We start from the raw sequence: 56,465 nt of genomic DNA, 5'->3' as shown, positions 1-56,465 counted from the left end.
AGTGATAAAGTCGGGAGTATAAATAAATACTCCAAAGCCTGCAAAAATCTGAAACTTCCTCCTACAATTTGATATAATAGAGAGAAGAACTCGATTGAAGGAGGAAATGATGTCGGTTTTAGTAAAAGAAGTGATTGAAAAGCTTAGACTAGACATTGTCTATGGCGAACCAGAATTGCTTGAAAAGGAAATCAATACAGCAGATATTACGCGACCTGGTCTTGAAATGACAGGTTATTTTGACTACTACACGCCAGAGCGGATTCAACTTTTGGGGATGAAGGAGTGGTCTTATCTGATCAGCATGCCTTCCAACAGCCGTTATGAAGTTTTGAAAAAAATGTTTCTACCTGAGACACCAGCGGTCATTGTTGCCCGTGGTTTGGTGGTTCCAGAGGAGATGTTAAAAGCAGCCAGAGAATGTAAGATTGCTATTTTAACCAGCCGTACAGCGACAAGTCGTTTATCTGGAGAGTTATCTAGCTATCTGGATTCTCGTTTGGCAGAACGTACCAGTGTTCATGGGGTTTTGATGGATATCTATGGGATGGGCGTCTTGATTCAGGGAGATAGTGGAATTGGTAAGAGTGAGACAGGTCTGGAACTTGTCAAACGTGGTCACCGCTTGGTAGCTGATGACCGGGTCGATATCTTTGCCAAGGATGAGATTACTCTTTGGGGTGAACCGGCTGAAATCTTGAGACACCTGATTGAAATTCGTGGGGTTGGGATTATCGATGTCATGAGCCTCTACGGTGCCAGTGCCGTCAAGGATTCTTCACAGGTTCAACTTGCTGTCTATTTGGAAAACTATGATACACATAAGACTTTTGATCGTCTTGGAAACAATGCAGAGGAAATAGAAATTTCTGGCGTAGCCATTCCTCGTATCCGCATTCCAGTTAAAACAGGTCGTAATATTTCTGTCGTGATTGAGGCAGCTGCCATGAATTATCGTGCCAAGGAAATGGGCTTTGATGCGACCCGTTTGTTCGAAGAACGACTGACAAGTCTCATCGCTCGAAATGAGGTGCCTAATGCTTGATCCAATTGCTATTCAACTAGGCCCTCTAGCCATTCGTTGGTATGCCTTGTGTATTGTTACAGGTTTGATTCTTGCGGTTTATTTGACCATGAAAGAAGCGCCTAGAAAGAAGATCATACCAGACGATATTTTAGATTTTATCTTGATAGCCTTTCCCTTGGCTATTTTAGGAGCTCGTCTCTACTATGTCATTTTCCGTTTTGATTATTATAGTCAGAATTTGGGAGAGATTTTTGCCATTTGGAATGGTGGTTTGGCCATTTACGGTGGTTTGATAACTGGGGCACTTGTACTCTATATCTTTGCTGATCGTAAACTCATTAACACTTGGGATTTTCTAGATATTGCGGCGCCTAGCGTCATGATTGCCCAAAGTTTGGGTCGCTGGGGCAATTTCTTTAACCAAGAAGCTTATGGTGCAGCAGTGGATAATTTGGATTATCTACCTGTCTTTATTCGTGACCAGATGTATATTGAGGGGAGCTACCGTCAGCCGACCTTTCTTTATGAGTCCCTATGGAATCTACTTGGATTTGCCTTGATTCTGATTTTTAGACGAAAATGGAAAAGTCTCAGACGAGGTCATATCACGGCCTTTTACTTGATTTGGTATGGTTTCGGTCGTATGGTCATCGAAGGCATGCGAACAGATAGTCTCATGTTCTTTGGCCTTCGAGTGTCTCAATGGCTATCAGTTGTCCTTATCGGACTGGGTATTTTTATCATTCTATATCAAAATCGAAAGAAGGCCCCTTACTATGTTACAGAGGAGGAAAACTAAATGTTAGAAGTTGCATATATTTTTGTTGCCCTTGCTTTGATTGTATTTTTAGTGTATCTAATCATTACTGTACAAAAGCTTGGCCGTGTTATCGATGAAACAGAGAAGACGATTAAAACCTTGACTTCAGATGTGGATGTGACCTTGCATCATACCAATGAATTGCTGTCTAAGATCAATGTCTTGGCAGATGATATTAATGTCAAGGTGGCAACGATTGATCCACTCTTTAGTGCTGTTGCAGATTTATCTCTATCTGTTTCAGACCTCAATGACCATGCGCGTGTCTTGAGCAAGAAAGCTTCATCAGCTGGTTCAAAAACACTCAAGACTGGGGCAAGTTTATCAGCTCTTCGTCTTGCAAGTAAATTTTTAAAAAAATAAAAAAGGAGAATCCTTATGGGTAAATTATCCTCAATCCTTTTAGGAACCGTTTCAGGTGCAGCTCTTGCCTTGTTTTTAACAAGCGACAAGGGCAAACAAGTTTGCAGTCAGGCTCAAGATTTTCTGGATGATTTGAGAGAAAATCCAGAGTATGCCAAGGAGCAGGTCTGTGAAAAACTGACAGAAGTCAAGGAGCAGGCTACAGATTTTGTTCTTAAAACCAAAGAACAGGTTGAGTCGGGTGAAATCACTGTGGACAGCGTCCTTGCTCAAGCCAAATCATGTGCTCGTCAAGCGACAGAAGTATCAAAATATCGATTCAATAATCTCAAAGAGCAATGGCAAGAAAAGGCCGAAATTCTTGATGAATCAGAAGAGATTGTGATTGATATCAAAGAAGAAAAAATCTAGATTTGATGAGACTGGGCAAAAACTCAATTCTAGGAGAAAATGAAGTAGATCTTCCCATAATCAAACGCATAGTATCAAGGTTTTTCAAGGCCTGATATTATGCGTTTTTTGATTTTCATTGAGTATTATGGTATAATGGCAGTGTTGAAAGTGAAATATTTACATTTTTTATATTTTACTGATATTTTATTAATATTAAGCAATTCATTTTTTTATGATTAGAAATCAATGTGGTAGTTTATAATCAAGCAGAGGAAAAGTTCTAAAATTTTAGTCAAGAAAGGGTTTAGTATTTTGTCAAGGGAAAATAGTAGAACTCTCTATTTTGTAAAAAATAGCTAGAAAGAAAGTTGGTAAAATGAAAGATATTTTTAATAAACATCAATGTTTTTCGATTCGAAAGTTTTCTGTTGGAGTGGCTTCTGTATTAATAGGCATTGCTTTGTTTACACCATCCCAGGGAGTACTTGCTTCTACGGAAAATTCTCCATCTTCTGTGGATAAAAGAGAAGAAGTTCAACCTATACTAGATAATCAAAATAATCCTTCTTCTGAGTTAGATACCAGAGATGTTCCAATAGGATCTACAAGGACTACAGAACCCGTCAGATCTGGGAATAAGGAAAATAATAGCTTGACCACAAGGGATTTCGTGGCGGGTGAAGACAGATCAAGCACTCCAGCGGTGAGAGCAGCATCAAATCCTTCCGAGGTTAAAAAGTATGAATTAACTGATGAGTATGCTAAGCAAATAAAAGCAGGAGTAATCGGTTCAGAAGGTAATAAGCTTGATAGTTTATTGTTAAACGGCTCTAAGTTAAGTCCAGAAGCCTATACAGATGATGATTACTTGAAGGATAAAGAAGAACTTTATATTTATGAAAAAGGTGGGAAAAAATATGTAGGTTATAATAGTCATCCCTTATTAGAAGATACTGATGGTGATGGTATTATTGACAGTAAAGAAAAGCCAGATGAAAAATTAAAATGGAATGTAAGTGAGCGCGATATGATTATGTTCATGGAATTATCCTACCGTGATGATAATTATATTGATAGAGTGCTGGATCATAAGAGACCCTTAACAGAGTCAGAGTTATATAAAAAGAATGGTGACAGTAAACCACGTTATGAGTATATGATGATGAATAAGGAATTGGGGCCTTATTGGGAAAGGAAGAAAAGTTACCATACCTCCAGTGGACTAGATGCTGTCTTGTATGAAACGAAGAGTGATTTCTTATATTTACCAAATGGAACTGCACAAGTATTAGCCTTTCGTGGAACAAGTGATGCGAAAGATATAGGAGCTGATATAACACTTGGATTAGGAAGCAATCCTCAACAAGGGATAGATGCAGAAAATATTATGCATGAACTAGCTAAAGATAAGAGTATTACTAATCTTTATTTGACAGGTCATTCTTTAGGAGGATATTTAGTACAACGGGCAATGGTTGAAGCTTATCAGTTGGCATATTCTGACAGCAGAGTCATGTCTCCTAAAGAACAGTTGGCTTATAGAAACGTTTATAATAATGTATTAAAAAAAGGCACAACCTTTAATGCTCCAAAAGTTGTGACCAATTTGCTTTCCAGTCGTGAATTTTGGCAAAAAGGTTTAGATAGCAAAAAAATAGCCAAGTCTGGTAAAATGACTCATTATATTGTTGATAATGATTTGGCGATAAGAAAAGGCGTCAGCAATGATAGTGATGTTGTTATAAATGTTGGACGAACCAGTGGAGGTCACAGTTCACGTTCTTATTTTGAAGCTGATATGATTAATAGACGATCAGAGTTTATATCTGGGAAACGAATTTCCTTAGATGGGACAGGTTATCAAGATAAAAACATTGCAACAGTTAAATCTGTAGAAAAAGTTGGAGAAACTGTTGTATATAGTAAACGCGGAGATGACATCATTAAGTCAATAACTGTGAGTATGAAAGATCTCGATACAGGACAGATTACTAACAATACAATTGATGAAGTGTTTAAGAAAGATGGAGCCAAATCTACAGTTGTCGTTACCCAACTTGAGCCAAGTGTACGTTATGAAAAAGATGCCACAAGAGCTAAAGGTGAAGCTAATGTAACAACAACTGGTACTTCAGGTACTAGTACAGTAACAACAACTTATAGTGTAGATCCTAACACTGGAGATCTGATTGAACATGTAGGACAACCAGTAGTTAAGCAACCGGCAATAGAAACAGTTGTCAAAGTCGCAGCCAAGGATGAAGTAGAATACATTAAAAAAGGAGACGACGTTGTTAAGAAGACAACAAGCTACACAGTAAACTCAAAAACTGGCAGCCTTACTTCGACTAAGAAGGAAGAAGTAGTCAATAAAGGTGGCGCGAAGGATATAGTTGAGTATAATTCAGTTGAACCCAAAACAGTTTATTTAAAAGATGAAAACAGTCCAAAAGGTACTGATACCGTTCAATTTCTAGGGAGATCAGGAAAATCTAAAGTCATCACAACCTATAGCGTAAATCCAGTAAATGGAGCCCTAACTCCATCAAAAGGGGGATCAGAAGTCGTAACTCTACCAATAGCTAGAGTTGTAAAAGTAGGAGCTAAGGATAAAGTAGACGTAGAAACAATCCCATCTCCAGTAAAATACGAAAAAGATGCTAGTCGAGAAAAAGGCCAAGCCAATATTACTGTTCCAGGAAAAGACGGAAGTAAGACAACTACCACGACTTACACAGTAAATCCAGACAATGGGGAAGTTACTCCAAATGAAGGAAATCCAGTAATAGTAAATCCAACAGAAACAATCGTTAAAGTCGCGGCTAAGGATCAAGTAGTAGAAACGCCAATTGAGCCCACAGTGGTTTATGAAAGAGATGACACTCGTGACTTTGGTACACCAGACAAGCCTAGAAAAGGAGCAAAAGGAAAATCTGTAACGACTACAAGGTATGACGTTAATCCAAATAATGGATCAGTCACAGAACAGGTTGGTAAGCCAGTGGTCACCCCAGCTGGTAAAACAATAGTTAAGGTTGGAGCTAAAACTAAGGTTGAGAGTAGCAAGGATGACCAAGGTCGTGAAGTTATCAACACTACAACTTATGAAGTTGATCCAAAAACAGGTAAGGTAACTTCTACAACAGTAATTACTTACGGGACAAGGAAAGAACTAACGATTGAGAAGATGGTAGTACCATCTCCAGTAGTTTACGAAAAAGATGATACGAAAGAAAAAGGTACAGTCCCAACTACTGTTAAAGGTGAAGATGGTGAAGACACTATCACAACAACTTACACTGTGGACACTAATACTGGAAAGATTACAGCAAGTGAAGGTAAACCAGTTCGTACGAAAGAACCAACGAATACAGTCGTCAAAGTCGCAGCGAAGGACAAAGTAGAAAAAACAGAAATCTCATCACCTAAGAAATATGTGAAAGATGATACACGCGACAAAAATCAACCAAATGCGGAAGAAGCAGGCCAAGCAGGTTCAAGTACTATCACAACAACATATAGTGTTGATTCTACTACAGGCGCTATTACAGAAACAGTAGGAAAACCAGTAGTAGTAAATCCAACAGCAACAATAGTCAAAGTCGCAGCCAAGGACAAAATAGTAGAAACACCAATTGAACCTGAAGTTGAATATGTTAGAGATGGTGAACGAGAAGTTGACACACCTAATGAACGTATTGAAGGAGCTAAAGGTAAAACAGTTACTACAACCACTTACGATGTAGATTCAAAGGACGGTCATATCACAGAACACGTTGGCACCCCAGTCGTCACCCCAGCAGGTAAGACAATCGTTAAAGTAGGAGCTAAAACTAAGGTTGAACAATCTAAAGATTCTGAAGGTCGTGATGTGATTGAGACCACTACCTATGAAGTTAATCCAAAAACAGGTAAGATAACTCCAACAACCGTGCTAACTTATGGGAAAACGAAAGAACCAACGAATACAGTCGTCAAAGTCGCAGCCAAGGACAAAGTAGTAGAAACCCCGATTGAACCTGAAGTTGAATATGTTAGAGATGGTGAACGAGAAGTTGACACACCTAATGAACGTATTGAAGGAGCTAAAGGTAAAACAGTTACTACAACCACTTATGATGTAGACTCAAAGGACGGTCATATCACAGAACACATTGCTAATAATATAACAACACCAGCTAAGGTAACACCAGGTAAAGTCACTCCAGCAACTCCAGTCACACCTGCTACTAATGGAGGTTCTGATCAAGATACACCTGCACCAACAACTCCAATTCCAGATGCAGTTACTCCGAATGAAAATCATGAAGATACTACAGATGCTAGTGATAGTGATAGTGGAGCTAAGTCAAATGATTCTCAAAATGTATTGCCAAATACAGGAACAGAATCAAATGCGACTCTTGCATCTCTAGGACTTCTTGGTCTGCTAGGCGGTCTCGGACTTGCTCTTGGAAAGAAAAAAGAAGACTAAAAATTTAGTCAAATGAACATTCATTCTTTTGTATTGTAAAGACAAACTAGATTGGTTCTGGGAATCGTGTTCGTCATAAAATAAAAAGAATGTTTAGATAAAGAAAGCGAACAATGCTAGGATTTTGTTAAAGGGAATTCTAAGTATTGTTCGCTTTTGTGGTATAATAAGTACTATGCAGAAAAAACCAACGTCAGCCTATGTGCACATCCCATTTTGTACCCAGATTTGTTATTATTGTGATTTTTCAAAAGTTTTTATAAAGAATCAGCCAGTTGATAGCTATTTGGAGCATCTGTTAGAAGAGTTTCGTTCTTATGATATTCAAAAGTTGCGGACCATCTACATCGGTGGTGGAACACCGACAGCCCTGTCGGCTCCGCAACTGGAGGTGTTACTGAATGGCTTGACTAAAAACTTGGACTTGTCTGTCTTGGAAGAGTTGACTATTGAAGCCAATCCAGGCGATTTGGATGCGGATAAGATAGCTGTTTTGAAAAATTCGGCTGTCAATCGTGTTTCGCTAGGTGTCCAGACCTTTGATGATAAGATGTTGAAAAAGATTGGGCGCAGTCATTTGGAGAAGGATATTTATGAAAATATCGACCGTCTGAAACTGGCTGGTTTTGACAATATCTCTATTGATTTGATTTATGCACTGCCTGGTCAGACCATGGAGCAGGTCCAGGAAAATGTGGCTAAGGCCATTGGACTGGATATTCCCCACATGAGTTTGTATAGCTTGATTTTAGAAAACCACACGGTCTTTATGAACCGCATGCGGCGAGGAAAATTGCCTCTGCCTAAGGAGGAGCTGGAAGCTGAGATGTTTGAGTACATCATCACTGAGCTTGAGCGAGCAGGCTTTGAGCATTATGAGATTTCTAATTTCTCCAAACCTGGTTTTGAAAGTCGCCACAATCTTATGTACTGGGACAATGCTGAATACTATGGCATCGGTGCTGGAGCATCTGGTTATGTCAATGGTATTCGATATAAAAATCATGGTCCCATTCGCCATTATCTTAATGCGGTTGAGGAAGGCAATGCTCGTATCACAGAGGAGTACCTGAGTCAAAAAGAGCAAATGGAAGAAGAAATGTTCCTGGGACTCCGCAAGAAATCAGGAGTCTCCATGGCGCGATTTGAGGAAAAATTTGGACGGTCTTTTGATGGACTTTATGGAGAAATTGTCAGAGGCTTGGTTCAACAGGGTCTCATGCAAATAGAGGGTGACCGAGTTCGCATGACAAAAAGAGGTCTCTTCTTAGGAGACACCGTAGCAGAACGATTTATTTTGGAGTAGGATGATGGGCTTAACTTATCAAATGAAAATGAAAATTCCTTTTGATATGGCTGACATGAACGGTCATATCAAACTTCCAGATGTGATTTTGCTGTCTCTGCAAGTTTCAGGGATGCAGTCGATTGAGCTGGGAGTTAGTGATAAGGCTATTTTAGAAGAGCATAATCTGGTCTGGATTATCACAGACTATGATATTGAGGTGGTTCGTTTGCCTCGTTTTGCGGAAGAAATTACCATCGAAACGGAAGCCCTGAGCTACAATCGGCTCTTTTGCTACCGTCGCTTTACCATTTATGATGAAGCAGGTCAGGAACTCATCCACATGATGGCGACCTTTGTTCTCATGGACCGAGACAGTCGAAAAATCCATGCTGTCGAACCTGAGATTGTGGCTCCTTACCAGTCTGAATTTAATAAAAAGCTTATCCGCGGGCCAAAGTATGAGTTCTTGGAAAATCCAATTAGCAAGGATTACCATGTCCGTTTTTACGACTTGGATATGAATGGTCATGTCAATAACAGTAAATACTTGGATTGGATTTTTGAGGTCATGGGAGCGGACTTTTTGACCCACTATATTCCCAAGAAAATCAATCTCAAGTATGTCAAGGAAGTTCGACCAGGTGGGTTTATTACATCGGCTGTTGAAAGGACTGGACTGGAAAGCAAGCATGAGATTACAAGCGACGGGGCTACCAATGCCCAAGCTATCATCACATGGCAAGAAATAAAAAAGGCTTAGGGAGAAATAGATGAAATATAAAGGCTATTTAATTGATTTAGACGGAACCATTTATAAGGGGAAAGACCGAATCCCAGCAGGAGAGGCTTTTGTCCATGAATTGCAAAAGCGAGACATCCCCTATCTCTTTGTGACCAACAATACAACCCGTACTCCTGAGAGTGTTCAAGAAATGTTGGCTCAGAATTTTAATATCGATACGCCTCTATCGACTGTCTACACAGCGACTTTGGCAACTATCGACTATATGAATGACTTGGGACTGGAAAAGACTGTCTATGTTATCGGAGAATCAGGGCTCAAGGAAGCCATCAAGGCGGCTGGCTATGTGGAAGACAAGGAAAATCCTGCCTATGTGGTAGTAGGTCTGGACTGGCAAGTCGACTATGAAAAATTTGCCACAGCAACTCTAGCTATCCAAAAGGGAGCTCATTTTATCGGAACCAATCCTGACCTCAATATCCCGACAGAGCGTGGTCTTTTGCCTGGTGCTGGTTCACTGATTACCCTGCTTGAAGTAGCAACACGAGTGAAGCCTGTTTATATCGGAAAACCCAATGCCATCATTATGGACAAGGCGGTTGAGCACTTAGGCTTAGAACGTGAAGAGTTGATTATGGTTGGAGATAACTATTTAACTGATATTCGAGCAGGGATTGACAATGGCATTCCAACGCTCCTAGTAACGACTGGTTTTACTAAGGAAGAAGAAGTAGCAGACCTGCCAATTGCACCGACACATGTGGTTTCTAGCCTTGCGGAGTGGGATTTTGATGAAAACTAAACTGACCTTTTGGGCCTCTATGCTCTTTCTCCTCTCCCTCTCAATCCTTATGACCATTTATCAGGCTTGGATTTTTTATCCGCTGGAAATTCAGTGGCTAAACTTAACGAATCGAGTCTATCTAAAACCAGAAATCATTCAATACAATTTTCATATTTTGATGAATTATCTGACCAATCCATTTAGTCAGGTCCTAGAGATGCCAGATTTTCGTTCGTCAGCAGCTGGTCTGCACCACTTTGCAGTGGTCAAGAATCTCTTTCATTTGGTTCAGCTAGTAGCTCTAGTGACACTGCCAAGTTTCTATGTCTTTGTCAATAGGATTGTGAAAAAGGGCTTTTTGTCTTTATTCAGTAAGAGACTCTTGACTCTAGTAGTCTTGCCTGTGCTGATTGGACTTGGGGGAGTTTTGATTGGTTTTGACCAATTCTTTACCCTTTTCCATCAAATTCTCTTTGTGGGAGATGATACCTGGCTTTTTGACCCAGCCAAGGATCCAGTGATTCTGATTTTGCCAGAGACCTTCTTCCTTCATGCCTTCCTCCTCTTTTTTGCCCTCTATGAGAGCTTCTTTGGCTATCTGTATCTGAAAAGTCGTAGGAAGTGAACCGAAAGCTGTTTTTAATTTGTATATATAAAAATACATATCGTTTGAAACTATCGTTAATACTCAATGAAAATCAAAGAGCAAACTAGGAAACTAGCTGCAGGCTGTACTTGAGTACGGCAAGGCGACGTTGACGCGGTTTGAATTTGATTTTCGAAGAGTATAAGAGTGAATTAACTAATTCTGAATAGTATCAATCGTTCGCAAACAGTCTATTTTTCTTGAAAAATAGGCTTTTTTTTCTAAAAATCCCTAGTCAAGCGCTTTATTTTTTTGTATAATAGAAGTAGCAAAGTATAGATAAGAAGAGAAAAGCATGATTACACTATTTCTATCACCGAGCTGTACATCATGTCGTAAGGCGAAGGCCTGGTTAGAGAAACATAAGGTACCTTTTGTGGAACACAATATCATGACCAGCCCTTTAACAAGAAAGGAATTGCAACACATTCTTTCCTTGACCGAAAATGGTACTGATGACATCATTTCAACTCGTTCAAAAATTTTTCAAAAATTGAATATTGATGTAGAGAGTATTTCGGTATCGGAATTGCTTCATTTGATTGAGCAGTATCCTAGTCTTTTGCGTCGCCCAATTATTATTGATGCCAAACGCATGCAGATCGGTTTTAATGAAGATGAGATTCGTGCTTTTCTCCCTCGTAGTTACCGTAAGCAAGAACTAAAAGAAGCAAGAATGAGAGCTGGTATTAGTTAATGAACAAACAGTATAGTTACCCACTAGATTTGTCGTGGAGCACTGAAGAACTTGCTTCAGTGCTTTCTTTTTTTAATGATGTTGAAGCTGCCTATGAAGGCAAGGTTGAGGCTAAAAAGTTACTGGACTCCTATAAGGGATTCAAAGCGGTCGTGCCAAGCAAGAGTGAGGAGAAACGTTTGGGACGAGAATTTGAAACAGTTAGTGGCTATTCGCTTTACCGAGCAGTTCAGGCTGCCAAGGAAAAAGGGGAAGGAAAGATTTCTCTTGGAAAGTAAATTTGAATTTGCTAAAGAGCTTGTCAAGAAGGCGGGCCAGTACATACTTGACCACATGCAGGAAGATTTGTGTGTTGAGACCAAGGCCTCTCCAACAGACTTGGTGACCAGACTGGACAAGGAAGTTCAGGAACTCTTGGTTGGTGAGATTTTATCCCGTTATCCTGAGGATAAGATTTGTGCTGAAGAAGGGTGTCTGCGAGCTTCAGTTCAAGAGGGCAAGGTTTGGGTCATTGATCCCATTGATGGGACCAATAATTTTGTAGCCCAGCAGGAAGATTTTGCTGTTATGATGGCTTATTTTGAAAATGGTCAGGGACAGTTTGGCCTAATTTATGATGTGGTCAAAGGGGATTGTTACCACGGTGGTGGGGTCTTTCCAGTTTGTCGAAATAATAAGCCCCTAGCTCCCTTTAAACCAAAACCACTTGGAGATTTTCTCATTGCAGGAAATAGTGGTATGCTAGAAACCAATGAATGGGGACTAGCTGATTTGAGTCGAGCCGTCCTCGGTGTTCGTGTCTATGGGAGTGCGGCCATTAGTTTTGCCAAGATTTTGTCAGGGCATTTGTTGACCTATCTCACCTATCTGCAACCATGGGATTATGCCGCAGCTAGTATTTTAGGGGAAAGTCTGGGCTATCGGGTTGTGACCCTTTTTGGTGAAGCTCCTGATTTTCAAACCAGACAGCCGGTCATGATGGTGCCTCTTGAGATGCAGGAGGAAATTCAGTCCTATATTTACGAAAGGAAAAGAACTTAAATGAAATTTCCAGAAGGATTTGTTGAAAAATATAAAGAAATACTAGAAGATGAGGCAAGAGATTTTCTTGCCTCTTTTGAGGAGGAAGCGGTTTCGGCCTTTCGGGTCAATCCCTTAAAAGAAGAGCAACTTTCCTTTTCTGATGCCATTACTCAAACCCCTTGGGGCCACTATGGGAAGGTTTCAGGGAAATCGCCTGAGCATGCTACAGGTTTAGTTTATTCGCAAGAACCTGCTGCTCAAATGGTGGCTCAAGTAGCCCAACCCAGTCCTGGTATGAAGGTCTTGGACTTGGCTGCTGCACCGGGGGGCAAATCAACTCAACTGGCAGCCTATCTAGCAGGGGAGGGGCTACTTGTTTCCAATGAAATTTCAAGCAAACGGGCTAAGATTTTAGTAGAAAATATGGAGCGATTTGGAGCGACAAATGTCGTGGTGACCAATGAATCTGCTGATCGTTTGGCCAAGGTCTTTAAAGGCTATTTTGACCTTATTGTCCTTGATGCCCCTTGCTCAGGGGAAGGGATGTTCCGTAAGCAACCAGATGCTATGGACTATTGGAGCTTAGAGTATCCGAGTCAATGTGCAAGTTTGCAAAGAGAAATTCTAGCGGATGCAGTGACCATGTTAGCTGAAGGTGGTCGTCTGGTTTATTCGACCTGTACCTGGGCACCCGAGGAGAACGAAGAGATTGTCAAGTGGTTGCTGGAAGAGTATGATTTTGATTTGTTGCCAGTAGAGCATATCAATGGAATGGTAGCTGGTATTGACCTGCCAGAAACGGCTCGGATGTACCCTCATCAGTTTAAGGGAGAGGGTCAGTTTGTAGCCCATCTACAGTTTAAGGGTAACAATCCAACTCCTAAATGTAAGGCAAGTAAGAGCAATCTTGGTCGAGAACAAGTTGCCTTGTGGCAAGAATTTGCCCAAAACCATTTGAAGGTCAATCTACCGGGAATCTTGCAGACTTTTGGGGACCAACTCTATCTCTTACCAGAACTTTTGCCAGATTTAGGGAAGCTCAAGATTGCTCGCAATGGACTGCATCTGGGCACTTTTAAGAAGAAACGCTTTGAGCCCAGTTTCGCTCTTGGTCTAGCCTTGAAACCGAGTCAGGTCGAACAGTCGGTTGAAATTGGCCAAGAAGCGTTTGTCAAGTATGTGGCTGGAGAAACTGTTCAGCTGGCCGAAAGTCTGCCAAATGGTTGGTACCAAGTTTTGGTTAAAGGCAATGGCTTGGGCTTTGCAAAGGTTACTGGAAATGTTTTGAAAAATTATTTTCCAAAAGGCCTCAGATTCAAGTGAAAATGCTAGTCAAATATCTTATTCTATGTTATAGTGAAAGTATGGATTTTTTTAGTAGGATGATTCTTGATATCTTGATTGCCATCACATGTAGTTTTACTACTCAATGAAAATCAAAGAGCAAACTAGGAAGCTAGCCAAAGATAGCTCAAAATACTGTTTTGAGGTTGCAAATAGGACTGACGGAGTCAGTTACAAAGCATTGCTTTAAAGTTGTAGATAGGACTGACCAAATAGGTACATACCTATAACAAGGCAAGGCTGACCTGGTTTGAAGAGATTTTCAAAGAGTACAAGAAGTTTAGTTATTAGCGTTCTTACCGCTTGTAAACTAGATTTCCCATAAAATAGAATCTTTTCCTTTTAGTTGTAAACTAGTCTGGGAGAGTAGAGAGGTTTGAGATACCTTTCTAGCTTTTGGATTATCATCTAAGGAGAGTAACCTTTTCCTTGCATTAAAAAGGGGAAAAAGAGACACGAAATGACTATAATGGGTGACAATGGGGGAAGGGATAGACAAGAGATTTTATCCACATATGAAAAAAGGAGGTTAGAAAAGAGTAATATAGCCTATATTATATAAATAATCAATTGCGCAGAAATTTGGTAAGAATTCATGCGTCAACTCATAAAGAACTACTTAAAAAATTCACAGTATTCATAATTATTTTCGAGGAGAAAAACAGTGAAAAAAAGAAAAAAGCTTGCTCTGTCTCTTATCGCTTTTTGGCTGACGGCTTGTTTAGTAGGCTGTGCTAGCTGGATTGATCGTGGAGAATCCATAACGGCTGTTGGCTCAACTGCCTTGCAACCCTTGGTTGAAGTAGCGGCAGATGAATTTGGCACGATCCATGTTGGAAAAACGGTCAATGTCCAAGGGGGAGGTTCTGGTACAGGCTTGTCCCAGGTTCAGTCTGGGGCAGTTGATATAGGAAACTCAGATGTATTTGCTGAGGAAAAAGACGGAATTGATGCTTCTGCTCTTGTTGACCACAAGGTCGCGGTAGCTGGCTTGGCTCTGATTGTCAATAAGGAGGTTGATGTTGATAACCTAACGACAGAGCAACTTCGTCAAATCTTCATAGGTGAGGTAACCAATTGGAAAGAGGTTGGTGGTAAGGACTTACCCATCTCTGTTATCAATCGGGCAGCCGGCTCTGGCTCTCGTGCTACCTTTGATACTGTCATTATGGAAGGTCAGTCTGCCATGCAAAGTCAGGAGCAGGATTCAAATGGAGCGGTAAAATCAATCGTATCAAAAAGTCCAGGAGCTATCTCTTATTTATCTCTTACCTATATAGATGATTCAGTCAAAAGCATGAAGTTGAATGGCTATGACTTAAGTCCAGAAAATATAAGTAGCAATAATTGGCCCTTGTGGTCTTATGAGCATATGTATACATTGGGGCAGCCCAATGAGTTGGCTGCAGAATTTCTCAATTTTGTTCTCTCGGATGAGACCCAAGAAGGGATTGTCAAAGGATTGAAGTATATTCCGATTAAGGAAATGAAGGTTGAAAAAGATGCTGCCGGAACTGTGACAGTGTTGGAAGGGAGACAATAATGAATCAAGAAGAATTAGCTAAGAAAATGTTGCTTCCATCAAAGAATTCTCGTCTGGAGAAATTAGGAAAAGGTTTGACCTTTGCCTGTCTTTCTTTGATAGTCATCCTTGTGGCCATGATTTTGGTTTTCGTAGCGCAAAAAGGCTTGTCGACCTTCTTTGTCAATGGTGTGAATATCTTTGACTTTCTTTTGGGAGGAACTTGGAATCCTTCTAGTAAAGAATTTGGTGCCCTTCCTATGATTTTGGGTTCCTTTATCGTTACCATTCTCTCAGCCCTTATCGCAACACCCTTTGCTATTGGTGCAGCAGTTTTTATGACCGAAGTATCACCAAAAGGGGCGAAGATTTTGCAACCAGCTATTGAACTCCTGGTTGGGATTCCTTCAGTAGTGTACGGATTTATTGGCTTGCAAGTCGTCGTTCCCTTTGTTCGCAGTGTCTTTGGTGGGACTGGTTTTGGGATTTTGTCAGGGATTTCCGTCCTCTTTGTCATGATTTTGCCGACCGTAACCTTTATGACAACGGATAGCTTGCGTGCGGTTCCTCGTTATTATCGTGAAGCCAGTTTCGCTATGGGAGCCACTCGCTGGCAGACTATCTGGCGTGTGATCTTGAAGGCGGCCCGTTCTGGTATTTTCACTGCAGTGGTCTTTGGGATGGCGCGTGCCTTTGGTGAGGCTTTAGCTATCCAGATGGTTGTCGGAAACTCAGCTGTTATTCCAACTTCCTTGACCACACCAGCTGCAACTTTAACTTCTATATTAACTATGGGAATTGGGAACACTGTCATGGGAACTGTAAATAATAATGTTCTCTGGTCACTGGCCTTGGTACTGCTCTTGATGAGTTTAGTTTTTAACAGTGTGATTAAATTGATTACGAAAGAAAGAGGAAAGAAAAATTATGCGCGCTAAGAAATTAGATAAACTTGCAACAGCTGTCCTCTATACGATTGCTAGCATCATTGTGACAATCTTGGCTTCCTTGATTCTCTATATCTTGGTTCGGGGCTTGCCCCATATCTCTTGGTCTTTCTTGACTGGAAGGTCTTCTGCTTTTCAAGCAGGTGGTGGGATTGGCATTCAGCTTTACAATTCCTTTTTCCTATTGGTCATTACCTTGATTATTTCTGTACCTCTTTCTATGGGAGCTGGGATTTACTTGGCTGAATATGCTAAAAAAGGTCCTGTTACCAACTTTGTGCGGACTTGTATTGAAATTTTGTCCTCTTTACCATCAGTGGTGGTGGGTCTCTTTGGTTACTTGATCTTTGTAGTCCAGTTTGAGTATGGATTTTCAATCATTTCAGGTGCCTTGGCCTTGACAGTCTTTAACTTGCCTCAGATGACGCGTAATGTAGAGGATAGTTTGAAACACGTTCACCATACCCAACGTGAGGCTGGTCTGGCTCTTGGGATTTCTCGCTGGGAGACAGTGGTTCATGTTGTTATTCCAGAAGCGCTTCCAGGTATTGTAACGGGTGTCGTCTTGGCATCTGGTCGTATCTTTGGCGAAGCTGCAGCTCTGATCTATACAGCAGGGCAATCGGCGCCAGCTCTTGACTGGTCTAACTGGAATATCCTCAGTGTGACTAGCCCCATCTCTATCTTCCGTCAAGCAGAAACCTTGGCTGTCCATATCTGGAAAGTCAATAGTGAAGGCACTATTCCAGATGGAACAATTGTATCAGCAGGTTCTGCCGCTGTGCTCCTGATCTTTATCCTGATTTTTAACTTTGGAGCTCGTAAGTTCGGAAGCTATCTACACAAGAAATTAACCGCTGCCTAAAGGAGAAGCTATGTCAACATATAACTGGGATGAGAAGCATATCCTTACCTTTCCTGAAGAAAAAGTAGCCCTTTCTACTAAGGATGTCCATGTTTACTATGGTAAAAATGAATCCATTAAGGGGATTGATATGCAATTTGAAAGAAATAAAATTACAGCTTTGATTGGTCCGTCGGGATCGGGGAAATCTACCTACTTACGCAGTCTCAATCGCATGAATGATACTATTGATATTGCTAAAGTAACTGGGCAGATTCTCTATCGTGGAATTGATGTCAACCGTCCAGAAATCAACGTTTATGAAATGCGTAAACACATTGGAATGGTTTTTCAACGCCCTAATCCATTTGCTAAGTCAATTTACCGTAATATTACCTTTGCGCATGAACGTGCTGGAGTTAAGGATAAGCAAGTCCTAGATGAAATCGTAGAAACCTCCCTTCGTCAGGCTGCCCTCTGGGATCAGGTTAAAGACGATCTCCACAAGTCAGCCTTGACCTTATCAGGTGGTCAGCAACAACGTCTCTGTATTGCTCGTGCCATCTCTGTTAAGCCAGATATCCTCTTAATGGATGAGCCAGCCTCAGCCTTGGATCCGATTGCGACCATGCAACTAGAAGAGACCATGTTTGAGCTCAAGAAAGACTTTACCATCATCATTGTAACGCATAATATGCAGCAGGCTGCTCGTGCAAGTGACTATACAGGCTTCTTTTACTTGGGTGATTTGATTGAGTATGACAAAACTGCAACTATTTTCCAAAATGCCAAGCTACAGTCCACCAATGACTATGTATCTGGTCACTTTGGTTAGAAAGGAAACCGTATGACAGATGCGATTTTACAGGTATCAGACCTGTCCGTTTATTATAATAAAAAGAAGGCTTTGAATAGTGTTTCCCTATCTTTCCAACCTAAGGAAATTACAGCCTTGATTGGTCCATCTGGATCAGGGAAGTCAACCCTCCTCAAGTCTCTCAACCGCATGGGAGATCTCAATCCAGAGGTGACCACAACTGGATCCGTGGTGTACAATGGTCACAACATCTACAGTCCGCGTACAGATACGGTTGAATTACGTAAGGAAATCGGAATGGTTTTCCAACAACCTAATCCTTTCCCTATGACTATCTATGAGAATGTTGTCTACGGGCTTCGTATCAATGGAATTAAGGATAAGCTGGTTCTGGATGAAGCCGTAGAAAAAGCCTTGCAAGGTGCCTCTATCTGGGATGAGGTCAAGGATCGTCTACATGATTCAGCTATTGGATTGTCAGGTGGTCAACAGCAGCGTGTCTGCGTGGCCCGTGTCTTGGCAACTAGTCCTAAAATCATCCTCTTGGATGAGCCAACTTCGGCTTTGGATCCGATTTCAGCTGGTAAAATTGAGGAAACCTTGTATGGTCTAAAAGACAAGTACACCATGCTTCTGGTAACCCGTTCCATGCAACAAGCTTCACGTATCTCTGATAAGACAGGATTTTTCCTAGATGGAGATTTGATTGAATTTAATGATACCAAGCAGATGTTCCTTGATCCCCAACACAAGGAAACGGAAGACTATATTACAGGAAAATTTGGATAAGGAGATGAAAGATGTTACGATCTCAATTTGAAGAAGATTTAGAGAAATTACATAACCAGTTCTACGCTATGGGACAAGAAGTGCTCTCACAAATCAATCGTACGGTGCGTGCCTTTGTCACGCATGACCGTGACCTGGCAAAAGAGGTCATCGAAGATGACGCAGAAGTAAATGAATACGAAGTGAAACTGGAAAAGAAATCATTTGAAATGATTGCACTCCAACAACCAGTCTCTCAAGATTTGCGTACAGTCTTGACTGTCCTTAAGGCTGTATCAGATGTGGAGCGTATGGGGGATCACGCTGTAGCCATTGCCCAGGCAACCATCCGTATGAAGGGGGAAGAACGCATCCCAGCTGTAGAGGAAGAAATTCAAAAAATGGGACGTGAAGTTAAAAGCGTTGTTGAAGCAGCACTTGATCTTTATCTTAATGGTTCTGTTGACGACGCATACCGGGTAGCCTCCATGGATGAGCAAATTAACCACTATTTTGAAACTATCCGTGACCTTGCGACTGAAGAGATTAAGAAAAATCCAGAAGCCATTGTTACGGGTCGTGATTATTTCCAAGTTATTTCCTACTTGGAGCGTATCGGTGACTATGCTAAAAATATCTGTGAATGGGTTGTTTACTTTGAAACAGGTAAGATTGTCGAATTATAAAGTATTCAAAGGATAAAATTATTGTGAAAGCTTACTTTTTAATACAGTAAGCTTTCATTGTATAGATAGTTTACTTTGTCAGAGGTGAATAATGAACTACATACAGAATATCAGAAAAAAAGTTGGAAAAGATAAAATTATTTTAAATTTTACCTGTGGAATATTAAGTCAATCAGGAAAAATTTTATTACAAAAACGAGCAGATAAAGGAACGTGGGGATTACCAGGTGGTGCTCTTGAATTAGGAGAATCGGCTTTAGAAGCTTTAGTGCGAGAGTTTTATGAAGAAACAGGAGTCGAAGTGAGGGTGGAAAAACTCTTAAATGTTTATACAAAATATTCAGACAGTTATCCGAATGGTGATGAGGCTCAAGTTCTTACAATCTTGTATTTAGTTTCATCTGAAACTTCTATCTCTACAAATTTTTTTACAAGTGATGAAACTTTAGAATTAGGATTTTTTGATCATAGTGACATACAAAATATTGCAATTGTAAACCAGCAGCATCAAGATATGATAAATGATTTTTTTGAAAATAAGTTCCCAATAGATAGATAAACTAACCACTGTATTTCTATTTTTTAGTAAATATATTTTATGAAAATGCAAGAAAACACTTGACAAGTAACTTAGATATCGTTATAATTATACAAAATTAACAGAGGGGTTGTTTATTTATGAAATCAAAAAAATGGATATTTGTTTTATGTAGTTTTCTTGCAAGTTTCTTCTTAGTAGCTTGCCAGTCAGGTTCGAATGGTTCTCAGTCAGCTGTTGAGGCCATTAAGCAAAAGGGGAAATTGGTTGTGGCGACAAGTCCTGACTATGCACCTTTTGAATTTCAGTCTTTAGTTGACGGGAAAAATCAGGTAGTCGGTGCGGACATTGATATGGCTCAAGTTATCGCTGATGAACTTGGGGTGAAGTTGGAAATTTCAAGCATGAGTTTTGACAATGTCTTGACCAGTCTTCAAACTGGGAAGGCTGACCTAGCAGTTGCGGGAATTAGCGCTACTGACGAGAGAAAAGAAGTCTTTGATTTTTCAATCCCTTACTATGAAAACAAGATTAGTTTCTTGGTTCGTAAGGCTGATGTAGAAAAATACAAGGATTTAACTAGCCTTGAAAGTGCTAATATTGCGGCTCAAAAAGGGACTGTTCCAGAATCAATGGTCAAGGAACAATTGCCAAAAGCTCAATTAACTTCCCTAACTAATATGGGTGAAGCAGTCAATGAATTGCAGGTTGGAAAAGTAGATGCTGTTCATATGGATGAGCCTGTTGCACTTAGTTATGCTGCTAAAAACGCTGACTTAGCTGTCGCAATTGTCAGCTTGAAGATGAAGGACGGCGACGCCAATGCCGTTGCTCTTAGAAAAAATAGTGATGATTTGAGAGAAGTTGTAGACAAGGTCATCCAAAAACTCAAGGATGAAGGAACTTACCAAAGCTATCTTGAAAAAGCAGCAAGTCTAACTGAAGTTGAAGAATAAGAAAAAGCAGAGTTGGATGTCATTCCAATTCTGCTTTTAAATAGTTTAAAACCTTTTCCAGATTGTCTAGGGACACCTTGGCAAATTGATAAGGACAGGTGCTTAAATAGGCCTCTTCAAAGAAGTCCAAGCCTAGTTGACTGTGTTTGAGATTGGCGATTTTAGGATACTGTCTCAGGTCTAGCAATAAACCATCGTGAAGAGGAAAATGAGGAAGAGGACAGGGGCTGTAAGCTAGTCTTTCCTTGATTTGTTTTTGGTAAGTTTCTTGATTATTCAAGCGAGTCAGACGATTTTTCTCAAACAATTGACTATCAATATAGAGTGACAGGGCCTTTTGCATAATGAGGTTGCTGTCGTAGTCTAAGATATTTTTGTAGGCAACAAATGCTTCTTTGATAGCATTTGGAAGAATGAGTGCTGTAATACGAAGGGCTGGAAAGAGGCTGGTCGAGAAGGACTTGATATAAATGACACGCTCCTCTGTATCAAGATAGTGGAAGGTTTGGCCCTTCTTGGAGTCCAAATCACCCAGATAATCGTCCTCTACGATATAGACATCATACTTGGCTGCTAAGTCAAGAATAGCTCGTTTGTCCTGCTCAGAATAGGAATGGCCTAGAGGATAGTGAAATCGAGGAATGGTATAGAAAAACTTAATTTTTCCTGTTTTGAAGTGGCCTTCCAGTTCCTTCAAGTCAATCCCATCAATGCCTCGTTCAATCGTTTGATAGTCCAGACCCTGAGCAATCAAGAGGCGGTTCATTCGATGGTAGGTCGGTTGTTCCACCAAGATTTCCTTGGCTTGGCTAGGGAAGGAAATTTGAGAAAGGATAAACAAGGCTTGTTGGGTTCCAGAAGTCAGTACCAGTTGGTCAGCCTTGCAGTAGAGGGCTTGGTCAAAGAGGAGTTGGTGAATGGATTGTCTTAAGTCTTCTAAACCTTCTTGATTTTCATAGTAGTTGAAGAGGTAGTTTTCCCGGCCAATCAAAGTTTCATTGACACAGAGTCGGAAATCGTCATAGGCGCTGGCGTGTTCATCCGTAACCTCGATTTCGAGGTCTTGGTGTTGCCCTTGTTCTAGGACATAGTAGCCACTCTGGGGCTTGGCATAGAGGTATTGTTCGTGCCGTAATTCCAGCAGGGCGCGCTGAACGGTGTCCTTGCTACAGTGAAAGTCAAGGCTTAGTTGACGGATAGAAGGCAGGCGACTTCCCGTCGGAAAGCGTCCAGACTCGATACCATTTTTCAGATAGGAAACGACCTCTTGGTACTTGCTTTGTTTCTTCATTCCAGACCTCCCTTGATTTTGTTACATTGTACCCTTTTTTTTCCTTCTTGGCAATGTCTAGGGTGTTTCTCTCGTTCACATCTAAGAGCAAATGTGGTATATTCCCATCTTTAATACTTTTTTGAAATCAAAGAGCAACCAAATGCAGATGTGACAGTTTTTCGGAACTTTTTTCTCTTTAAAACAAAATATGTATTTTTATCTGGGGTTGGTTTGTTTTAAAAAGTTTTCATGCTAATTTCCCCGTATTACTTGCACATATTTTTAGGAAAAAGCTTGAAACCGTTTTCTAGTTGTGGTATAATAGAATTGAAAAATAAAAGTATACGAATGACTTGTTAGAAAGGAGTTTTAAATCAGAAAATCAAGTTATTTTATCAGTAATATATATTTGTGACTTGAAGGAGTGTTTTTTATGAAATTTTAAAAAAACTGTAACTTCAGCTCTTGTTGTATTATCACTATTTTCTATTATGTCTCCTTCTATAGTTTCTGTTAGAGTATTTGCTGATGATGTAACTACTACGGAAGTTTCTGAAATTAGTACCCAAGAACAAAAATAAATGGATGATGTAGCTAATGTTCTTGATCAAATGTTTAGAAATGGAGTTAATGAAAAAAATTTTACTGAATATGTTTATAAAAACTTTTCTCAAAAAGATATTGCTCTTGCGGAAAATAAATTAGAAACTAATATTAATAATCTCTATGACAGAGTCCCTTGGGATGAGATGGGAGGATGTATAGCGAGAAAAATACGAGAAGAATTTTTTGCTATGACCAATGTTTCGCTAATTGTTAAGTATGCGCAGAAAAAGGCTTGGTTAGAATTAGCTAAAGTGGTACTAAGATTTGTTAAAGCTAATGGACTTAAAACAAATATTTATATCATTGCTGGTCAGTTGGCTATTTGGGCAGTTCAGTGTGGTCTGGAATAATGCGTGATAAAAACTTTTTAATAAAAGATGGGATTATTAGCTTTTTGATTGGATTTGTATATGCATATTTAGTGTTACAAAAATTTATCCTTTGGAAAATCCTTTTGTTTGCATTTATTTTTGCAATTATTAATACAATATTTATGTTTGCTAGGAACAAAAAATAAATAATGATTTAGTTAAATAAAAAAAAGGCCCCTAGGGAAGTGTGTTCCTTAGGGGTTGTTGTGCCAGTTCAAGTTTTGTTTCTGTCAAAATCTCAGGCTACCCGTCGGAAAGCGTCCAGACTCGATGCATTTTTCAGATAAGCTACGACCTCTTGGTACTTGCTTTGTTTCTTCATTCCAGACCTCCCCTGATTTTGTTACATTGTACCCTTTTTTTCTTTCTTGGCAATGTCTAAAGTGTTTCTCTCGTTCACATATAAAGCTAAATGTGGTATACTTAGGAGTAACATTTATAGAATAACAAACAAGAAAGAGAATGGATAAGAACGTGCAGGAACCAGTGAAATTATTTCAATACAATACCCTTGGAGCCTTGATGGCTGGCCTTTATGGTGGCACCATGACAGTAGGAGAATTGCTAGAGCATGGAGACCTTGGTTTGGGAACCTTGGATTCCATTGATGGGGAATTGATTGTCTTGGATGGCAAGGCTTATCAAGCCAAAGGCTCAGGAGAGCAACCGGAAATTGTAGAAGTATCACCAGATGCCCTTATTCCTTACGCAGCAGTAGTACCACATCAGGCAGAGGTCATTTTCCGCCAGCGCTTTGAGATGACAGACAAGGAATTGGAAGAACGGATTGAGTCTTATTATGACGGGGAAAATCTTTTCCGCTCTATCAAGATTCGTGGGGAATTTTCACATATGCATGTGCGCATGATTCCTAAGTCGGCACCAGATACCAAGTTTGCTGATGTCGCAACCCATCAACCTGAATATAGTCGTGACAATGTGGCAGGAACCATCGTTGGTTTCTGGACGCCAGAGATTTTCAATGGGGTCAGTTTGGCAGGATATCATCTACATTTTATCTCAGATGATTTGACCTTCGGTGGGCATGTTATGGACTTTGTTATCAAGGAAGGCATTATCGAGGTGGGAGCTATTGACCAGTTGGACCAACGTTTCCCAGTCCAAGACCGTCAATACTTGTTTGCTAAGTTCAATGTTGACGAGATGAAAAAAGATATTGAAAAGGCAGAATAGGAGAAGAAAATGATTATTCATATTATCATTACCATGGTGCTGTTGCTGGCTTTCTTGCTAGGGAGCGTTTGGTATGCCAAAAAGAAATACCAGACTAATCTAGCTGCCTTGGGATTGGGTGCAGTCGCTTTCTTTGTTTCTTCGCAGATTTTGGAAAAACTGGTGCATATCTTAGTTTTACATCCTCAAAAAGACGGTAGTATTGCTCTCTTGCAAGATCATCCGCTTGTCTATATCATCTATGGCCTAGCCATGGCAGCATTTTTTGAGGAAACTGCTCGTCTTATTTTCTTCAAATGGTTGGAGAAAAAGAGAAGTTTGGAAAAGGCAGACGCCTTGGCCTATGGGTTAGGGCATGGTGGCTTGGAGTTGATTTTCCTAGGTCTTACTAGTTTGCTTAATCTCTACTTCGTTCTCTCAGCAGTTCAAACGCAGGATCGACAGGTCATGCAATTACTGTCTGAAAATATGTTGAAAACTATTCAGTCGCTATCAGTCTGGCAGATTTATTTGCTTGGTTTTGAGCGAATCTTGGCGCTAGGTTTCCAATTACTCTTGACTGTTTGGGTTTACCAAGCTGTTCGCCAGAAGAAATGGATTTATCTCCTAGCAGCCTATGGTCTACATGCCTTCTTTGACCTAGCACCATCTCTAGTCCAAGTTGGCTGGTTGACAAATCCAGTCTTGGTGGAAGTTGTCCTAGCACTTGAGCTCGTTCTGGTTACCTATGGAACCAAGGCTATCTTTTGCAAAAAATCATAAAAAGAGGGGAAACCTCTTTTTTTGTTTAAAATAAGCCTAAGATTTTTTTAGGGTCGTCAAATGGTCTTAAAAATGGTATAATGGAATGAATTTTGTAAAAGGAAGAGTGACATGTCTGTAAGAGAAAAAATGCTTGAAATCTTAGAAGGAATTGATATCCGTTTTAAGGAACCCTTGCATAGCTATAGTTATACAAAAGTAGGTGGAGAGGCCGATTATTTGGTCTTTCCACGAAATCGTTTTGAGTTGGCGCGCCTTGTGAAATTTGCCAATCAAGAAAATATTCCTTGGATGGTTTTTGGCAATGCCAGCAATATCATCGTTCGTGATGGTGGAATTCGTGGATTTGTCATCTTGTGCGACAAGCTCAATAATGTTTCCGTTGATGGCTATACCATCGAAGCTGAAGCTGGTGCTAACTTGATTGAAACAACTCGCATTGCCCTTCGTCATAGTTTGACTGGCTTTGAGTTTGCTTGTGGCATTCCAGGAAGCGTCGGTGGTGCTGTCTTTATGAATGCGGGTGCCTATGGTGGCGAGATTGCTCACATCTTGCAGTCTTGTAAGGTCTTGACCAAGGATGGAGAAATAGAGACCCTGTCTGCTAAAGATTTGGCTTTTGGTTACCGCCACTCAGCCATTCAAGAGTCTGGTGCAGTTGTCTTGTCAGCTAAATTTGCCCTAGCCCCAGGAACCCATCAGGTTATCAAGCAGGAAATGGACCGCTTGACGCACCTACGTGAACTCAAGCAACCTTTAGAATATCCATCTTGTGGCTCGGTCTTTAAGCGTCCAGTCGGGCATTTTGCAGGTCAATTAATTTCAGAAGCTGGCTTGAAAGGCTATCGTATCGGTGGTGTTGAAGTGTCTGAAAAACACGCAGGTTTTATGATTAATGTTGCTGACGGAACGGCTAAAGACTACGAAGACTTGATTGAGTCTGTTATCGAAAAAGTAAAGGAACACTCTGGCGTCACTCTTGAGAGAGAAGTCCGTATTTTAGGTGAAAGCAAGTAGGAAGCTGTAGTTGAAAAGCTGCTGCTATGTCATGGAAAGGGGGTGAAAGCCTATCGTTAGTGCAGAAGAATGTAGGCAGTTTAATCTCCTACACGAGGTAGTGGCGGCCTGACAGAGCCCTGATCTGTTAATCTATGAAAAAGAAGGAATAAATGACAATTGAAAAAACCAATCATTGAATTCAAAAACGTCTCTAAAGTTTTTGAAGACAGCAACACCAAGGTTCTCAAAGACATCAACTTTGAGTTGGAAGAAGGGAAATTCTATACCCTTCTAGGCGCATCTGGTTCAGGGAAATCAACTATCCTAAACATCATTGCAGGTTTACTGGATGCGACGACAGGAGATATTTTACTGGACGGTGTCCGCATCAATGACATCCCAACCAACAAGCGAGATGTCCATACGGTCTTCCAATCCTATGCCTTGTTTCCACATATGAATGTGTTTGAAAATGTTGCCTTTCCACTTCGCTTGCGTAAGATTGACAAGAAAGAAATCGAGAAACGCGTAGCGGAAGTTCTCAAGATGGTTCAGTTGGAAGGTTATGAAAAACGTTCCATCCGTAAACTCTCTGGAGGACAACGTCAGCGTGTGGCTATTGCCCGTGCTATCATCAACCAACCCCGTGTGGTTTTGTTGGACGAGCCTCTGTCAGCTCTGGACTTGAAATTGCGGACAGACATGCAGTACGAGCTCCGTGAATTGCAACAACGATTGGGCATTACCTTTGTCTTTGTCACTCACGATCAGGAAGAAGCCCTGGCCATGAGTGACTGGATTTTTGTTATGAATGATGGCGAGATTGTCCAGTCTGGAACACCTGTGGACATCTACGATGAGCCGATCAACCACTTTGTTGCTACCTTTATCGGTGAGTCAAATATCTTGCCAGGAACCATGATTGAGGACTACTTGGTTGAGTTTAACGGCAAACGCTTCGAAGCGGTCGATGGTGGGATGAAACCAAATGAGCCTGTTGAGGTTGTTATTCGTCCAGAGGACTTGCGGATTACCCTTCCTGAAGAAGGCAAGCTCCAAGTTAAGGTCGATACCCAGCTCTTCCGTGGGGTGCACTATGAAATTATCGCCTATGACGAACTTGGAAATGAATGGATGATCCACTCGACTCGCAAGGCCATTGTGGGTGAGGAAATCGGTCTGGACTTTGAACCAGAAGACATCCATATCATGCGTCTCAACGAAACCGAAGAAGAGTTCGATGCCCGTATCGAAGAATACGTGGAAATCGGAGAGCAAGAAGCAGGTCTGATCAATGCAATCGAGGAGGAAAGAGATGAAGAAAACAAGCTCTAAACTCTTTGTAGTGCCCTATATGCTCTGGATTGCCCTCTTTGTGTTGGCACCCTTGGTCTTGATTTTCGGACAATCTTTTTTCAATATTGAAGGCCAGTTTAGTTTAGAAAACTATAAATCTTACTTTGCGTCACAAAACTTGACCTACCTCAAAATGAGTTTCAACTCTGTACTCTATGCAGGAATTGTGACCTTTGTGACCTTGCTTATCAGCTATCCAACAGCCCTCTTTTTGACCCGTCTCAAGCACCGTCAACTCTGGCTCATGCTGATTATCCTGCCAACCTGGATCAATTTGCTCCTCAAGGCTTATGCTTTTATCGGAATTTTTGGTCAGAATGGCTCTATTAACCAATTCTTGGAATTTATCGGAATCGGCTCACAACAGTTGCTCTTTACCGATTTCTCCTTTATCTTTGTCGCAAGCTACATCGAGCTTCCCTTTATGATATTGCCGATTTTCAATGTCTTGGATGATATGGACAACAATCTCATCAATGCCAGCTATGACCTAGGTGCGACCAAGTGGGAGACCTTCCGTCATGTCATCTTCCCTCTATCGATGAATGGGGTGAGAAGTGGGGTCCAATCGGTCTTTATCCCCAGCTTGAGTCTCTTCATGCTGACCCGTTTGATTGGTGGGAACCGCGTTATCACACTAGGTACAGCCATTGAGCAGAATTTTCTAACCAATGACAACTACGGTATGGGTTCAACCATCGGTGTAATTCTCATCTTGACCATGTTCATCACCATGTGGGTGACCAAGGAAAGGAGAGAACGATGAAAAAATTTGCCAACCTTTATCTGGTACTGGTCTTTCTGGTCCTCTACCTGCCTATCTTTTACTTGATTGGCTATGCCTTTAATGCTGGTGATGATATGAATAGCTTTACAGGTTTTAGCTGGACTCACTTTGAAACCATGTTTGGAGATGGGAGACTCATGCTGATTTTGGCTCAGACATTTTTCTTGGCCTTCCTATCAGCCTTGATAGCGACCATTATCGGGACTTTTGGTGCCATTTACATCTACCAGTCTCGTAAGAAATACCAAGAAGCCTTTCTATCACTCAATAATATCCTCATGGTTGCGCCTGACGTTATGATTGGTGCTAGCTTCTTGATTCTCTTTACCCAACTCAAGTTTTCACTTGGCTTTTTGACCGTTCTATCTAGTCACGTGGCCTTCTCCATTCCTATCGTGGTCTTGATGGTCTTGCCTCGACTCAAGGAAATGAATGGCGACATGATTCATGCGGCCTATGACTTGGGAGCTAGTCAATTTCAGATGTTCAAGGAAATCATGCTTCCTTACCTGACTCCGTCTATCATTGCAGGTTACTTCATGGCCTTCACCTATTCGCTAGATGACTTTGCCGTGACCTTCTTTGTGACTGGAAATGGCTTTTCAACCCTATCAGTTGAGATTTACTCTCGTGCTCGTAAGGGGATTTCGCTAGAAATCAATGCCCTGTCTGCCCTTGTCTTTCTCTTTAGTATTATCCTAGTTGTTGGCTATTACTTTATCTCACGTGAGAAGGAGGAGCAAGCATGAAAAAACTCTATTCATTTTTAGCAGGAATTGCAGCTATTATCCTGGTTTTGTGGGGAATTGCGACGCATCTAGACAGTAAAATCAATAGCCGAGATAGTCAAAAACTGGTTATCTATAACTGGGGAGACTATATCGATCCAGAACTCTTGGAGCAATTCACAGAAGAAACAGGAATCCAAGTTCAGTACGAGACTTTTGACTCCAACGAAGCCATGTATACCAAGATCAAGCAGGGTGGAACGACCTACGATATTGCCATTCCTAGTGAATACATGATTAACAAGATGAAGGACGAAGACCTCTTGGTACCGCTTGATTATTCAAAACTTGAAGGTCTTGAAAATATCGGACCGGAGTTCCTCAACCAGTCCTTTGACCCAGGAAATAAATACTCTATCCCTTATTTCTGGGGAACACTGGGAATTGTCTACAATGAAACCATGGTAGAGGAAGCGCCTGAGCATTGGGATGACCTCTGGAAGCCAGAGTATAAGAACTCTATTATGCTCTTTGATGGGGCGCGTGAAGTGCTGGGTCTAGGGCTCAATTCCCTCGGCTACAGCCTCAACTCCAAGGATCCCCAGCAGTTGGAAGAGACAGTGGATAAGCTCTACAAACTGACTCCCAATATCAAGGCTATCGTTGCCGACGAGATGAAGGGCTACATGATTCAGAACAATGCTGCTATCGGCGTGACCTTCTCTGGTGAAGCTAGCCAAATGCTGGAGAAAAATGAAAATCTACGCTATGTGGTTCCGACCGAGGCCAGCAACCTTTGGTTTGACAATATGGTCATTCCCAAAACAGTCAAAAACCAAGATGCAGCCTATGCCTTTATCAACTTTATGTTGAAACCTGAAAATGCTCTCCAAAATGCGGAGTATGTCGGCTATTCAACACCAAACCTACCAGCTAAGGAATTACTCCCAGAGGATAAAAAAGAAGACAAAGCCTTCTATCCTGATGCTGAAACTATGAAACACCTAGAAGTTTATGAGAAATTTGACCATAAATGGACAGGCAAATATAGCGACCTCTTCCTACAGTTTAAAATGTATCGGAAGTAGGAGTTAGCAGTCACGAAATGAATCAGTTAAGCTGGTTCGTTTTTTAGAAAAAATAGAAATTATGGTATAATAGTTTTAGGCAGAGAGTTATTAGTATTGTTTATAGCATCTCTGAAAATTTAATTCCAAAGGAGTTCAAAATGAGCCAGACTACGCAAATGCATATATATATATAACCTAATAAAAAAAGGCAAAAAATATAGATTGAAACCTACTGAAAATTCAGTAGGCTTTTTGCGTTTCTTGGAGGTATCTAATGGCTAAAAAGTTATTAAATATCACTGAGATTGAGGATAGAACTAAGGTTTTAGTAGAGAATCTTAATAAATCGACATTCATTATTGAATTTGTTTCATTGTTTGACATTACTAAAACGACCATAACAAGAGCAAGTAAAGTGGCATCTGATGATTTTATAATAAAAAACAAATTGTATTTTCGTAAAGTTGAAAATCAGCCATTACTTACTCTGACTGAGATTGATAAAGAGTTGGAGGATCAGGTTCGTAAATCTCGATTTATTATTACAACAGATTTTCAAGAATTATATGCAAAGGATACACAGACAGGGCTAACTCTAGCAATTTCTTTTAATGATTTACCAGCCCATTGTGATTTCTTCTTACCTTGGAATGGTATTGAAAAGATTGATTATGATAAGGAAAACCCTGCTGATGTAAAAGCGGCAGAGCGTTTTACCAAACTTTATGATGAACTAATTTCTATCAATCCTGAACTAGCAATCACTGAAACTGATGGTAAATCATTTAATCTATTTTTGATTCGTGTTCTTTTTCTACTATTTGCAGAAGATACAAATATCATCTCCAAGGGAGCTTTCACAAATGTTATTAAGATGAGGACATCCGAAGATGGTTCTGACTTGAATGAGTGTGTTAGAAAACTATTTACTGTTTTAGATATGCCTGAATTTAGTCGTCAGAATTTAGAGTCATGGTTATCAGATTTTCCTTATGTAAATGGTAAGCTTTTTTCAGAGCCACATCATGACCTTATTTTCAATAAAAGAACTCGTCAATTACTCATTGAAGCAGGAGAATTGCTAAACTGGAATGAAATCAATCCAGATATTTTGGGATCAATGATTCAAACCGTGGCAAATGCAGAAGCAAGATCAACATCGGGTATGCACTATACTAGCGTGCCTAATATTATGAAGGTCATCAAACCACTATTTTTAGATAATCTACGAGCAACATTTACGGAATTAGAAGAACGAGCTGATTACTATATAGGAGGTGGTGACTTTAGCGAGGAGCATCGCCGCAAGGAATTGCGACAACTCTTACCCAAGTTAGAAGAGTTACTTACTCGTATGGCATCTATCAAGTTTTTAGACCCTGCCTGTGGTTCTGGAAATTTCCTCATCATTACCTATAAAGAACTTCGTCGTTTAGAAATTAATATCTTAGTCAAACAGCGTGAAATTCGTGACTCCTTGAATGAAAAAGCTGTTTATCAAGGAGAATTGATTGCTGATGCATCTAAGATTTCTCTATCCCAGTTTTCAGGAATTGAATTGGATGATTTCGCTCATGAAGTAGCAAGGCTATCCTTGTATATAGCAGAACACCAGATGAATGTGGAAATGGAAGAAGCTCTTGCTGATGTCCATCCAAGACTACTCCCCTTAAGAGATGCTGGAAATATTCTTTGTGGGAATGCTCTAAGAATTGAATGGGAAACTGTGTTGAATGTCAAGGCAGATGACGAAGTTTATATATTTGGAAATCCGCCGTATATAGGCTCTAAAAAAATGACCTTGGAACAAAAGAAGGAACTAGAAAATGTGATTTGTTCAGAAATTTCTTCTAAAAAATTAGATTATATTTCGGGATGGTTTTATAAGGCAACTCACCTTATTTATGGTAAAAATGCTCAATATGCTTTTGTAACAACAAATTCAATAAATCAAGGTGAACAAGTTTCAATTTTGTGGAATGTTCTTCTACGATATGGTCAAATTTCCTTTGCGTATCAATCTTTTAAATGGAACAATAGTGCGGCCCATAATGCAGGGGTCACAGTTACTATTATTGGATTTTCAAATAAAAATGATAAGAAAAGAATCATATATAGTGATAAGGGAGAAAGTTATGGAAAGAATATAAATCCCTACCTGACTTTAAAGAATGGTTTTTAGTATCGCTAGATGAAATCCAAGAAGTGATTGAAAAAATTGGATTTGAAATTAGATTCAAATAAAGAAAGACACTATTTATAAGATTATTTAATATTTAGAGAACACAAAAGAAGAAAGTAGAGAAAAGAAAATGAAGTTATTAAAGGGTTTGGGCTTTGCCTTGGTATTGTTTTACATGGTTATCTTTATAGGTGTAAATTTTGTCACTGTTGGGGTTGATAATGATAAAAAAGAGGAAACAGTCAAAGAAACACAACGATATGAGATGTTAGATTATGAAGCAGAGTTAGAAGACGCTGAGATTTTGGGTAAGTTCTGGAATAAAAAAGGTTATTACGTTGTGGTATATGATAAGACTACAAAAGCTCCAGAATTGTTCAAGGTAGAGTTTTCTGAGTGGAAGCGTATGAATGTGGGGGAAACCTATTAAACAGTGTTATAAGGCAAAATATCTTCTCTCCTACCACACTACTATTGGTTAGAATCATTCCCAGTTGACGCCAGCTTAAAAAAACGTTATAATAAGAAAGTTGAGAATTGATTTTCAGTAGTCTTAGTCCAGAGAAATGGCGGTGCTGCGAGCCATCTAAGCTAGGAGGTCATGCTACTCAATCATACAATTGCATAAGAACAAGAGAATGACAAGTTCATTGAATGAAGGTGGTACCGCGGTTTTTCGCCCTTCGTGATATGAGCTTGTCTTTTAGTTTTTGGAGGTGTTGATGAAAACATTTCTTGTCAAACAAAAGTTTCGCCTTGGAGGCGAACGCTTCGCTATCAAGGATGACAGGGGAGAAATCGCCTATCAGGTAGGGGGATCATTTTTTAAGATTCCCAAAACTTTTACCATCTATGATGCTAATGGTGAACAAGTCAGTCAGATTAGTAAAGAAATCTTGACCTTGCTTCCTCGTTTTGAGATTCAGCTTCGGGATGGCTCGAGTTTTGTCATTCGCAAGAAGTTGACCTTCTGGCGAGATAAGTATGAGTTTGATAATCTAGGTCTTCGTATCGAGGGCAATATCTGGGATTTGAATTTCAAATTGCTGGATGATCGCGATCAGCTGATTGTGGAAATTAAGAAGGAACTCTTCCATTTGACCTCTACCTATACCGTAACGGTTCTGGAGGACGCTTACGCAGATCTAGTCATTTCCCTCTGTGTCGCGATTGACTATGTGGAGATGCTGGAAAGCCAATCACATTAAACAAGTAAATAAGGAGATAATATGAAACAACTATCTAGTGCACAAGTACGCCAAATGTGGCTTGATTTCTGGGCAACCAAAGGTCACTCAGTAGAACCATCAGTAAGTTTGGTTCCTGTAAATGATCCAACACTTTTGTGGATCAACTCTGGGGTAGCAACCCTTAAGAAATACTTTGACGGGACCATCATCCCTGAAAATCCACGTATTACTAATGCGCAAAAGGCTATTCGTACTAACGATATCGAGAACGTAGGGAAGACTGCACGTCACCATACCATGTTTGAAATGTTGGGGAACTTCTCTATCGGAGATTATTTCCGTGACGAAGCCATCACTTGGGCTTATGAGCTTTTGACAAGCCCTGAGTGGTTTGATTTCCCAGCTGAAAAACTTTACATGACCTACTATCCAGATGATAAAGATTCTTACAACCGCTGGATTGAAGTGGGAGTGGATCCAAGTCACTTGATTCCAATCGAGGACAACTTCTGGGAAATCGGTGCGGGGCCTTCTGGACCAGATACAGAAATCTTCTTTGACCGTGGAGAAGCCTTTGACCCAGAAAATATCGGTCTTCGCCTGCTTGCAGAAGATATCGAAAACGACCGTTATATCGAAATCTGGAACATCGTTTTGTCACAATTTAACGCAGACCCTGCTGTTCCTCGTAGCGAATACAAGGAATTGCCACACAAGAACATTGATACGGGCGCTGGTTTGGAGCGTTTGGTGGCGGTTATCCAAGGGGCTAAGACAAACTTTGAAACAGACCTCTTCATGCCGATTATTCGTGAAGTTGAGAAATTGTCTGGTAAGGTCTATGACCAAGATGGCGATAACATGAGCTTTAAGGTTATCGCTGACCACATTCGTTCTTTGTCATTTGCCATCGGTGATGGTGCTCTTCCAGGAAATGAAGGACGTGGTTATGTCCTTCGCCGTCTTCTCCGTCGTGCTTCTATGCATGGTCAAAAATTGGGTATCAACGAGCCTTTCCTTTACAAACTCGTTCCAACTGTTGGAAAAATCATGGAAAGCTACTACCCAGAAGTGCTTGAGAAACGTGACTTTATTGAGAAAATCGTTAAGAGCGAAGAAGAATCATTTGCGCGTACTCTTCACTCAGGTCAACACTTTGCCCAAGGCATTGTAGCAGACTTGAAAGAAAAAGGTCAATCTGTTATCGCTGGTTCAGATGTCTTCAAACTCTATGATACTTATGGGTTCCCAGTTGAATTGACTGAAGAAATCGCTGAAGAAGCTGGTATGACTGTAGACCGTGAAGGTTTTGAAGCAGCCATGAAAGAACAGCAAGAACGCGCGCGTGCGTCAGCTGTCAAGGGTGGCTCAATGGGGATGCAAAATGAAACTCTTCAAAACATCACTGTAGAAAGTGTCTTCAACTACAATGCTAGCCAATTGTCTTCTAAATTGGTAGCTATCGTGGCGGACAATGCAGAAGTAGAAGCTGTTTCAGAAGGAACTGCCTCTCTTATCTTTGCGGAAACGTCATTTTATGCTGAAATGGGTGGACAGGTAGCTGACCACGGACAAATCTTGGATGAGTCAGGTAAGGTTGTGGCTACTGTGACCAATGTTCAAAAAGCACCAAACGGACAAGCTCTTCACACTGTTGAAGTCCTTGCACCGCTTGCCTTGAACCAAGAATATACCTTGGCAATTGATACAAATCGTCGTCACCGTGTTATGAAAAACCACACTGCGACTCACTTGCTTCACGCTGCCCTTCACAATATCCTTGGAAACCACGCGACACAAGCAGGATCTCTTAATGAAGTTGAATTCCTTCGCTTTGACTTTACCCACTTCCAAGCAGTGACTGCTGAAGAATTGCGTGCGATTGAGCAGCAAGTCAACGAGAAAATCTGGGAAGCTCTTGAAGTGAAGACAGTTGAAACGGATATTGACACTGCTAAAGAAATGGGAGCTATGGCTCTCTTTGGTGAGAAATACGGCAAGGAAGTCCGTGTTGTTACTATCGGTGACTACTCTATCGAGCTTTGTGGTGGTACCCACGTTGGCAACACTTCTGAGATTGGACTCTTCAAGATTGTCAAAGAAGAAGGGATTGGTTCTGGAACTCGCCGTATCTTGGCAGTGACTGGTAAGGAAGCCTTTGAAGCCTACCGTGAACAAGAAGACGCTCTTAAAGCTGTCGCAGCAACCTTGAAAGCACCTCAAGTCAAGGAAGTACCTCATAAGGTCGAAGGACTCCAAGAACAACTTCGTCAATTACAAAAAGAAAATGCTGAGTTGAAGGAAAAGGCCGCAGCTGCAGCCGCAGGCGATATCTTCAAGGATGTGAAGGAAGTCAATGGTCACCGTTACATTGCTAGTCAAGTGTCTGTATCAGATGCAGGTGCCCTTCGTACCTTTGCAGATAACTGGAAACAAAAAGACTACTCTGATCTTCTTGTCCTAGTTGCCGCTATCGGTGATAAAGTCAATGTCCTTGTAGCAAGCAAGACAAAAGACCTTCATGCAGGAAACCTTGTCAAAGAATTAGCACCAATCGTCGATGGACGTGGTGGTGGTAAACCAGACATGGCCATGGCAGGAGGAAGCAACCAAGCTAAAATCCAAGAATTGTTGGATGCAGTAGCAGGTAAATTGTAATCAGGAAACTGGAAATCGAAGTAAATTAACTATTATTTTTGAACAAAAGTTTAAAGTGAGTTAATTACTATACTTTAAAGATTTCTATATAACCTTCTATAGAAAGAGGTTTACAATGAGAATTAAAATTGGAAAATATGCGAATATTGCTAATGTTGATTTAGAATTCAGTAATCAAATGAATATTCTAATTGGAGATAATGGTACTGGAAAAACTTTATTGTTAGAAGCATATAGCAAGATTAATGATTCAGTGATTTCACATTTTAGATCAAATAATAATTTTATCTCGTCTATAATTGATCGATCTAATTTAAACATAAAAAAAGTTTCTAAAGATGGTGATAATAATTTTAGATTTCAATTATCTTTGGCAAATAGTTCTGAAATAAAAGAACAATTTGAAGAGGCGATACAAGAATTAAAATATGACATTGAGAAGAGAGTAAGAACGGATGTATTGTTTGAAAAATTATCAATGGAAGGTTTATTAATAGAATTTGGCAATATTGAAGAATTAGTTAACTTTTCTGAAGAGATTACAGTAAGTATTAGTTCTTTCTCCAGTGATTCTGCTAATGATTTTATTAACATTGAAAATTCAGAAGACTATTACCTAGAGTTTAAAAGCAAAGACATTGGTCATGTTAGATTCCTTAATAAAAGTAGCTTAAAGAAAATCATTAAATCATTGAATACTAACCCAGTTGAGGATTTATTGGATTCTTTTAAATTTATGATTTCTAAAATGATTGAAGAAAAGTTCTTAATCAATAATAATATTTTTAATATTACTTATATTCCGTCAGAGCGTGTATATTCAATGAGCAAGAATCTTGAAAAAATCCTTTCAGAAACTTCATTTTTACGTTATAGTGAACAGAAATTTATGAAAGACTATGAGGAAGCTAAAGAATCCAAACGATTTATGGCTAAATTCTGGGAAGAGAATGATTATACTTCAGATGAGTTTAAGGAATTAATAGGGGGTACTCTAAATTTTGATGATGGTGAGGTAATTTCTTTAACAGATAATTTAGGTGTAGAAATTCCTCGTGAGTTATTTTCTACTAAACAAAATAAATTACAGAGTTTACACATTTTAGAACAATATCAAAGGTTTCCTAGAAAGTCAATGCAATATGTTAGTCGTCAATTGTTAATCATTGAGGAGCCAGAGGCTCACCTCTCGATAAAGAGTATTTTAGGAATGTTTAAATATTTAAAACATCTTTCAAAGCGTTATAGAATTGTTATCGCAACCCATAGTGATATTATGTTGACACTTGTTAATAATTGGTATTTGGCTAGTCCTAGTAATAATACCGTAGGCGGATGGGAGCTTCTTGATTTAAAATCTGAGAATAATTCTAAGTATATGTTTACTAAATTGGAGCTGGGTGACTATGGTTTAATTTCAGAATTTATGAATGAACAGTTATTGTTATTGCAGAGAATGACTCTAAAAAGTCAACAAAACTTAAATTATCTGGAAGAGTGATTATATTGAGAAATAGACAATTAATAAACAATGATTTTATTGAAGAAATAAATACTTTTCAGACTATTATTTCTGAAAAACAAAATAATTTTGAAATGAATTTGCATTTATCTTTTCCACAAAAGGGAAAGTTATATAAATTAGGAAAGCATAATCCGGATAATAATGGGATGAATACATTATTTTCTCAAAAGTTTTGTGATGGAATCATTTTATGGTTTGTGGATAACATTGTATCAGTTTATATAATAGAATTGAAAAAAACTGCTACATCGTATTTAGAAAAAATTCCTGTGCAATTTCATACATCAGTTTTGAGAGCTCTATCTGATATTGCTATCATTGGCTCTCCGCTGAATTATAAAAAAGAACCAAACAGAAACTTTAAAATACAATATAATTTTATTATTGGAACGGTTGAAGAGGCACCTTTACCTAGCAAAATAGAAGGAACATTGAAATATAAGAATTTGCCTGGTTCTCCGAGTAAAGATTCTCCTATACTTGAAAATTATTATAAAAATATTGTATTATATAATTGTAGTTTTATTGAGAATCAAATTCTTTTTGAATTTGAAAAATTTGCATTTAATAAAGTTTCCCAAAAACAAAATTGTACAGTTTATGAGTGTAGTCAAGAAATTCCATGGATTGTGAAGACAAAGTATATGTTTTAGTAGTCAGCAAGACAAAATACCTTCATGCAGGAAACCTTGTCAAAGAATTGGCACCAATCGTCGATGGACGTGGTGGTGGTAAACCAGACATGGCCATGGCAGTAGGAAGCAACCAAGCTAAAATCCAAGAATTGTTGGATGCCGTAGCAGGTAAATTGTAATCAAGTAATACTCTTTGAAAATCTCTTCAAACAATGTCAGCTCTATCTGCAACCTCAAAACAGTGTTTTGAGTAACCTGTAGCTAGCTTCCTAGTTTGCTCTTTGATTTTCATGGAGTATAATAGCCAGCAAAAAGATCCTCAAAAAGAAGTAGAACTAATTTCTGAAATCAGTACTGTTCTTAGTCAACTCAAAGAAGAAGTCTAGGTTTGAAGAAAACACTACTTTCAGGAACTGAGTTAGTAGCTTTGTAGCGATGATAAGAAAATAAAAAATCTCCAGATTAGGAACTATCCGTGAGTTCTCTAGTCTGGAGATTTTTCAATATACTTAGTTATTGGGCGGTTACAGCCAAATCCGATTGGATCTGGCTGGATTATTATGAGTTATTAGATTGTATTGGTTGCCCAGACACTTACGGATCTAGCTGAGACTGGGAATTGTCCATAACCTTCCTCATCGATTGTAACTTGATTTTGGTGATTTCCAAGTAAATCTACGAAAGTTTGGTTAGCCCATTCTTGGCCGATAAACATTGACTTGCTGTTTTCTTGGTCATTTGAGATCAAGACTGCGATTGGGGATTGATTTTCAGCACCTGAACGTACCCAACCGATACAGTTAGCATCATCAAAGTAGTCTGTTTGCTCTCCATAGGCCAAATCTTTTCGGATGGTTAGGAGGCGGTCAAGGACTTCTTTGAAATTTTCTTGAGCATACTGCCCTGAAATCCCATAGTAGTCTCCGTAAAAGACACATGGAAGGCCGTCTTGGCGTAACAAAATGAGGGCATAGGCTGCTGGTTTGAACCATTCTTCAACAGTAGACTCAAGAGCCTGACCTCGTTGGGTATCGTGGTTGTCGACAAAAGTCACAGCCTTGTCGGGCTTGAGTTCAACCAAGCTATCTGTAAAAATGCCACGAAGGTCATAGTTGGAACCTGCTCGGCTAGCATCAAAGAGATTCTGGTGGAGACGAACATCGACAAGGTCAAAGCGTTCTTCCGTTTTTTCAAGATAGTCCAGATTGGCTTCCTTATCGGGATTCCAAAATTCACCAAAAACGTAGAAATCGTCACCGTATTTTTCCTTTATATCACGGATAAAATTGCGCATAAAGAAAGAATCAATGTGCTTAACGGCATCCAAGCGGAAACCAGCTACACCAGTCGTCTCCATGAACCAGTCAGCCCAGTCATAGATATTTTGGATGACTTCAGGATGTTTAAAGTCTAGATCAGCATACATGAGGTAGTCGTAGTTACCGTTTTCGTTATCGACCAATTCCTCGTTAGCCCAGCCCTTGTTATCCCCTTGAATCAGATAAATCCCAGACTTTCGGCGTTTGGCATCATAGTCTGTACCGGTGAAGTGGTACCAGTGCCAGTGGAAGTCATTATAGGTATCTTGGCGACCATCGAAGGTAAAGCTAGTCCAGCCGTTGATGATGAAGGGTTCTCCGAGTTCGACTGTACGGTCAACAGGATCCACCTCAATAACCTGAAAGGCTTCCCTGTGATCGGCAGCAGCCTTGTGGTTGAGAACTACATCAGCCATAGGTTGAATTCCCTGTGCTTTTAGAGCTTGAATAGCTTGAAGATAGTCTTCTTTAAAACCATACTTGGTGCGGACAGTTCCTTTTTGGTTAAACTCTCCTAAGTCGAATAAGTCATAGACCCCATAGCCGACATCTTTTTCATTGGTAGCCTTGAAAGCTGGTGGCATCCAGACATGGCTGATACCGAGATCAGCTAGGTGTGGAGCATCTTCAGCCAGACGTGTCCAGTGCTGACCGTCGTGGGGCAGATACCATTCAAAGTATTGCATGAGTGTTTGATTTTGCATGATGTTTCCTCTTACTTGTCAATCTTGTTCTTTATTCTATCATAAAGTATCTCTTGGCGCAAACGTTTGCGTAAGAATAGAAGGAAACTATTGTATCTACTTAAAATAAAGTGTTGATTTTTTTGTATCAAAGTGCTAGTATAATAGTATGTGATATAGATAAAGATAGGAGTCATCCCATGATTGAATTTCAAAATGTTAGTAAGTTGTATGGTGATAAAGAGGCTTTGAGCAATCTCAATTTGCAGATTGAAAATGGGGAGATTATGGGCTTGATTGGCCATAATGGGGCTGGAAAATCGACCACTATAAAATCCCTAGTCAGTATCATTTCACCCAGCAGTGGTCGTATTTTGGTAGACGGTCAGGAGTTATCGGAAAATCGCTTGGCTATTAAACGAAAGATTGGCTACGTAGCAGACTCGCCTGACTTATTTTTGCGTTTAACGGCCAATGAATTTTGGGAATTGATTGCTTCATCCTATGATCTGACTAGTTCTGACTTGGAGGCTAGTCTAGCTAGGCTATTGAACGTTTTTGATTTTGCTGAAAACCGCTATCAGGTTATTGAAACACTTTCTCACGGAATGCGTCAGAAAGTCTTTGTCATCGGAGCACTCTTGTCCGATCCCGATATTTGGGTCTTGGACGAACCCTTGACAGGTTTGGATCCCCAGGCTGCCTTTGATTTGAAGCAAATGATGAAGGAACATGCACAAAAAGGGAAGACGGTCTTGTTTTCAACCCATGTCCTAGAGGTAGCTGAGCAAGTCTGTGATCGGATTGCCATTTTAAAAAAGGGGCATTTGATTTATTGTGGTAGTGTAGAGGACTTGAGAAAAGATTACCCAGACCAGTCTTTGGAAAGTATCTACCTTAGTCTTGCTGGTAGAAAAGAGGAGGTTGCGGATGCGTCTCAAGGTCATTAAAAAATTAGTGGATATCAATATCCTCTATTCATCTCAAGAAGCTAATCTGGCTAATCTACGAAAGAAGCAGGCTAAGAATCCTGGGAAAAAAGTAAATGTTTCCGCTAGAGTCCTAAGTTCTTACATTTTTTCTAGTCTCTTGATGCTATTAATGTTTATAAATATAGCCATTCATTTTCCTTTTGAGGAAAGGCCTGTTTATTTTAGCTTCATGGTTGCTATTTTACTAGTGATTGCCTTTTCAACTTCTTTAACAGCTTTTTACAATGTCTTTTATGAGAGTAAGGACCTGGTCTCCTATAGGCCCTATGCCTTTAAAGAATCAGAGATTATAATCGCTAAAGGACTGTCTGTCCTCTTGCCAGCTCTGCCTGGAATTGTACCAATCCTAGCTTATTTTCTAGTCCTCTATATTAGGCTAGCACCTTCTCTTTGGCTGGGCTTGCCTTTGATGCTACTGTCCTTGGCCTTATTATTTGTCTCTGTTACTTTAGTGATGGTAGTGGCAGTACATTTCTTGGCTCAGACTAGGGTCTTCAGAAAGTATCAGTCTATTTTTTCGAATGTGATGATTGGGATAGGAGTTCTCATACCTTTAATATATGTCTTCTTTCTACAGTCGACTTCTGGACGTATTGTTGACAAAGTTAGAGACATTCCATTTCTCCTTTATCCTATTCATCTCTTTTACAAAATAGCAGTGGAGCCTTTTTCGACAGAAGCCATCCTGGGTCTGCTCGCTTGGATAGGACTAACTCTCTTCTTGCTTTACTTGAGCAAAAAGAAGGTTTTTCCTCGTTTTTATGACGTGATTCTGCTTAACAGTGAGGAGAAGGTCAAGAAAGAACGTCGCAGTAAGGAGAGAATTTCAACTACTAAAAAGGGATTTTTCCGTATGGTTTTACGCTACCACCTCACCCTCTTGGGACAGGGGACTGGCGTGATTACAGTGCTTTTTACAAGTGCTTTCCTTCCTTATCTCATGATGATCGGTCTGATTTCCAAAATCCGAGATTCTCAGATAGTTCCAGACATTCATCCTCCATACTGGTTACCCTTGTTTTTTGTAGGAGTGTTTATAGCAGTTGTCAATAACAATATCACCAGCCTGCATTCAATTGCCTTGTCCTTGGAGAGAGAAAATGTTGATTTTCTTAAGAGTTTACCCTTTGACTTTGCTCGTTATGTGAAAGTGAAATTTTGGATTATATTTGCTGTCCAGTCCTTTTTACCAGTTCTGACTTTACTTGGCCTTTCTCTATATCTAGGCTTGCCCATCCTTTCGATGATTTACCTTCTTGTGGCATGGATCCTTGCCAGTGTCATCCTTTCTTGCCACCATTACCTTAAGGACGTGAAAAATCTGTCAACCAATTGGAGTAGCATTACGGACTTGGTGAACCGTTCAAATCGTATAGTAGCAATAGTTTTACTCTTAATTTATAGTGTTATCTTAATGATTTTAGTCATAGCAAGTTTGTTCTTGGTTCGGTCTCTCGCCCCTGTCCTTGCCATCAGCTTGGGAGTAGGAGTTCTTATCCTCTTGCTTGCTCTTGCTATTTTTGGCTATCATTACTACCTGTCACGCATATTGGCAGAAATAGAAAAAAGATGAGCTAGTTGGTCGATTGCTTGATAAATTCAATTCGACAAACGCTTTTATAGTTTGTTAGAATATAGTTGTAAATGATTACGATTGGCAATCAAAAAAATATAGGGAGGAATGTTTTGAATAAGAAATATAATATAGTTCTATTATTGTTGTTTATAGTTTATTTATTTGGATATTTTTCAATTTCAAAAACTTTCATTCCTATAATGTGTGTGATCCAAGTATTTTTGATAGAACATATATTTAAAGTTAGAAATAGAATGATGCAGATAGGTGAAATTTTAATTATTGTTGCTTCTATAATATTATTTATTGATAGTATATTTAGTTTGTAACAAAAGGCTTTTCTATAAAATCAAATTTTCCAGATACCTGCTGAAGCTGATCTATATCCTAATATTTCTTCTACTATCTTCGTCACTAAATTTGACAGACATATATTGCAGGTACAACCTCTCTACCTATAATCTCAAAGTTAATCTAAGGCTAGTTTCTTAGTTTGCTCTTTGATTTTCGTTGAATTTTATTTTATAAAAAGAAATGCTCCTCCAAGACGGAAGAGCATTTTTTATTGTGATTTTGATTCGGTTTCTGCCGACTCTGGATGGAGTTCTTGGTAACTTGGTGCCTTGAAAAGGTCAGCACTGGTTTTACCTTGTCGTTGGCTAAAGAGACTGGTTGATTGACTACCTTTTTCCTGTTCAATCTTTTGCAGAATGGGCAAGGAATTGAGGTAAGAAATACTTTCAGTATCAACTTTTCCAAGATGATCTGCTTGGTAGAAACGTATCAAATCACCAGTTTGAATCTGGTCGCTGATTTTTAGCTGTTGGCTGGCTGCCTGCCGAACGCTTTCTAGTTCAGTTTGAGCTTGTTCATCAAGATTGCTGATTTCAAGACCGCTCTCAGTATAGTAGGTTCGTCCGTCGTAGCTGGTGTATTTTGGTGTGACGAAGGAATTGGCAGTTCGAAAGGCAACGATTTCTTGATGATCTGGAGACAGAAGGTCTTGGCCGACTTGAAGGAAGGAATTGGACTCAATACCAAGGAGGTGTTCGAGAGTCGGTAAGATATCGATTTGTCCACCGTAGGTATTGATGATTTGTCCTTTTTCATAGCCAGGCATGACCACCATAAAAGGCACCCGTTGCAACATGGCATTGTCGTAATTCGACCAGTTCTCAGAAGTCTTTCCAATCAAGGGTGCCAGCTCAGGATTGCGGGAGTTGGAAATACCATAATGGTCTCCGTAAATGACGATGATGGATTTTTCATAGAGGCCACTTTCTTTGAGATAGTCAAAGAAGGCCTTGATGGCACTATCCAGATAGTTAGCTGTTTGGAAGTAGCCGTTGATTGTTTCATCTTTGGTTTTAGCCAGTGGGAAACCAAGCTCATCGCCTGTCAGATTGCTAGCATAGGGATAGTGATTGGACACCGTGATATACTTGGCATAAAAAGGCTGCTGCAAGTGCTCCAGATATTGGATAGAATCTTTCATCATGATTTTATCATTTAAACCATATTGGAAAGAATTGTTACTGTCTTGCTTGGTGAAGTAGGATGCATCAAAGAAGTATTGATAGCCCCATTGTTTGTAGGTCGTATTTCGGTTCCAGAAGGTCCCAATATTACCGTGAAAGACAGCACTTGATTGATAGCCATTTTTTGTTAGGATAAAAGGCGCTGCCTGCTGGGTATTGGTACTTCCATAGTTGACCATAAAGGAACCTTGGTCAAGTCCAAACAAACCAGTCTCTAGCATGGTTTCCGCATCTGAGGTTTTACCAGCCTTGACTTGGTTAAAGATATTCGAAAAGGCTAGTGTAGATTGCGAATGGTAGAGGGAATTAAGGAAGGGAGTGACTTCATGCTCAGTTTCATCTAGGTTGAGTTTATAGTCAAGCAGGAACTGCTGGAAGCTCTCCAAGTGGAGATAAATCACATTTTTTCCTTTGGCCAAGCCAAAATAGTCTGGATTGGGCTTAGCCGAATGCTCTTGAATATAATCTGTAATAGGTTGCAGATCTGTCTCAGAGGCCTTGGCTCGTTCCTTGTTGGCGCTATAGGATTGGTTGGCACTATAGCCTAAAAAGGCTGGCAAACTAAGGGCGCGGACAACATAATAATTCGAAAATCCTCGCGATAGGAGATCGGGACGCTCAATTTCAGCCAAGAAAAGGTTAGCTGAAAAGAGCAGGGCCGAGAGAGCAGTGATGGCAACACTGGAGCGGAATTTGAAAGGTCTCCTATCCAGCTGGATGAATTTTTTATAGAAAAGGAAAGCCAGCAGTGGGAAATCCATAAAATAGATGAAATCCCAAAAGCGCAGTAACTCTAATTCTGCAGTACCAACAGACACCTTGCTGACCACCTTCATGGTATTAGCCGTGATAAAGTCACTAAATTCTCGATAGTAAAAGACATTAGAATAGAGCCAAATGAACAACAGGCTATAAATAGCTATACTCAGACCATAAAAGATTTTGGTTGACCGAGCATAGAGGGCTAGAGCCAGCAGGAGTAGCCCCAAGGGAAGGGGATTGAAAAAGGCGATAAAGGCAAGGTAATTTCCCTGCAACTTGCCCACTTGAATATCTAAATTAAAGTCAACGGCATAGGCTAATAAGGTTTTGAGCCAATAGAGGATTAAAAGGGTTAGGACAAAACCTAGTCTGGTACCCATGGCTTTTTGGATTTTGTTAAAATTGCTTTTCACATATTTACTTCCTAATTTTTTATTAGTATTAGTATACCATTTTTTAAAAGAAGAGTAAAAAAGCAAGGGTAGTTTCTTTTTTGAGAATTGTCTAAAAGTTTGATATAATGGTAGTTATGAATAGAATAAGAGTTAGCAAAAGGGTTGAAAAGAAGCTTGCTAAGGGGCTAGTTTTACTAGAAGCCAGTGATCTTGAGAATGTCAATCTTAAGGATCAGGAAGTAGAAGTGCAGGGTCAAGAAGGAACCTTTCTTGGGACTGCCTACCTTTCTCAGCAAAACAAGGGCTTGGGCTGGTTTGTTAGTAAGGACAAGGTGGCCTTCAATCAATCTTTCTTTGAAATGCTGTTTAGACAAGCCAAAGAAAAGAGAAGCGCCTACTATCAAGATGATTTGACAACTGCCTTTCGTCTCTTCAACCAAGAGGGAGATGGCTTTGGGGGTCTGACAGTGGACCTTTATGGCGACTATGCTGTCTTTTCTTGGTATAACTCTTATGTTTATCAGATTCGTCAGACCATCTCAGAAGCCTTTAGACAGGTTTTTCCTGAGGTTTTAGGGGCCTATGAGAAGATCCGCTTTAAGGGTTTGGACTATGAATCTACCCATGTTTATGGTCAAGAAGCACCTGACTTTTTCACTGTTTTGGAAAATGGTGTCTTGTATCAAGTCTTTATGAATGATGGCTTGATGACAGGGATTTTCCTAGACCAGCACGAGGTTCGTGGTAGCTTGGTGGATGGATTGGCTATGGGTAAATCCTTGCTCAATATGTTTTCTTATACAGCAGCTTTTTCAGTAGCTGCGGCCATGGGAGGAGCAAACCAGACAACTTCGGTTGATTTAGCCAAACGTTCACGAGAATTGTCTCAAGCGCATTTTCAGGCAAATGGAATCAGCACAGACGACCATCGTTTTGTGGTCATGGATGTCTTTGAATATTTCAAGTATGCCAAACGAAAAGGCTTGACCTACGATGTGATTGTCCTAGATCCGCCTAGCTTTGCTCGGAACAAAAAACAAACCTTCTCTGTGGCCAAGGATTATCACAAGTTGATTTCCCAGAGTCTTGAGATTTTAAATCCTGGAGGGATTATCATTGCCAGTACCAATGCTGCCAATGTTTCCCGTCAGAAATTTACAGAACAAATTGATAAAGGCTTTGCAGGAAGAAGTTACCAGATTTTAAATAAATACGGTCTTCCAGCAGACTTCGCCTATAATAAAAAAGATGAAAGTAGTAATTACCTCAAGGTGATTAGTATGAAGGTTAGTAAATGAAATTAATCGTTTCAGTAATGCCAAGAAGTTTAGAGGAGGCCCAGGCTCTGGATGCCACGAGGTACCTGGATGCCGACATCATTGAATGGCGTGCCGACTATCTGCCTAAAGAAGCGATTTTGCAGGTGGCTCCAGCTATTTTTGAAAAATTCGCAGGTCGTGAGTTGGTTTTCACGCTACGAACTCGCTCTGAAGGGGGAGAAATTGACCTTTCTTCAGAAGAATATATCCATTTAATCAAGGAAGTGGTGCAACTCTATCAACCAGACTATATTGATTTTGAGTACTATAGCTACAAGGATGTTTTTGAGGAAATGCTGGACTTCCCAAATCTCGTTTTGAGTTACCACAATTTCCAAGAAACACCTGAAAATATGATGGAAATCTTGTCAGAGTTGACGAGCCTAAATCCAAAACTTGTCAAGGTTGCGGTGATGGCTCATACGGAGCAGGATGTGCTAGACTTGATGAACTATACACGGGGCTTTAAAACTCTCAATCCTGAGCAGGAATATGTAACTATTTCTATGGGTAAGGTGGGCAAGGTTTCTCGTATCACTGCGGATGTGACTGGTTCGAGTTGGTCTTTTGCCAGTCTGGATGAGGCTAGTGCCCCTGGTCAGATTTCTCTAGCTAGCATGAAAAAAATCAGGGAGATTTTGGATGAAGCTTGATGGCTATACACGTTTAGCTGCAGTTGTTGCCAATCCTATTAAACATTCTATTTCTCCCTTCATCCACAATAGGGCCTTTGAGGCGACAGCTACCAATGGTGTTTATGTTGCTTGGGAGATTGAAGCGGGTGATTTGGCAGAAACAGTAGCCAATATTTGTCGCTACCAGATGTTTGGCATCAATCTGTCCATGCCCTATAAGGAGCAGGTGATTCCTTATTTGGACGGGCTGAGCGATGAGGTGCGCTTGATTGGTGCGGTCAATACGGTTGTCAATGAGAATGGGAATTTGATTGGATATAATACAGATGGCAAGGGATTCTTTAAGAGTTTGCCTTCTTTTACAATTACAGGTAAGAAGATGACCCTGCTGGGTGCAGGTGGTGCGGCCAAGTCCATTATAGCGCAAGCCATTTTGGATGGTGTCAGTCAGATTTCGGTCTTTGTTCGTTCCGTTTCTATGGAAAAAACAAGACCTCACCTAGACAAGTTACAGGAGCAGACAGGCTTTAAAGTGGACTTGTATGCTTTAGAAGATGTTTCGGAACTGCAAGCAAGGATTGCCGATTCGGGCTTACTGGTCAATGCGACTAGTGTGGGCATGGATGGTCAATCATCCCCAGTTCCAGAAAACATCAATCTGACAGAGACTCTCTTGGTCGCAGATATCATTTACCAACCCTTTGAAACGCCATTTTTGAAATGGGCTAGAAGTCAGGGCAATCCAGCAGTCAATGGTCTGGGAATGTTGCTCTATCAAGCTGCAGAAGCTTTTCAACTGTGGACAGGCAAGGAAATGCCGACAGAAGAGATTTGGCAGTCTTTAACAGAAAAATACCAATAAAGAAAGGGAGACTCTCCTATGAAAATCAGAATCGATATTCCTCATCATCCTTATGATATTCAGATTGAAAAAGGTTGTCTGGCTCAGGCTGGTCAATGGTTGCGAGAACTATGGCAACCACAAAAAGTGCTCATCGTAACAGACAACCATGTAGCTTCTCTTTATGCTGAGAAGGTCAAACTCAGCCTAGAAGATGCTGGTTTTCAGGTAGCTGTTTTTGACTTTTTAGAAGGGGAAGAAAGAAAGAATTTAACTACTGTTCAGAAAGTATATGAATTTCTAGTTAAGCAGGGGTTGACTCGTAGCGATGGAATCGTGGCTCTCGGCGGTGGTGTCGTTGGGGACATGGCTGGTTTTGTAGCCTCTACCTATATGCGGGGTATTCACTTTGTTCAGATTCCGACCAGTTTAACTGCCCAGGTGGATTCGTCTATCGGTGGAAAGACAGGCGTTAACACTCCATTTGCTAAGAATATGGTGGGTACCTTTGCCCAACCAGATGGGGTTCTGATTGACCCGTTTGTCCTTGAAACGCTTGGAAAAAGAGAGTTGATTGAAGGGATGGGGGAGGTCATCAAGTATGGCTTGATTGAGGATCCAGAACTGTGGGCTCTTTTGACGGAGCTGGATGGTTCTGTTGAGAGCATTCTGGAACATGCAGAGACCTTGATTGAACATTCTTGTCAGGTCAAGCGCAAGATGGTAGTTGAGGATGAGTTGGACAATGGTGTTCGCCTTTACCTCAATTTTGGCCACACCATTGGTCATGCCATTGAAGCAACGGCTGGGTATGGGAAAGTCATGCATGGTGAAGCTGTTGCCATGGGAATGGTGCAGATTTCCAAGGTGGCTGAGGAAAAAGGCCTTATGCCAGAAGGAATAACTCAGTCCATTACAGCTATGTGTCAGAAATTTGGCTTGCCTGTTGACTATGAAAACTGGGATGTTGACAAGCTTTATCAGGCTTTGACTCATGACAAGAAAGCGCGTGGCAACATCTTGAAATTGGTCTTGGTGCCAGAGCTTGGTTCAGCGACCATTCACCCAGTTTCTCTGGAAGAGATGAAAGACTACTTGGTAAAATAAGGAGAGTGTATGAGATATTTAACTGCAGGAGAATCACACGGACCCCGTCTGACAGCTATCATTGAGGGAATTCCAGCTGGGCTTCCTTTGACAGCTGAGGATATCAATGGCGACCTTAAACGCCGTCAGGGTGGCTACGGCCGCGGTGGTCGTATGAAAATTGAGAGCGACCAAGTTATCTTTACTTCGGGCGTTCGCCACGGGAAGACGACAGGGGCGCCTATTACCATGGATGTCGTCAATAAGGACCACCAGAAATGGCTGGACATCATGTCTGCAGAGGACATTGAAGACCGCCTTAAAAGCAAACGAAAAATCACCCATCCTCGTCCAGGTCATGCCGATTTAGTTGGGGGCATCAAGTACCGTTTTGATGATTTAAGAAATTCTTTGGAGCGTTCATCAGCTCGTGAAACCACCATGCGGGTAGCAGTGGGGGCAGTGGCCAAACGCCTCTTGGCTGAGCTGGGTATGGAGATTGCTAATCATGTCGTGGTTTTTGGTGGCAAGGAAATCGATGTTCCTGAGAATCTCACAGTTGCTGAGATTAAGGAAAGAGCTGCCCAGTCTGAAGTATCTATTGTCAACCAAGAACGGGAACAGGAAATCAAGGATTATATTGACCAAATCAAACGTGACGGTGATACCATCGGTGGGGTTGTGGAGACAGTCGTTGGAGGTGTTCCAGTTGGTCTTGGTTCCTATGTCCAATGGGACAGAAAATTGGATGCAAGATTGGCCCAAGCAATTGTTTCTATCAATGCTTTTAAAGGGGTGGAATTTGGTCTTGGATTTGAATCTGGTTATCGTAAAGGCAGCCAAGTCATGGATGAAATTCTCTGGTCTAAAGAAGACGGTTATACCCGCCGTACCAATAATCTAGGTGGCTTTGAAGGTGGTATGACTAATGGGCAACCCATCGTTGTTCGCGGCGTGATGAAGCCCATTCCTACTCTCTACAAACCACTTATGAGTGTGGATATCGAAACCCATGAACCCTACAAGGCAACAGTCGAAAGAAGTGATCCGACCGCTCTTCCAGCAGCAGGAGTGGTTATGGAAGCCGTTGTGGCAACGGTTCTGGCACAAGAAATCCTTGAAAAATTCTCATCAGACAATCTAGAGGAATTAAAAGAAGCGGTAGCCCAACACCGAGATTATACAAAGAACTATTAAGGAGTTCCTATGGCAAAAACAATCTATATCGCAGGTCTTGGTTTGATTGGTGCCTCTATGGCGCTTGGTATCAAACGCAATCATCCAGATTATGAAATTTTAGGGTATAATCGCAGTCAAGCTTCGAGAGATATTGCCTTGAAAGAAGGCATGATTGACCGTGCAACGGATGATTTTGCCAGTTTTGCTCCTCTGGCAGATGTCATTATCCTCAGCTTGCCAATCAAACAAACCATTGCTTTTATACAGGAGTTGGCAGGTTTGAACTTGAAAGAAGGGGTCATTATTTCAGATGCTGGTTCGACCAAGTCAGCTATTGTAGACGCAGCGGAGAACTATTTGGCTGGCAAGTCTGTTCGCTTTGTCGGGGCTCATCCCATGGCTGGTAGTCACAAGACAGGGGCTGCTTCTGCGGATGTCAATCTTTTTGAAAATGCCTATTATATCTTTACACCTTCGAGGCTGACAAGTCAGGACACGCTTGAGGAAATGAAGGATCTGCTTTCAGGTCTTCATGCCCGTTTTATCGAGATTGATGCCCAGGAGCATGATTGTGTGACTTCTCAGATTAGCCATTTCCCTCATATTCTGGCTTCTAGTCTCATGGAGCAGACTGCGGTCTATGCTCAAGAACATGAGATGGTAAGGCGCTTTGCGGCCGGTGGTTTTCGAGATATGACCCGAATTGCGGAAAGCGAGCCGGGTATGTGGACCTCTATTCTCTTGTCCAATCGTGAGACTATTCTAGACCGAATTGAGGATTTTAAGGAACGTTTGGAAGCGATTGGTCAGGCCATTAGTAAGGGGGATGAAGAGCAAATTTGGAACTTTTTTAACCAAGCGCGTGAACAACGCCAGACCATGGAAATCCATAAGCGTGGTGGTGTGGATAGCTCTTACGACCTCTATGTTGACGTTCCTGATGAAGAAGATGTCATCCTGCGGATTTTGGAACTGCTACGTGGAACTTCCTTGGTTAACATCCACATCAACGAGGAAAATCGTGAAGATATTCACGGAATCCTACAAATTTCATTTAAAAATGCTCAAGACTTGGAAAGAGCCGAGCATCTCATAACAGAAAATACCGACCACACAGTCGTCATCAAATAAGGAGAAAAATATGCCTAAAATAGAGCTTAAATTCATATTTGGTGTTATCTTTATTTCTTTTATCTTACTTAGAGCTTACGCTGTTAAAAAAGATGTGAAAACTACTTCAGAAGCCAGTGTTGAGACAAAAAATGAACCATCCAACAAGGAAATAAGTTAAGAGAAAACCAATTCAAAGTATGTAGACGATAGAATTATTAATGAGTTTATCAATAGCTATAATCAAAATTCTAATAGCCCATTAGAAAATATCAAAAAAGGAAATATAAAAATAAAATATAAAAGTAAATATTTCGCATCAAGCTACGGATACTACTTGGAGCTTTTACATGCAAATGATACTGATAAAATCAATGTAACAATAAATCAGACAAATGAAAATAGTGAATCTGGTGTTGCAGGAATGAAAGAAGTATTTCATGATATTGTTAAATCGATTGAATCATCCTTATCTGATGATGAGATAGAGAACTATTTTGATAATCTTATGTCAAATGAAATAAAAACAGGTTCTAATTTAGGAACTTTGAAGATAGAGTATATACCAGATAAGGAATTAAGCAATGGACATTCAAGAGGTCATATAAAAGTGATTGCACAATAATAAAGACCACAGAGTGACTAGTAATTTAAAAAGAAATGAATAAGGAGAAAATCATGTCAAATATTTACGATAGTGCAAACGAACTCAGTCGCGGTTTACGCGAATTACCAGAATACAAGGCTGTTAAAGCAGCTAAAGATGCGATTGCAGCAGATGCTGAGGCAAGTAAAATCTTTACAGAATATGTTGCCTTCCAAGAAGAAATTCAAAGACTAGCCCAGACAGGGCAAATGCCAGACGCATCCTTCCAAGCGAAAATGGAAGGCTTTGGTAAACAGATTCAAGGGAACAGCCTCTTGTCAGAATTCTTTACTAAGCAACAACAATTGGCCATTTACCTTTCTGACATTGAAAAAATTGTTTTCGAACCAGTTTCAGAATTGCTAAAATAAGAAAAGAACTATCCTAAAGTCAGAATTTTTAAGGAATTTCTGGCTTTTTATGATAAAATAGGTAAAAGTATTGCAAGTATGAGGTCCAGTATGAAACTAAAAACAAACATTCGCCACTTACATGGCAGTATCCGCGTTCCAGGTGACAAGTCTATCAGCCACCGTTCCATTATCTTTGGAAGTTTGGCTGAGGGTGAGACCAAGGTTTATGATATTCTGCGAGGTGAAGACGTTCTTTCGACCATGCAGGTTTTTCGTGACCTTGGTGTTGAAATTGAGGACAAAGATGGGGTTATTACCATTCAAGGTGTGGGTATGGAAGGCTTAAAAGCTCCGCAAAATGCCCTTGATATGGGAAATTCTGGTACCTCGATTCGCCTGATTTCAGGTGTCCTTGCAGGTGCAGATTTTGAAGTAGAAATGTTTGGAGACGACAGTCTTTCCAAACGTCCTATGGATCGTGTGACGATTCCTCTGAAAAAAATGGGCGTTAGCATTTCGGGACAAACTGAGCGAGACCTGCCTCCTCTTCACTTAAAAGGGACGAAAACCCTAAGACCTATTCAGTATGAGTTGCCAATTGCCTCTGCCCAAGTCAAGTCAGCCTTGATCTTTGCGGCCTTGCAGGCTCAGGGGGAGTCAGTGATTATCGAAAAAGAGTGCACCCGTAATCATACTGAAGATATGTTGCAACAATTTGGTGGCCATTTAAGTGTGGAGGGCAAGAAAATCACAGTCCAAGGGCCACAAAAATTGACAGGACAAAAGGTGGTTGTTCCAGGAGATATTTCCAGTGCAGCCTTTTGGTTGGTCGCAGGTTTGATTGTTCCAAACTCTCGTCTAGTGCTGCAGAATGTGGGGATCAACGAAACGCGTACTGGTATTATTGATGTCATTCGCGCCATGGGTGGAAAATTGGAAATGACTGAAATTGACCCAGTCGCTAAATCTGCTACCTTAACTGTTGAGTCTTCAGACCTCAAAGGAACAGAGATTGGCGGTGCCTTGATTCCACGCTTGATTGATGAATTGCCCATTATTGCTCTGCTAGCGACCCAAGCTCAAGGAGTAACAGTTATCAAGGATGCTGAGGAACTCAAGGTCAAGGAAACAGACCGTATTCAGGTGGTAGCAGACGCCTTAAATAGTATGGGAGCAGATATTACTCCTACGGCAGATGGGATGATTATCAAAGGAAAATCAGCCCTTCACGGTGCTAGAGTCAATACTTTTGGAGACCATCGTATCGGCATGATGACGGCTATCGCGGCCCTTTTGGTTGCAGATGGAGAGGTGGAGCTTGATCGTGCAGAAGCCATCAATACCAGCTATCCTAGCTTCTTTGATGATTTGGAGAGCTTGATTCATGGCTAAGGTATTACTAGGATTTATGGGGGCTGGCAAATCGACTATTGCAAGAGGCTTGGATCCTAATTACCTTGATATGGATGCTCTGATTGAGAAGCGTTTAGGTATGTCCATTGCGGAATTTTTCGCGGAAAAGGGCGAAGCGGCCTTTCGTCAGGTAGAGTCAGAAGTCCTAGCTAATTTACTACAAACAGACCAAGTCGTGTCAACTGGAGGAGGAGTGGTTATTTCTCAGAGAAATCGTGACTTACTCAAGACTAATACAGATAACATCTACCTGAAAGCAGATTTTGAAACCCTCTACCAACGTATCGCAGCTGATAAGGATAATCAGCGCCCGCTTTTTCTAAATAATAGCAAGGAAGAACTTGCAGCTATTTTCCAAGAAAGACAGGTTTGGTATGAGGAAGTGGCTAGTCGGATTTTGGATGTGACCAAGCTAAGTCCGGAGGAAATTATAGAGGAACTAAGATGAAAATTGCTTATCTAGGTCCCAAGGGATCATTTTCACACCATGTTGTGCAGACAGCTTTTCCTAATGAGGAATTGCAGGCTTTTGCCAACATTACAGATGTCATCAAGGCTTATGAGCAAGGATTAGTGGACTATTCTGTGGTGCCAGTTGAAAACTCTATTGAGGGTAGTGTTCATGAAACCTTGGACTATCTTTTTCATCAGGCTCACATCCAAGCAGTAGCAGAAATCGTTCAGCCTATTCATCAGCAGTTGATGGTGGTTCCAGGCCATACTAAGATTGAAAAGATTTTTTCACATCCACAGGCCTTGGCTCAAGGAAAGAAATTCATCGATGAACAATATCCAGAGGCTCAAATCGAGGTAACAGCTAGTACAGCTTATGCGGCCCGTTTTATTTCCGAACATCCAGACCAGCCCTTTGCAGCAGTTGCACCTAGAAGTTCTGCTGAAGAATATGGATTGGAACTGATTGCCGAGGATATTCAGGAAATGGAAGCCAATTTCACACGTTTCTGGGTTCTAGGAGCTGAAAAGCCTTCTATTCCCTTGCAAGCACAAACTGAAAAGATGAGTTTGGCCTTGACATTACCTGACAACCTTCCAGGTGCACTTTATAAGGCCCTGTCGACCTTTGCTTGGCGAGGAATTGACTTGACAAAAATTGAAAGTCGTCCACTCAAGACAGCACTGGGTGAATACTTTTTCATTATCGATGTGGATTATACCGATAAGGACTTGGTCCACTTTGCCCAAAAAGAATTAGAAGCGATTGGAATCCAGTATAAAATTCTGGGTGCCTATCCTATTTATCCAATATCAGACCATGGAAAGGAGAGAAGATGAGTAAAGAAAATCCCTTAAGTCATCATGAGCAGTTGCGTTATGATTATTTGCTAAAAAATATTCATTATCTCAATGAGAGAGAAAAAAATGAGTTTGCCTATTTGCAAGAAAAGCTAACTCTTGCTAGGGGAAATAGTAGCTCTAGCTTGGAACAAGAAAGAGAAGAGCAGGTTGACTTACCAAGCTATGCGAACCGGAGTCGCTCACAATCCAAATCACAAGCACTCTCTTTCCCTCCAAAAAAGAAAAGACGGAAGCTCCGTCTTAAACGAATTTTTATGGTGATTTTTTCACTTTTGGTCTGTGTGGCTTTGGCCATGGTATTCATGTTTTTGCGTGGTTACCAAGATGCTAGCGCAAAGAAAACTGCTGATGCTAAGGCAGCACAGGTTCAAGTCTTTAATGGTCAGGACACTAGAGATGGAGTTAATATTTTGATCATGGGGACAGACGGTCGAATCGGTCAAAATAGTGTTGAGACACGAACTGACTCTATTATGGTATTAAATGTCGGGGGCTCAGATAAGAAAATGAAGCTAGTCAGTTTCATGCGTGATAATTTGGTCTATATAGATGGTTATAGTCAAGTGATTAATGGTAGAAAACAGACAGATAACAAGTTAAACGTAGCCTACGAGTTAGGAGAACAAGAGGGGCAAAAAGGGGCAGAAATGGTTCGCCAAGTCTTGAAAGATAATTTTGACTTGGACATTAAGTACTACGCCTTGGTTGATTTCCAGGCCTTTGCCACAGCGATTGACACGCTTTTCCCTGATGGGGTGACGATTGATGCTCAATTTTCAACATTGAATGGGCGTCCCCTAACAGAAGCTACAGTCGGAGATGATTTATATGCTACCGAGACTGAGTCTCCAACCCAAACCATTAAAGTCGGAAAACAGCAGATGAATGGCTCGACCCTGCTCAATTATGCTCGTTTCCGTGATGATGATGAGGCGGATTACGGCCGTACAAAAAGACAGCAACAAGTTTTAACAGCAATTTTAGAGCAAATTAAAGATCCCACTAAACTTTTCACTGGTTCTGAAGCTCTTGGAAAGGTTTTTGCTATGACCTCAACCAACGTACCCTATACTTTCCTCCTAACAAACGGTTTATCTGTTTTGGATGGAGCAAAAAATGGTATTGAAAAATTGACGATTCCAGAACTGGGTGACTGGGTAGATGCCTATGATGTTTATGGAGGCTTGGGCTTGCTGGTTGATCAAAACAAATATCAAACCAAGCTCGCTCAAATGGGCTTGAGATAAGATAATACTCAATGAAAATTAAAGTGCAAACTAGGAAGC

The 56,465-nt window shown here is 40.5% G+C and carries 54 protein-coding genes and 1 pseudogene; 52 read left to right on the top strand and 3 right to left on the bottom strand.

Annotation, left to right across the window (positions count from 1 at the left end):
- The first annotated feature begins 109 nt into the window (after positions 1-109).
- From hprK to HT699_RS00550, 21 genes and pseudogenes are all read left to right on the top strand, one after another.
- Positions 110-1,045 (top strand): HPr(Ser) kinase/phosphatase, encoded by a 936-nt coding sequence (gene hprK, locus HT699_RS00650; protein ID WP_000115147.1) that lies wholly within the window; start codon positions 110-112, stop codon positions 1,043-1,045.
- The gene (gene lgt / locus HT699_RS00645) at positions 1,038-1,826 is read left to right on the top strand and encodes a prolipoprotein diacylglyceryl transferase (protein ID WP_000886657.1); all 789 of its coding nucleotides are present in this window, start codon (positions 1,038-1,040) and stop codon (positions 1,824-1,826) included. Before hprK ends, lgt begins: the two co-directional genes overlap by 8 nt.
- Positions 1,827-2,253: pseudogene (locus HT699_RS00640) on the top strand (DUF948 domain-containing protein).
- The gene (locus HT699_RS00635) at positions 2,226-2,621 is read left to right on the top strand and encodes a YtxH domain-containing protein (RefSeq protein WP_000517395.1); all 396 of its coding nucleotides are present in this window, start codon (positions 2,226-2,228) and stop codon (positions 2,619-2,621) included. The pseudogene HT699_RS00640 and the gene HT699_RS00635 overlap by 28 nt, the downstream one beginning before the upstream one ends.
- Positions 2,622-2,979: 358 nt before the next feature.
- Entirely contained in the window at positions 2,980-7,077 is a 4,098-nt protein-coding gene (locus tag HT699_RS00630; RefSeq protein ID WP_172934017.1) for a G5 domain-containing protein, read from the top strand.
- Positions 7,078-7,252: 175 nt separating this feature from the next.
- Positions 7,253-8,383: a radical SAM family heme chaperone HemW gene (gene hemW, locus HT699_RS00625; protein WP_138700331.1), complete on the top strand. Its 1,131-nt coding sequence runs from the start codon at positions 7,253-7,255 to the stop codon at positions 8,381-8,383.
- 4 nt (positions 8,384-8,387) lie between these two features.
- On the top strand, positions 8,388-9,125 hold the full coding sequence (locus tag HT699_RS00620; RefSeq protein ID WP_172934016.1) for an acyl-[acyl-carrier-protein] thioesterase: 738 nt from the start codon (positions 8,388-8,390) through the stop codon (positions 9,123-9,125).
- A 10-nt stretch (positions 9,126-9,135) separates the two neighbouring features.
- The gene (locus HT699_RS00615) at positions 9,136-9,909 is read left to right on the top strand and encodes a TIGR01457 family HAD-type hydrolase (RefSeq protein WP_000875448.1); all 774 of its coding nucleotides are present in this window, start codon (positions 9,136-9,138) and stop codon (positions 9,907-9,909) included.
- Complete coding sequence (locus HT699_RS00610) at positions 9,899-10,516, top strand: TIGR01906 family membrane protein (protein WP_166736100.1); 618 nt, start codon at positions 9,899-9,901, stop codon at positions 10,514-10,516. The genes HT699_RS00615 and HT699_RS00610 overlap by 11 nt, the downstream gene beginning before the upstream one ends.
- 316 nt (positions 10,517-10,832) lie before the next feature.
- Positions 10,833-11,234 (top strand): Spx/MgsR family RNA polymerase-binding regulatory protein, encoded by a 402-nt coding sequence (locus HT699_RS00605; RefSeq protein ID WP_000631259.1) that lies wholly within the window; start codon positions 10,833-10,835, stop codon positions 11,232-11,234.
- The gene (locus HT699_RS00600) at positions 11,234-11,512 is read left to right on the top strand and encodes a UPF0223 family protein (protein WP_001041974.1); all 279 of its coding nucleotides are present in this window, start codon (positions 11,234-11,236) and stop codon (positions 11,510-11,512) included. The genes HT699_RS00605 and HT699_RS00600 overlap by 1 nt, the downstream gene beginning before the upstream one ends.
- Positions 11,502-12,275: an inositol monophosphatase family protein gene (locus tag HT699_RS00595; protein WP_172934015.1), complete on the top strand. Its 774-nt coding sequence runs from the start codon at positions 11,502-11,504 to the stop codon at positions 12,273-12,275. Before HT699_RS00600 ends, HT699_RS00595 begins: the two co-directional genes overlap by 11 nt.
- Positions 12,276-13,580 (top strand): RsmF rRNA methyltransferase first C-terminal domain-containing protein, encoded by a 1,305-nt coding sequence (locus HT699_RS00590; RefSeq protein ID WP_172934014.1) that lies wholly within the window; start codon positions 12,276-12,278, stop codon positions 13,578-13,580. It begins immediately after the preceding gene.
- A gap of 685 nt (positions 13,581-14,265) precedes the next feature.
- Positions 14,266-15,144, top strand: coding sequence for a phosphate ABC transporter substrate-binding protein PstS (gene pstS, locus HT699_RS00585; RefSeq protein WP_000746338.1), 879 nt, complete (start codon positions 14,266-14,268; stop codon positions 15,142-15,144).
- On the top strand, positions 15,144-16,061 hold the full coding sequence (gene pstC, locus HT699_RS00580; protein WP_001070908.1) for a phosphate ABC transporter permease subunit PstC: 918 nt from the start codon (positions 15,144-15,146) through the stop codon (positions 16,059-16,061). The genes pstS and pstC overlap by 1 nt, the downstream gene beginning before the upstream one ends.
- Positions 16,051-16,935, top strand: a complete 885-nt coding sequence (gene pstA, locus HT699_RS00575; RefSeq protein WP_001201789.1) for a phosphate ABC transporter permease PstA — start codon at positions 16,051-16,053, stop codon at positions 16,933-16,935. Before pstC ends, pstA begins: the two co-directional genes overlap by 11 nt.
- A 10-nt stretch (positions 16,936-16,945) precedes the next feature.
- On the top strand, positions 16,946-17,749 hold the full coding sequence (gene pstB, locus HT699_RS00570) for a phosphate ABC transporter ATP-binding protein PstB (RefSeq protein ID WP_000109215.1): 804 nt from the start codon (positions 16,946-16,948) through the stop codon (positions 17,747-17,749).
- Positions 17,750-17,761: 12 nt separating this feature from the next.
- Positions 17,762-18,520 (top strand): phosphate ABC transporter ATP-binding protein PstB, encoded by a 759-nt coding sequence (gene pstB, locus HT699_RS00565; protein WP_000128635.1) that lies wholly within the window; start codon positions 17,762-17,764, stop codon positions 18,518-18,520.
- Between the two features lie 11 nt (positions 18,521-18,531).
- Positions 18,532-19,185 (top strand): phosphate signaling complex protein PhoU, encoded by a 654-nt coding sequence (phoU, locus tag HT699_RS00560; protein WP_000946465.1) that lies wholly within the window; start codon positions 18,532-18,534, stop codon positions 19,183-19,185.
- Positions 19,186-19,276: 91 nt separating this feature from the next.
- Complete coding sequence (locus tag HT699_RS00555) at positions 19,277-19,744, top strand: NUDIX domain-containing protein (protein WP_001106783.1); 468 nt, start codon at positions 19,277-19,279, stop codon at positions 19,742-19,744.
- Positions 19,745-19,863: 119 nt separating this feature from the next.
- Positions 19,864-20,679 carry an ABC transporter substrate-binding protein gene (locus HT699_RS00550; RefSeq protein ID WP_023936075.1) on the top strand — a complete coding sequence of 272 codons (816 nt, stop codon included), beginning with the start codon at positions 19,864-19,866 and terminating at the stop codon, positions 20,677-20,679.
- Between the two features lie 19 nt (positions 20,680-20,698).
- Here the strand turns inward: HT699_RS00550 and HT699_RS00545 are convergent, their stop codons facing one another.
- Complete coding sequence (locus tag HT699_RS00545) at positions 20,699-21,970, bottom strand: PLP-dependent aminotransferase family protein (protein WP_000744852.1); 1,272 nt, start codon at positions 21,968-21,970, stop codon at positions 20,699-20,701.
- Between the two features lie 563 nt (positions 21,971-22,533).
- On the opposite strand from HT699_RS00545, the gene HT699_RS00540 reads away from it, so the two are divergent.
- The 15 genes from HT699_RS00540 (at position 22,534) to HT699_RS00470 (ending at position 38,194) form a co-directional block, all read left to right on the top strand.
- Complete coding sequence (locus HT699_RS00540) at positions 22,534-22,908, top strand: hypothetical protein (RefSeq protein ID WP_000342870.1); 375 nt, start codon at positions 22,534-22,536, stop codon at positions 22,906-22,908.
- Between the two features lie 483 nt (positions 22,909-23,391).
- Positions 23,392-24,123 carry an acetolactate decarboxylase gene (gene budA, locus HT699_RS00535; RefSeq protein ID WP_023936077.1) on the top strand — a complete coding sequence of 244 codons (732 nt, stop codon included), beginning with the start codon at positions 23,392-23,394 and terminating at the stop codon, positions 24,121-24,123.
- A 9-nt stretch (positions 24,124-24,132) separates the two neighbouring features.
- A complete protein-coding gene (locus HT699_RS00530; protein ID WP_138706222.1) occupies positions 24,133-24,885 on the top strand; it encodes a YhfC family glutamic-type intramembrane protease in 753 nt (250 codons plus the stop codon).
- Between the two features lie 111 nt (positions 24,886-24,996).
- Positions 24,997-25,902: a UDP-N-acetylmuramate dehydrogenase gene (murB, locus tag HT699_RS00525; RefSeq protein WP_023936081.1), complete on the top strand. Its 906-nt coding sequence runs from the start codon at positions 24,997-24,999 to the stop codon at positions 25,900-25,902.
- A gap of 159 nt (positions 25,903-26,061) precedes the next feature.
- The gene (locus HT699_RS00520) at positions 26,062-27,219 is read left to right on the top strand and encodes an ABC transporter ATP-binding protein (RefSeq protein ID WP_138706223.1); all 1,158 of its coding nucleotides are present in this window, start codon (positions 26,062-26,064) and stop codon (positions 27,217-27,219) included.
- Positions 27,200-28,006: an ABC transporter permease gene (locus tag HT699_RS00515; protein WP_000753801.1), complete on the top strand. Its 807-nt coding sequence runs from the start codon at positions 27,200-27,202 to the stop codon at positions 28,004-28,006. The genes HT699_RS00520 and HT699_RS00515 overlap by 20 nt, the downstream gene beginning before the upstream one ends.
- A complete protein-coding gene (locus HT699_RS00510) occupies positions 28,003-28,776 on the top strand; it encodes an ABC transporter permease (protein WP_138022959.1) in 774 nt (257 codons plus the stop codon). Before HT699_RS00515 ends, HT699_RS00510 begins: the two co-directional genes overlap by 4 nt.
- Positions 28,773-29,843 (top strand): ABC transporter substrate-binding protein, encoded by a 1,071-nt coding sequence (locus HT699_RS00505; protein ID WP_172934013.1) that lies wholly within the window; start codon positions 28,773-28,775, stop codon positions 29,841-29,843. The genes HT699_RS00510 and HT699_RS00505 overlap by 4 nt, the downstream gene beginning before the upstream one ends.
- Before the next feature lie 256 nt (positions 29,844-30,099).
- The gene (locus HT699_RS00500) at positions 30,100-32,007 is read left to right on the top strand and encodes a DNA methyltransferase (protein ID WP_240149871.1); all 1,908 of its coding nucleotides are present in this window, start codon (positions 30,100-30,102) and stop codon (positions 32,005-32,007) included.
- A gap of 130 nt (positions 32,008-32,137) precedes the next feature.
- Positions 32,138-32,437 (top strand): hypothetical protein, encoded by a 300-nt coding sequence (locus HT699_RS00495; protein ID WP_172934012.1) that lies wholly within the window; start codon positions 32,138-32,140, stop codon positions 32,435-32,437.
- 292 nt (positions 32,438-32,729) lie between these two features.
- Positions 32,730-33,215 carry an LURP-one-related/scramblase family protein gene (locus HT699_RS00490; protein WP_172934011.1) on the top strand — a complete coding sequence of 162 codons (486 nt, stop codon included), beginning with the start codon at positions 32,730-32,732 and terminating at the stop codon, positions 33,213-33,215.
- Between the two features lie 21 nt (positions 33,216-33,236).
- A complete protein-coding gene (gene alaS / locus HT699_RS00485; RefSeq protein WP_172934010.1) occupies positions 33,237-35,855 on the top strand; it encodes an alanine--tRNA ligase in 2,619 nt (872 codons plus the stop codon).
- A 115-nt stretch (positions 35,856-35,970) separates the two neighbouring features.
- Positions 35,971-37,356 (top strand): AAA family ATPase, encoded by a 1,386-nt coding sequence (locus HT699_RS00480; RefSeq protein ID WP_119947994.1) that lies wholly within the window; start codon positions 35,971-35,973, stop codon positions 37,354-37,356.
- A 5-nt stretch (positions 37,357-37,361) separates the two neighbouring features.
- Positions 37,362-38,033: a hypothetical protein gene (locus HT699_RS00475; protein WP_119947993.1), complete on the top strand. Its 672-nt coding sequence runs from the start codon at positions 37,362-37,364 to the stop codon at positions 38,031-38,033.
- Positions 38,003-38,194, top strand: coding sequence for a DHHA1 domain-containing protein (locus tag HT699_RS00470; protein ID WP_240149870.1), 192 nt, complete (start codon positions 38,003-38,005; stop codon positions 38,192-38,194). Before HT699_RS00475 ends, HT699_RS00470 begins: the two co-directional genes overlap by 31 nt.
- 389 nt (positions 38,195-38,583) lie before the next feature.
- Here the strand turns inward: HT699_RS00470 and HT699_RS00465 are convergent, their stop codons facing one another.
- A complete protein-coding gene (locus HT699_RS00465; protein WP_172934009.1) occupies positions 38,584-40,038 on the bottom strand; it encodes an alpha-amylase in 1,455 nt (484 codons plus the stop codon).
- 179 nt (positions 40,039-40,217) lie between these two features.
- On the opposite strand from HT699_RS00465, the gene HT699_RS00460 reads away from it, so the two are divergent.
- The 3 genes from HT699_RS00460 to HT699_RS12090 all read left to right on the top strand — a co-directional run bounded on the left by HT699_RS00460 (position 40,218) and on the right by HT699_RS12090 (position 42,914).
- The gene (locus HT699_RS00460) at positions 40,218-40,967 is read left to right on the top strand and encodes an ABC transporter ATP-binding protein (protein WP_172926118.1); all 750 of its coding nucleotides are present in this window, start codon (positions 40,218-40,220) and stop codon (positions 40,965-40,967) included.
- Positions 40,948-42,582: a hypothetical protein gene (locus HT699_RS00455; protein WP_172926117.1), complete on the top strand. Its 1,635-nt coding sequence runs from the start codon at positions 40,948-40,950 to the stop codon at positions 42,580-42,582. Before HT699_RS00460 ends, HT699_RS00455 begins: the two co-directional genes overlap by 20 nt.
- A gap of 71 nt (positions 42,583-42,653) precedes the next feature.
- Positions 42,654-42,914 carry a hypothetical protein gene (locus tag HT699_RS12090; RefSeq protein ID WP_172924695.1) on the top strand — a complete coding sequence of 87 codons (261 nt, stop codon included), beginning with the start codon at positions 42,654-42,656 and terminating at the stop codon, positions 42,912-42,914.
- A 233-nt stretch (positions 42,915-43,147) separates the two neighbouring features.
- Here HT699_RS12090 and HT699_RS00450 read toward each other — a convergent pair whose 3' ends face one another.
- Positions 43,148-45,265, bottom strand: coding sequence for an LTA synthase family protein (locus HT699_RS00450; RefSeq protein WP_172934018.1), 2,118 nt, complete (start codon positions 45,263-45,265; stop codon positions 43,148-43,150).
- 149 nt (positions 45,266-45,414) lie between these two features.
- Here HT699_RS00450 and HT699_RS00445 point away from each other — a divergent pair, with 149 nt between their 5' ends.
- The 13 genes from HT699_RS00445 to psr all read left to right on the top strand — a co-directional run bounded on the left by HT699_RS00445 (position 45,415) and on the right by psr (position 56,426).
- A complete protein-coding gene (locus HT699_RS00445; protein ID WP_172934008.1) occupies positions 45,415-46,578 on the top strand; it encodes a class I SAM-dependent rRNA methyltransferase in 1,164 nt (387 codons plus the stop codon).
- On the top strand, positions 46,575-47,252 hold the full coding sequence (gene aroD, locus HT699_RS00440) for a type I 3-dehydroquinate dehydratase (RefSeq protein ID WP_000767767.1): 678 nt from the start codon (positions 46,575-46,577) through the stop codon (positions 47,250-47,252). Before HT699_RS00445 ends, aroD begins: the two co-directional genes overlap by 4 nt.
- The gene (locus HT699_RS00435) at positions 47,242-48,096 is read left to right on the top strand and encodes a shikimate dehydrogenase (RefSeq protein ID WP_023932792.1); all 855 of its coding nucleotides are present in this window, start codon (positions 47,242-47,244) and stop codon (positions 48,094-48,096) included. Before aroD ends, HT699_RS00435 begins: the two co-directional genes overlap by 11 nt.
- 18 nt (positions 48,097-48,114) lie before the next feature.
- Positions 48,115-49,182 carry a 3-dehydroquinate synthase gene (gene aroB / locus HT699_RS00430; protein WP_172926115.1) on the top strand — a complete coding sequence of 356 codons (1,068 nt, stop codon included), beginning with the start codon at positions 48,115-48,117 and terminating at the stop codon, positions 49,180-49,182.
- A 9-nt stretch (positions 49,183-49,191) separates the two neighbouring features.
- Entirely contained in the window at positions 49,192-50,358 is a 1,167-nt protein-coding gene (aroC, locus tag HT699_RS00425) for a chorismate synthase (protein ID WP_172926114.1), read from the top strand.
- 9 nt (positions 50,359-50,367) lie between these two features.
- Positions 50,368-51,471, top strand: coding sequence for a prephenate dehydrogenase (locus HT699_RS00420; RefSeq protein WP_172934007.1), 1,104 nt, complete (start codon positions 50,368-50,370; stop codon positions 51,469-51,471).
- A 10-nt stretch (positions 51,472-51,481) separates the two neighbouring features.
- Positions 51,482-51,631 (top strand): hypothetical protein, encoded by a 150-nt coding sequence (locus HT699_RS00415; RefSeq protein WP_001124152.1) that lies wholly within the window; start codon positions 51,482-51,484, stop codon positions 51,629-51,631.
- Between the two features lie 156 nt (positions 51,632-51,787).
- The gene (locus HT699_RS00410) at positions 51,788-52,075 is read left to right on the top strand and encodes a hypothetical protein (protein WP_000421417.1); all 288 of its coding nucleotides are present in this window, start codon (positions 51,788-51,790) and stop codon (positions 52,073-52,075) included.
- A 53-nt stretch (positions 52,076-52,128) separates the two neighbouring features.
- Positions 52,129-52,467, top strand: coding sequence for a YlbF/YmcA family competence regulator (locus HT699_RS00405; RefSeq protein WP_000065969.1), 339 nt, complete (start codon positions 52,129-52,131; stop codon positions 52,465-52,467).
- Positions 52,468-52,557: 90 nt separating this feature from the next.
- Positions 52,558-53,841: a 3-phosphoshikimate 1-carboxyvinyltransferase gene (aroA, locus tag HT699_RS00400; RefSeq protein ID WP_172926112.1), complete on the top strand. Its 1,284-nt coding sequence runs from the start codon at positions 52,558-52,560 to the stop codon at positions 53,839-53,841.
- On the top strand, positions 53,834-54,310 hold the full coding sequence (locus HT699_RS00395) for a shikimate kinase (RefSeq protein WP_172926111.1): 477 nt from the start codon (positions 53,834-53,836) through the stop codon (positions 54,308-54,310). Before aroA ends, HT699_RS00395 begins: the two co-directional genes overlap by 8 nt.
- Positions 54,307-55,155 carry a prephenate dehydratase gene (pheA, locus tag HT699_RS00390; RefSeq protein WP_000686437.1) on the top strand — a complete coding sequence of 283 codons (849 nt, stop codon included), beginning with the start codon at positions 54,307-54,309 and terminating at the stop codon, positions 55,153-55,155. The genes HT699_RS00395 and pheA overlap by 4 nt, the downstream gene beginning before the upstream one ends.
- Positions 55,152-56,426, top strand: a complete 1,275-nt coding sequence (gene psr / locus HT699_RS00385) for a polyisoprenyl-teichoic acid--peptidoglycan teichoic acid transferase Psr (RefSeq protein WP_000032344.1) — start codon at positions 55,152-55,154, stop codon at positions 56,424-56,426. Before pheA ends, psr begins: the two co-directional genes overlap by 4 nt.
- The last annotated feature ends 39 nt before the right edge of the window (positions 56,427-56,465 follow it).

This window comes from Streptococcus sp. 1055, assembly GCF_013276815.1.
In the GTDB taxonomy this organism is placed as follows: Bacteria; Bacillota; Bacilli; order Lactobacillales; family Streptococcaceae; genus Streptococcus; species Streptococcus pseudopneumoniae.
Note: the sequence above shows the minus strand (reverse complement) of the source record. Positions and strands in the feature narration are given on the sequence as shown.

Excerpts from the sequence above, each read along its gene's own strand:
- HT699_RS00610 (WP_166736100.1), top strand. The coding sequence starts at position 9,899 with ATGAAAACTAAACTGACCTTTTGGGCCTCTATGCTCTTTCTCCTCTCC.
- hprK (WP_000115147.1), top strand. The coding sequence starts at position 110 with ATGTCGGTTTTAGTAAAAGAAGTGATTGAAAAGCTTAGACTAGACATT.
- aroC (WP_172926114.1), top strand. The coding sequence starts at position 49,192 with ATGAGATATTTAACTGCAGGAGAATCACACGGACCCCGTCTGACAGCT.
- murB (WP_023936081.1), top strand. The coding sequence starts at position 24,997 with ATGTCTGTAAGAGAAAAAATGCTTGAAATCTTAGAAGGAATTGATATC.
- pstB (WP_000109215.1), top strand. The coding sequence starts at position 16,946 with ATGTCAACATATAACTGGGATGAGAAGCATATCCTTACCTTTCCTGAA.
- HT699_RS00510 (WP_138022959.1), top strand. The coding sequence starts at position 28,003 with ATGAAAAAATTTGCCAACCTTTATCTGGTACTGGTCTTTCTGGTCCTC.
- HT699_RS00465 (WP_172934009.1), bottom strand. The coding sequence starts at position 40,038 with ATGCAAAATCAAACACTCATGCAATACTTTGAATGGTATCTGCCCCAC.
- pstC (WP_001070908.1), top strand. The coding sequence starts at position 15,144 with ATGAATCAAGAAGAATTAGCTAAGAAAATGTTGCTTCCATCAAAGAAT.
- HT699_RS00415 (WP_001124152.1), top strand. The coding sequence starts at position 51,482 with ATGCCTAAAATAGAGCTTAAATTCATATTTGGTGTTATCTTTATTTCT.
- HT699_RS00500 (WP_240149871.1), top strand. The coding sequence starts at position 30,100 with ATGGCTAAAAAGTTATTAAATATCACTGAGATTGAGGATAGAACTAAG.
- aroD (WP_000767767.1), top strand. The coding sequence starts at position 46,575 with ATGAAATTAATCGTTTCAGTAATGCCAAGAAGTTTAGAGGAGGCCCAG.
- phoU (WP_000946465.1), top strand. The coding sequence starts at position 18,532 with ATGTTACGATCTCAATTTGAAGAAGATTTAGAGAAATTACATAACCAG.
- pstB (WP_000128635.1), top strand. The coding sequence starts at position 17,762 with ATGACAGATGCGATTTTACAGGTATCAGACCTGTCCGTTTATTATAAT.
- HT699_RS00505 (WP_172934013.1), top strand. The coding sequence starts at position 28,773 with ATGAAAAAACTCTATTCATTTTTAGCAGGAATTGCAGCTATTATCCTG.
- HT699_RS00515 (WP_000753801.1), top strand. The coding sequence starts at position 27,200 with ATGAAGAAAACAAGCTCTAAACTCTTTGTAGTGCCCTATATGCTCTGG.
- HT699_RS00460 (WP_172926118.1), top strand. The coding sequence starts at position 40,218 with ATGATTGAATTTCAAAATGTTAGTAAGTTGTATGGTGATAAAGAGGCT.
- pstA (WP_001201789.1), top strand. The coding sequence starts at position 16,051 with ATGCGCGCTAAGAAATTAGATAAACTTGCAACAGCTGTCCTCTATACG.
- psr (WP_000032344.1), top strand. The coding sequence starts at position 55,152 with ATGAGTAAAGAAAATCCCTTAAGTCATCATGAGCAGTTGCGTTATGAT.
- HT699_RS00495 (WP_172934012.1), top strand. The coding sequence starts at position 32,138 with ATGAAGTTATTAAAGGGTTTGGGCTTTGCCTTGGTATTGTTTTACATG.
- HT699_RS00435 (WP_023932792.1), top strand. The coding sequence starts at position 47,242 with ATGAAGCTTGATGGCTATACACGTTTAGCTGCAGTTGTTGCCAATCCT.
- HT699_RS00550 (WP_023936075.1), top strand. The coding sequence starts at position 19,864 with ATGAAATCAAAAAAATGGATATTTGTTTTATGTAGTTTTCTTGCAAGT.
- HT699_RS00450 (WP_172934018.1), bottom strand. The coding sequence starts at position 45,265 with ATGGGTACCAGACTAGGTTTTGTCCTAACCCTTTTAATCCTCTATTGG.
- HT699_RS00490 (WP_172934011.1), top strand. The coding sequence starts at position 32,730 with ATGAAAACATTTCTTGTCAAACAAAAGTTTCGCCTTGGAGGCGAACGC.
- HT699_RS00480 (WP_119947994.1), top strand. The coding sequence starts at position 35,971 with ATGAGAATTAAAATTGGAAAATATGCGAATATTGCTAATGTTGATTTA.
- HT699_RS00395 (WP_172926111.1), top strand. The coding sequence starts at position 53,834 with ATGGCTAAGGTATTACTAGGATTTATGGGGGCTGGCAAATCGACTATT.
- hemW (WP_138700331.1), top strand. The coding sequence starts at position 7,253 with ATGCAGAAAAAACCAACGTCAGCCTATGTGCACATCCCATTTTGTACC.
- lgt (WP_000886657.1), top strand. The coding sequence starts at position 1,038 with ATGCTTGATCCAATTGCTATTCAACTAGGCCCTCTAGCCATTCGTTGG.
- budA (WP_023936077.1), top strand. The coding sequence starts at position 23,392 with ATGGATAAGAACGTGCAGGAACCAGTGAAATTATTTCAATACAATACC.
- HT699_RS12090 (WP_172924695.1), top strand. The coding sequence starts at position 42,654 with ATGATTACGATTGGCAATCAAAAAAATATAGGGAGGAATGTTTTGAAT.
- HT699_RS00615 (WP_000875448.1), top strand. The coding sequence starts at position 9,136 with ATGAAATATAAAGGCTATTTAATTGATTTAGACGGAACCATTTATAAG.
- HT699_RS00605 (WP_000631259.1), top strand. The coding sequence starts at position 10,833 with ATGATTACACTATTTCTATCACCGAGCTGTACATCATGTCGTAAGGCG.
- HT699_RS00590 (WP_172934014.1), top strand. The coding sequence starts at position 12,276 with ATGAAATTTCCAGAAGGATTTGTTGAAAAATATAAAGAAATACTAGAA.
- HT699_RS00635 (WP_000517395.1), top strand. The coding sequence starts at position 2,226 with ATGGGTAAATTATCCTCAATCCTTTTAGGAACCGTTTCAGGTGCAGCT.
- HT699_RS00470 (WP_240149870.1), top strand. The coding sequence starts at position 38,003 with ATGGATTGTGAAGACAAAGTATATGTTTTAGTAGTCAGCAAGACAAAA.
- HT699_RS00445 (WP_172934008.1), top strand. The coding sequence starts at position 45,415 with ATGAATAGAATAAGAGTTAGCAAAAGGGTTGAAAAGAAGCTTGCTAAG.
- HT699_RS00530 (WP_138706222.1), top strand. The coding sequence starts at position 24,133 with ATGATTATTCATATTATCATTACCATGGTGCTGTTGCTGGCTTTCTTG.
- aroB (WP_172926115.1), top strand. The coding sequence starts at position 48,115 with ATGAAAATCAGAATCGATATTCCTCATCATCCTTATGATATTCAGATT.
- HT699_RS00555 (WP_001106783.1), top strand. The coding sequence starts at position 19,277 with ATGAACTACATACAGAATATCAGAAAAAAAGTTGGAAAAGATAAAATT.
- pheA (WP_000686437.1), top strand. The coding sequence starts at position 54,307 with ATGAAAATTGCTTATCTAGGTCCCAAGGGATCATTTTCACACCATGTT.
- HT699_RS00405 (WP_000065969.1), top strand. The coding sequence starts at position 52,129 with ATGTCAAATATTTACGATAGTGCAAACGAACTCAGTCGCGGTTTACGC.
- HT699_RS00620 (WP_172934016.1), top strand. The coding sequence starts at position 8,388 with ATGGGCTTAACTTATCAAATGAAAATGAAAATTCCTTTTGATATGGCT.
- HT699_RS00455 (WP_172926117.1), top strand. The coding sequence starts at position 40,948 with ATGCGTCTCAAGGTCATTAAAAAATTAGTGGATATCAATATCCTCTAT.
- HT699_RS00420 (WP_172934007.1), top strand. The coding sequence starts at position 50,368 with ATGGCAAAAACAATCTATATCGCAGGTCTTGGTTTGATTGGTGCCTCT.
- HT699_RS00630 (WP_172934017.1), top strand. The coding sequence starts at position 2,980 with ATGAAAGATATTTTTAATAAACATCAATGTTTTTCGATTCGAAAGTTT.
- HT699_RS00545 (WP_000744852.1), bottom strand. The coding sequence starts at position 21,970 with ATGAAGAAACAAAGCAAGTACCAAGAGGTCGTTTCCTATCTGAAAAAT.
- alaS (WP_172934010.1), top strand. The coding sequence starts at position 33,237 with ATGAAACAACTATCTAGTGCACAAGTACGCCAAATGTGGCTTGATTTC.
- HT699_RS00600 (WP_001041974.1), top strand. The coding sequence starts at position 11,234 with ATGAACAAACAGTATAGTTACCCACTAGATTTGTCGTGGAGCACTGAA.
- HT699_RS00540 (WP_000342870.1), top strand. The coding sequence starts at position 22,534 with ATGGATGATGTAGCTAATGTTCTTGATCAAATGTTTAGAAATGGAGTT.
- aroA (WP_172926112.1), top strand. The coding sequence starts at position 52,558 with ATGAAACTAAAAACAAACATTCGCCACTTACATGGCAGTATCCGCGTT.